The sequence below is a fragment of the Kocuria dechangensis genome (assembly GCF_014636775.1).
GTDB lineage: Bacteria > Actinomycetota > Actinomycetes > Actinomycetales > Micrococcaceae > Kocuria > Kocuria dechangensis.
This window is the reverse complement of sequence record NZ_BMEQ01000001.1, coordinates 287,594-343,368: the sequence shown is the minus strand read 5'-3', so window position 1 is coordinate 343,368 and position 55,775 is coordinate 287,594. Positions and strand designations below refer to the sequence as shown.

Below are 55,775 nucleotides of genomic sequence, written 5' to 3'. Positions count from 1 at the left end.
CCGCGGGACGGGGAGGCCGTCGTCGGGGAGTCGGAGCGGGACGGGGAAGCCATGAGGCATCGGACCTTTGTGAGGAGGGGCACAACCCCGTAGATCCTAGGGAGCGGCCTCCCGGCCGCACAGCTCACACCCGTTCAATGAGAAGCGGGGACGTCCCTCCTCACCAGAGCGGCTTGTCCCCCACCCGCCAGTGCGTGCCGCGGATCCGGTCGTGGAGGGCGACGGCGGAGAGGTCGGTCAGGGACGCGACCTGGTCCACGACCAGCCGCAGCCGCGCCGCCTCCGCGCCCGGGCCGTCCCCGATCTCCCGCCAGTCCGCGGCGAAGGCCGGGGACAGGTGGTGGCCGTCGGTGTCCATCAGGGCGCTCACCAGGATCGCGAGCACCTCCTGCTGGTTCTCGTAGATCGGCTGGGCGTCGCGCACGGTGATGACGTAGGTGATGGCGATGCCCTTGAGCACCGCGATCTCCACGGCCGTCTCCTCGGGCACCACGAGCTGCGCGGCGTAGCGGGTCAGCGGCTCGTCGCCGTAGACGTCCCGGGTCGCGGCCACCGCGGACATCGCGAAGCGGCCGATGAGCTGGCTGGTCATGTTCTTGAGCCGGGCGAGGCCCTGGTGGGAGCCGTCCATCTCCCGCACCCACGGGGGCGAGGCCTCGAGCCGGGTGAGGGCGGCGTCCAGCTCCGCGTCGCCGGCCTCGGGGAGGTACCACTCCCGGGCCAGCTCGAGCACCCTCTCCCGCTGGTCCGTGTCGGCGAGCCAGCCCAGCTGCACGAGCCCGGAAGCGATGGCGTCCTCCATGTCGTGGACCGAGTAGGAGATGTCGTCGGCAAGATCCATGACCTGGGCCTCGAGGCACTTGGTGCGCTCCGGGGCGCCCTCGCGCAGCCACTCGAAGACCGGCCTGTCGTCCTCGTACACCCCGAACTTCGGGGAGCGGGCGCCGTCCGCGCGCAGCGGCGCCTCGTGGGCCCGCCACGGGTACTTGCACGTGGCGTCGAGCACCGCACGGGTGAGGTTGAGCCCGGCCGGCCGGCCCTCGTCGGTGAGGACCTTCGGCTCGAGCCGGGTGAGCAGGCGCAGGGTCTGGGCGTTGCCCTCGAACCCGCCGATGTGCTGGGCCAGCCGGTTCAGCGCGGACTCCCCGTTGTGCCCGAACGGGGGGTGGCCCAGGTCGTGGGAGAGGCAGGCGGCGTCGACGACGTCGGGGTCGCAGCCGAGCATGCCCCCCAGCTCCCGGCCGATCTGGGCGACCTCGAGGGAGTGGGTGAGCCGGTTGCGCACGAAGTCGTCCGTGTTGGGGGCGACGACCTGCGTCTTGGACGCGAGCCGGCGCAGGCCCGCGGAGTGCAGGATCCGGGCGCGGTCGCGCTCGAAGTCGGTGCGGTGCAGGTTGTGGTGGTCCTCGGCGACCCAGCGCGCGACGTCCCGGGCGGCGTAGCCGGGAGTGGGGGCGGCGGTGCGGTCGAAGTCGACGGACGAGTGTGGCATGCCCGATCCTCTCATGGTCCTCGGCGCCGGGCGCTCAGCCGCCGGAGACGTCGAGCTCGGCCGCGGACAGGCCCAGCCGCTCGGCGTCGCCCAGCTCGCGGGAGTCGAGCCAGCCGTCCGGGAGGTGCGGGCGCCTCGGGGAGCCGGCCCGCCCTCGCGGGCCCTCGACGTCCGCCCCCGGGTAGCCCAGGGTCAGGTCCAGCTCGTCGAGCAGCTCCCGCAGGGTGGCGAGGTCCGGGACCTGGGCCATGCGCGCGCGCAGCTCGCCGCCCACGGGGTAGCCCTTGAAGTACCACGCGACGTGCTTGCGGATGTCCCGCAGGCCCTTCGCCTCGTCGCCGAACATCTCGACGAGCAGCTCGGCGTGGCGGTAGATGGTGCGGGCGACGTCCGCCGTGCCGGGGCGGAACCGGTCGGACCGGCCCTCGAAGGCGGCCTGCAGGTCCCCGAACAGCCAGGGCCGGCCCTGGCAGCCGCGGCCGACCACCACGCCGTCGACCCCGGTCTGCTCGACCATGCGCACGGCGTCCTCGGCGCTCCAGATGTCGCCGTTGCCGAGCACCGGGACGTCGGGCAGGGCCTCGCGCAGCTGCGCGATCGCGTCCCAGTCCGCGGTCCCGGAGTAGTGCTGCTCGAGGGTCCGCCCGTGCAGGGCGACGGCCGCGACGCCGTGGTCCCGGGCGATCCGGCCGGCCTCGAGGAAGGTGAGGTGCTCGCCGTCGATGCCCTTGCGCATCTTGATCGTCACGGGGACGTCGCCGCGGGAGGCCTCCTCCACGGCGGTGCGCACGATCGCGGTGAACAGGTCGGTCTTCCAGGGCAGCGCGGAGCCGCCGCCGCGGCGGGTGACCTTGGGGACGGGGCAGCCGAAGTTCAGGTCGATGTGGTCGGCGCGGTCCTCCTCGACGACCATGCGCACGGCCCTGCCGACGTTGACGGCGTCCACGCCGTAGATCTGGATGGAGCGGGGCGTCTCGTCCGGGTCGTGGTCGATGATCCGCATGGACTCGGGCCGGCGCTCCACGAGGGCGCGGGCGGTGACCATCTCGGTGACGTAGAGGCCGCCGCCGTACTCGCGGCACAGCCGGCGGAACGCCTTGTTGGTGACCCCGGCCATGGGGGCGAGCACGACCGGGACGTCGATCGTCAGCCTCCCCAGCTGCAGGGGCGGCAGGTCGAGCCGGGCGGGCGGGTTCTCGGTACGGGTCTCCATCACCGGAAAATTCTCTCACGGACGCCGGACGCGGCAGGGCCCCGGGGAGGCTCCCCGGGGCCCTGCCGCCTCGCGCGTGCTCAGATCCAGCGCGTGCTCAGATCCAGCGCGGGTTCTCGACGTCGGCGCCGACCTCGAGGCGGGGCCCGCCGCGGCCGGCGGTCCACTGGACCACCGCCGCCAGGTCCCCGCGCACCGGGGTCCCGGAGTCCTGGCCCGCGGCGGCCCCGAGCTCGCCGAGCTCGGGGGCGTCGGTGACCTGGATCCGCAGCCCGGGGTCCTTGTCCTTCGCGGCCCAGTTGCCGACGATGTCCGTCAGCAGCCGGGTCAGGACCTCGCGCGGGACGTCCGAGAAGCGGGCGCCGTTGTCGAGGTCGACCGCGTGCAGCCAGACCTCGCGGTTGCGCATCCAGATCGTCTCCGTGGCCGGCACGGTCCGACCCTGGGCGGTCTTCACCTCGTGGCGCCACGCCTCGTCGGGGGTGTCCCGCCACTCGACGTTGAGCGAGACGGCCGCGTGGTCGTTCAGGTGCCGCAGCGCTCGCGCCGGGAGGGTCGCGCCGTAGGCGATCTCCTGGTTGCGGGCTTCCGGGGAGGAGTACATCGGCGTCTCGACGCCCGTGTTGGCCCACTGCACGAGCCGGGTGAGGGCGCGCGCGTTGTAGCCGACGTGGGCGATGACGTGCCGGCGGGTCCAGCCGGGCAGCAGGGACGGTCCGTCGAGCTCGTCGTTCATGAGCTCGTTGACCTTCCGGGACCAGAACGCCGTGCCGCGGCGCACGAGCAGCAGCTGGGCCTTGAGGTCCTCGTCCGTGGTGAGGTCCTGACGGGCAACCATGGGGGCCTCCCTTACCGGTGCTGGGCGGGGTCGACGATCTTGTTGGTGAGCACACCCAGACCGTCGATCTCGACCTCGACCACGTCGCCGGACTTCAGGAACACCTGCGGGTTGCGGGCCCGGCCCACGCCGCCGGGGGTGCCGGTGAGGATGATGTCCCCCGGGTTCAGGGGCAGCATCGTGGAGAAGTAGGAGACGAGGTGCTCGGGGGTGAACAGCAGGTCCCCGATCGAGTGCTCCTGCATGGTCTCGCCGTTGACCCGCGTGTGCAGGGTGGCCTGCTTGGGGTCGAACTCGTCGGCGGTGACCATGACGGGGCCCACCGGGGTGGACCTGGCCCAGATCTTGCCCTGCAGCCACTCCTTGGTGCGGAACTGCCACTCGCGCATCGAGATGTCGTTGGCGGCGGCGTAGCCGGCGATGTACTGGCCGGCCTCCTCCTCGGGCACCTTGTACGCGCGCTTGCCGACGACGACGACGAGCTCGCCCTCCCAGTCCAGCTGCGGGTCCTCGGCCACGGCCTCGATGTCGTCGTTCGGGCCCGTCAGGGTCTCGGTGAACTTGGCGAAGATCGTGGGGTAGTTCGGGAGGTCGCGGCCCATCTCCTGGATGTGGCTCTTGTAGTTGAGGCCCACGCACAGGACCTTGCCGGGGTCGACGACGATCGTCTCGAGCTCCGCGCCGGAGGCCGGGTGCTGGGGACCGGAGGCGTCCTTGGCGATCTGCTGCCAGTTCTGCTCCGCCAGCAGGGCGCCGAGGTCGGCGTAGCCCTCGATCTCGGTGAAGACCTCACCGTCGAGGCGGGCGGCCGTGGTGGCCCCGTTGGAACGCAGGGTTGCGAGCTTCATCTACTTCTCTTCTCCTTCGACGAACGTGCGGTTGAAGTTCAGCTTCTCGACGATCGGCTGATCGCCGAACTTGAACAGGTCGAACCCGGTCTCGGCCTGGATCTGCCAGGCGGTCCAGGACGGGACGACCACGAGGTCGCCCTTCTCGACCTTACGGACCTCGCCGTCCAGGACGAACTGGCCGCGGCCCTCGAAGACCTGGTAGACGCTCGAGCCGACCTCGCGGGTGGTGCGGGTCTCGGCGCCGGGACGGAACCGGTGGAACTCGGCCCGGATCGTGGGCATGACGTCCCCGCCGGTGGTGGGGTTGACGTAGCGCACGGCGGCGTGGCCCTGCTCGACGGTGGCCGGGTAGCCCTCGTCCTCGATCCGCAGCTGCTCGGAGAGCGCACGGTCGGTGTGCTCCCAGCGGTAGGCCCCGATCGGGGAGGACACGGTGTTCTGCAGGCCCGACAGCGGGCGCAGGCCCGGGTGGCACCACAGCCGCTCGCCGCGGGAGAACTCGGGGGTGGACTCGTCCGTCACCCGGTCGATGCCGAACTCGAAGAACGCGGTGTCCGTGTAGTGCACGAACGGGATGTCGAGGCCGTCGATCCACGCCATGGGCTGGTCGAGCTCGTTGTGGTGGCCGTGGAAGTTCCAGCCCGGGGTGAGCAGGAAGTCGCCGCGGGACATGCGCACCGGGTCGCCGTTGACCACGGTCCACACGCCCTCGCCCTCGACCACGAAGCGGAAGGCGTTCTGGGAATGCCGGTGCTCGGGCGCCACCTCGTGGCCGCCGAGGTACTGGATGGCGCACCACAGGGTGGGGGTGGCGTACGGCCGCCCGCCCAGGCCCGGGTTGGCCAGCGCGATGGCGCGGCGCTCACCGCCGCGGCCCACGGGCACGAGGTCGCCCGCCCGCTCGGCGAGGGGCAGCAGGTTCTTCCACTCCCACACGAACGGCACGGCCGCGGACTGCGGGGCCTCCGGCATGAGGTTGCCGATCTCCGTCCACAGCGGGACCATGTGGCCCGCGTCGAAGTCCTTGTAGAGGGCGTCGAGCTGGACCTGCTCCTCCGGCGTGGGGGCGGGGGCGGTCATCTGGTTGTCGTGACTCATGGTGAGCTCCTCGGTACTCGCGGATCGCGGGGTGGGCCACACTGCACTGTGACGTGCGTTACGGCCACGCTAGTTGACGCACCCGGGAGACCTGCAAAAAATTCTGTTGGGTGGAAACTCTGGGTCGACGTCAGCGGCCGTCCCGCCGGGGCTCCCCGGACTCCAGCTCCGCCGCGATCTCCCCCTCGATCTCCCGGCACACCTCCCGCAGCGCCCGGACCACCGACGGGTCCTCGATCACGGCGCCCCGCTGCGCGGGCACGGACACCGACAGCGCCGCAAGCGCGCGGCCCTGCGGGTCACGCACGGCGCAGGCGACGGCGGAGACCCCGCGCTCCGCCTCCTCCCGGTTGAAGGCCAGGCCCACCGACCGGATCATGGCCAGGGACCGGACGAAGGACCTGAAGTCGGCCTCGTCGAGGTACTCCCCCACGGTGCGGGCCGAGCTCGTGCGGTAGAGCCGCACCAGGTCCTCCTCGGAGAGGTAGGAGAGCAGGATCTTGCCCGCGGAGGTGGCCGCGGCGGGGAGGACGGCGCCCCTGCGGTCCCCCACCTTCAGCAGTCCCGCGCCCTCCACGGAGCTGAGGAAGCGGACGGTGGTGCCGACCCGGACCATGAGGTTGGTGGTCTCGTGGGTGCGCTCGCTGAGCAGCTCCAGGTAGGGCTGGACGAGGGCGCGCAGCCGGCTGTGCGACCCCGTCTCGGGCACCGAGACGCCGAGGCCGGGCCCGGCCAGGTAGCGGCGGGAGTCGTCCTGGACCGCGAAGCCGCGGTAGACGAGCATCGACAGCAGCCGGTGGGCGGTGGAGGGGGCGACCCCCAGCTCCTGCGCCACGTCCTTGAGCCGCACGCCGCCGGAGTCGCGCAGCATCTGGAGCAGCCGCAGCACGTTGTCCACGGACTGCAGGGAGTAGGCCGGCTTCCGCTCCAGGTCCTGGTTCTGCACGGGCTCAGTCTAGGTGCTCGTGCGAACCCCGATAGCGATCCACAGCACATTTTCTGTTCCACGGAGCAGAAATATTTTCGGAACTGCGGGGGTGCGGGCACATGCTGGTGTGACGCGCCGCACTGGGGTGGCGCGCATCACCCTCGAAAGGGAGTCCCGATGTCCGCAACGGCCCTCACCGGCGTCACGCCGCCCGCCCCGGTGGGCCGGGGCGCCCGCTGGATCGCCGTCCTCGTCTGCTGGCTGCTGATCGTCTTCGACGGCTACGACCTCATCGTCTTCGGCACCGTCAAGCCCTCCCTCATGGAGGAGTGGGGCATGTCCCAGGCGACCGCCGGCACGGTGGGCTCCTCGGCGTTCCTCGGCATGATGATCGGGGCGGTCTTCGCAGGCCGGCTCTCCGACGGCCTGGGCCGGAAGAAGACGGTGGTCTGGTGCACGGTCGTCTTCTCGCTGGCGACCGTCGCGTGCGCCGTGGCCCCCAACGAGTGGGTCTTCGCGCTGCTGCGCCTCGTGGCGGGGCTCGGCCTGGGCGGTCTCGTCCCCTCGGCCAACGCCCTGGCCGCCGACTTCATCCCCCCGCGGTGGCGCTCGGCCATGGCCACGCTCATGATGTCCGGGGTGCCGATCGGCGGCTCGCTCGCCGCTCTGACCGGCATCCCCGTCATCCCGGCGGACTGGTTCGGCTGGGACGGCTGGCGGTGGATGTTCGTGTTCCCCGTCCTGGCCCTGGTCGTGCTGGTGCCCGTCGCCCTGAAGGTGATCCCCGCCGACCCCAGCCGGGAGCAGCGGGCCGCGGCCGCCGCCGCGGAGGTGCACCGGCCCGGCTTCGGGTCCCTGCTGCGCCCGCCCTACCTGACCATGAGCATCCTGTTCGCCGTCGCCACCCTCGCCACCCTCTTCGCCTGGTACGGCCTCGGCACCGAGCTCCCGAACCTCATGCGGCTGCAGGGGGCGCAGCTCGGCGGGGCCCTGACCTTCGCGCTCGTCCTCAACCTCGGCGCGGTGCTGGGCTCCGTGCTCACGGCCTGGGCCGGCGACAGGTTCGGCCCGGTGCTCACGGGCGCTGTCGCCGCGGGCGCCGCGGCCGGCGGGCTGCTGGTGATCATGGTCGTCGGCGACGACCCCGTCTGGCTGATCTACCTGATGCTCGTGCTCGCCGGCGTCGGCACGCACGGCACGCAGTCGCTGATCATCGGCGCGATCACCCTGTACTACCCGGACAGCCTCCGCGGCACCGCCCTCGGCTGGGCCCTGGGCGTGGGGCGCATCGGCGCCGTCCTCGCCCCGCAGACGGCGGGGCTCGTGCTGGGCGGCTTCGCCGACCCCGCCGACGGCGTGTACCCCGTGTTCATGCTCTTCGCCGGCGCGGCGGCCGTCTCCACGGTCCTGCAGTTCGCCCTCCTGCCCGTCATCAAGAAGGCCCGCCAGGTGCCCCGGCCCGCACAGCCGCAGCCGGCAGCCTGACATCGTCCATCACAGCTCGAAAGGAACCATCACCATGGCACAGCCCACCAAGGTCCTCGTCATCGGAGGCGGCATCGGCGGCTTCGGCAACGCCCTCGCCCTGCGCCGGCTCGGCGCGGAGGTCGAGCTCGTGGAGCAGGCCCCGGAGTTCGGGGAGGTCGGCGCCGGCCTGCAGATGTCCCCGAACGCCACCCGCCTGCTGCGCGAGTGGGGGGTGCTCGACAAGGCCATCGAGACCGGCGTGGCCCCCCGCTACATCGTCTTCCGGGACGCACTCACCGGCGAGGAGCTGCTGCGGGAGGACGTCACCGGCGAGTACTACGAGCGCTACGGCGCCCCCTACATCGTGGCCCACCGCTCGGACCTGCACCGTCTCCTCATGGAGGAGTGCCAGAAGCTGGGCGTGATCCTGCACAACGACGTCCGCGTGGCGAAGACCGAGAACGTCGAGGCGGACGGCCGGACCACCGCCCGGGCGACCGCGGCCGACGGCCGGGTCTTCGAGGCCGACGCGATCGTGGCCGCGGACGGGATCAAGTCCGTGATCCGCGCCCAGCTCTCCGACGACGAGCCCGTGGGCTCGGAGTACGTGGCCTACCGCGGCGCGCTGCCGATCTCGCAGATCAAGCACGCCGGTGACATGGAGGCCGTCGTCGTGTGGATGGGCCCGGAGTGCCACCTCGTGCAGTACCCGCTGCGCCAGGGCGATCTCTTCAACACCGTGGCCGTCTACCGCTCCAAGTCCTTCGCCGCCGGCCAGCTCGTCTACGAGGGCGACGCCGAGCTGCGCGAGGCCTACAAGGACTGCGTGCCGGAGGTGCAGGCGGCGCTCGACAACCTCAGCCACGTGCAGCGCTGGCCCATGTTCGACCGCGTGCCGATCGAGAACTGGGTGGACGGCAACGTCGCCCTGGCCGGCGACGCCGCGCACCCGATGCTGCAGTACCTCGCCCAGGGCGCCTGCCAGGCCCTCGAGGACGCTGCCGCGCTCGAGGCGATCTCCGCGAAGTCCGTGTTCGCGGACCGGGACAACCACGACGCCTCCCAGTGGAACGCCGTGTTCCGGGAGTACAACGCCGTCCGCCAGCCCCGCACGGCGCGGATCCAGACGACGGCGCGGGTGTGGGGCGAGTCCTGGCACCTCACCGGCCCGGTCGAGCGGACCGTGCGCAACATGCTGTGGAAGTCCGCGGACCGGCACGGCATCTGGGAGTACACCGACTGGCTCTACGGCGAGCAGCAGTACACCGCGCCGGTGGAGTCCTCCGAGGACGCCACGCTGAGCAGCACGACCCGCTGAGCACGGCTGTCCGGTCCCCTCCTGGGACGGGTCACGGGAAGGGCCCCGGCACCTCGTGTGCCGGGGCCCTTCCCGTGTCCTTTCCCTGCCCTGCCCGTGCCGGGGTCCGTCACGGCACGGCGGGCTCCGCGAGGACGACGGAGGTCTCCACCACGGAGGCCACCCCTGCCGCCAGGAGGTTCTCCACGACGGCGGTCAGCGGCTCCATGGACCCGTCCACCTGGAACTGCACGGGGCGCTCGTGGACCAGCAGCGCCAGCAGCTGCTCGAGCGAGGCTCCGGCCTCGGCGTCGCCGGGCGCCCAGCCCAGCAGCACGGTCGCCGGGGCGTCGGCCGAATCCGGCCGGGCCGCCGAGGGGTCCGCGTCGAGCTCGACCGGGCGGTAGCTGACGGCGAAGGCGGAGATCCGGCCCCGCTCCCCCGCCCCGACCCCGTTGCGCAGCACCAGCGCACCGTAGGCGTGCGCGGCGTCGGAGAGGAACAGCTGGTTGACCCGTCCCACGGACAGCTCCGCCGGCTCGTCCCACGCGTGCACGGAGCGGTAGAACTCCCACAGGACCCGGGTGAGCTCCACCGAGCCGGTGGCCAGGTCCTCGACCGTCTGCGCGGGCGTGCCGTCGGCGTGCTCCCGCAGCGGCTGCAGGGGCAGCGCCCCCGGCTCGACGCGCACCACGCGGGAGACCTGGACCGGGGCGAGCCCGGCGGCGAGCGCGAACCGCTCCCCCGCCGAGCCCGGTGCCGCCTTGGTCCGCAGGGCCCGCACGCCCCACGGCGCGGACGCCGCCTCGGCCCGGAGCCGCTCCAGCAGCGCGCGGCCCACGCCCTCGCCGCGGCGGTCGGGGGCCACCTCGACCCACGCCCACAGCCGCCGCGGGTGCAGCGGCGACTCGTAGACCGTGCCGGCGGCGATCGGCACGCCGGAGTCCTCGGCCACGAGCGTGCGGGACCACGGGGCGTCGTCGTCGGGCTTCAGGGCGGCACGGAAGGCGGCCGCCTGCGGGGTCTCGGGGTCCGGCCACACCTCGAGCAGGCGCAGGTCGTCGCCCTCCCGCCAGGGACGGATGACGGGGCTGCCGCTCATCAGCGGGCGAGCTTCCCGGCGAGGTAGGACTTCACCTGGTCGAGGGCCACGCGCTCCTGGGTCATGGCGTCCCGCTCCCGGATGGTGACGGCCTGGTCCTCGAGGGTGTCGAAGTCCACGGTGATGCAGAACGGGGTGCCGATCTCGTCCTGGCGGCGGTAGCGGCGGCCGATCGCCCCGGAGTCGTCGAAGTCGATGTTCCAGTTCTTGCGCAGCTCCGCGCCGAGGTCCCGCGCCTTGGGCGAGAGGTCCTCGTTGCGGGACAGCGGCAGCACCGCGGCCTTGACGGGGGCCAGGCGCGGGTCCAGCTTGAGGACGGTGCGCTTGTCCACGCCGCCCTTGGCGTTGGGCGCCTCGTCCTCGGTGTACGCGTCCACGAGGAAGGCCATCATCGACCGGGTCAGGCCGAACGAGGGCTCGATCACGTACGGGACGTAGCGCTCGTTGGTCTGCTGGTCGAAGTAGCTCAGGTCCGCGTTGGAGTGCTCGTTGTGCACGCCGAGGTCGTAGTCGGTGCGGTTGGCCACGCCCATCAGCTCGCCCCAGGGGTTGCCCTGGAAGCCGAACTTGTACTCGATGTCGATGGTGCCGGCGGAGTAGTGCGCGCGGTCCTCCTTCGGCACGTCGTAGCGGCGCATGTGGCCGGGGTCGATGCCGAGGTCCGTGAACCAGTCCCAGCACGCCTCGACCCACTCGTCGAACCAGCGCTGGGCCTCGGACGGGTGCGTGAAGTACTCGATCTCCATCTGCTCGAACTCGCGGGTGCGGAAGATGAAGTTGCCGGGGGTGATCTCGTTGCGGAAGGCCTTGCCGATCTGGCCGATGCCGAACGGGGGCTTCTTGCGGGAGGTCGTGACCACGTTGTTGAAGTTCACGAAGATGCCCTGCGCCGTCTCGGGCCGCAGGTAGTGCAGGCCCTCCTCGTTGTCGACGGGCCCGAGGAACGTCTTCATCAGGCCGGAGAACTGCTGGGGCTCGGTCCACTGGCCCTTGGTGCCGCAGTTGGGGCACGCGATCTCGGTCATGCCGTTCTCCGGGGCGCGGCCCTTCTTCTCCTCGAACGCCTCGATCAGGTGGTCCTGGCGGGCGCGCCGGTGGCAGGAGAGGCACTCGACGAGCGGGTCGGTGAAGGTCGCCACGTGGCCGGAGGCCTCCCACACGGCCTTCGGCAGGATGATCGAGGAGTCCAGGCCCACCATGTCCTCGCGGCCGCGCACGAAGGTCTGCCACCACTCGTGCTTGATGTTCTCCTTGAGCTCCGCGCCCAGGGGCCCGTAGTCCCAGGCGGAGCGGGAACCGCCGTAGATCTCACCCGCCTGGAACACGAAGCCGCGGCGCTTGGCCAGCGAGATGACGTTGTCCAACGTGGATTTGGGGGCCATGTGCGTTCACTCCAGGTTCTCGCCCGACCGCCGGCTGCGGACGCGCGTGGTGGGTTGCGTGGCTCGGCGGGGGTGGCCGCCGAGGGGTGCGGCCGTCGGCCGTCACGAACGAGGACGCCGCGAACGACGTCCTGGCCCCAGCGTAGCCAATTCCCGCCGGGTCCGCCGACCGGCACGGGTCAGCGGGGCTCCTCCCCCGTGAGCGCCCGGGCCGCCAGCCGCTCCTCCCCTGCGGCCTCCCAGACCTCCCGGGCGGCCCCGACGTTGAGCACCACGATGAGGACCCCCAGCACGAGGTCCGGCCAGCCCGATCCGGACAGGGCCGTGACGATGCCCATCACGATGATCGCCGCGTTGACGATGACGTCGTTGCGGGCCGCGAGGAACGCCGCGGTGGTCATGGACCCGGCGTGTTCCCGCACGCGCAGCAGCAGCAGGGTGCAGACCAGGTTGACGGCGACGGCACCGCCCGCCGTGACGACCAGGGAGACCGGGTCCGGCGCGGCCGGGTCCGAGAACTTCGCGAACGCCTGCCACGCGGCGGCGAGGGCCGGCACGAGGATGATCACCGCCATGACCCTGCCCGCGACCGCCCGGGCGTGCAGGCTCCAGCCCAGCGCCAGGAAGATGAGCAGGTTGACGGCCGTGTCCTCGAGGAAGTCCACGGAGTCCGCGAACAGGGAGACCGAGCCGATGGCCAGGGCGACCCCGATCTCCACGAAGAAGTACGCGAGGTTCAGCCCCGCCACCGCCAGCACGGTCCGGCGCAGGCCGCGGGTGCGGGCGGCGCCGGCGCCCTGGGCGGTGGTCACGGGCCCAGGATAGCGGGGCGCCCGACGACGGGGGCACCGGCCGGCGCCGGCACCTGGGACAATGGGCCCATGACGACCTCCCAGCAGCACGGTGCCGACGACGACCTCCCGATCCGGGACGGGATGATCCGCCTCGGCCAGGCCCTCAAGCTCGCGAACCTTGCCGAGGACGGCGCCCAGGCCAGGACGCTCGTGGAGGACGGCCGGGTGCAGGTCAACGGGGAGGTCGAGACCCGGCGCGGCCGCCAGCTGCACCCCGGGGACGTGGTCACCGCCAGGGGCTCCTCCGTGCGGATCACCGCGGCGGACTGAGCCCCGGCGCCGCCGGGGGCGTCAGGCCCCGAGCACCACGTGGCTCAGGTACTCGTGGACGTGGCCGATCTCCTGGGGGCTGATGCCGTGGCCCACCCCGGTGTACTGGACCTTCATGACGTCGGCGTGCTCGAGCGCCCACTCGGCGGTCGAGTCCACGAGGGCGGGCGGGATCACCGGGTCCTGGGGGTCCCGGCCCCAGAACATCGGCAGGGGCCGCGCCCGCAGCCGCTCGTCGGCGAACAGGGGGTGCTCCCCGGGCACGACGAAGCCGGACAGGCCCACCACCGCCGCGATCTCCCCCGGCATGTGCCGGGCGAGGGAGGTGGCCATGGCCATGCCCTGCGAGAAGCCGAGCAGCGTGACGCTGGAGTGCTCCGCGGCCCGCTCCCGCAGCCAGGCCGCCACGGGCGCCACGGCCTCGGCCACCCGGTCGACGGAGAAGCTGAGGTCCCCGGCGAGCGGGAACCACTGGTAGCCGAACTGGATCGGCTGCGGGGCGCGCAGGGACGCGACGCTGAACTGCTCGGGCAGCCCGGGCGCCAGGCCCATGAGGTCCCGCTCGTGGGAGCCGTACCCGTGCAGCAGCACGAGCAGCGGCGTGCCGGGGCGGGCGTCGGCGTCGTTGCTCCAGACGGCGAAGGGGGTGTCGGTGGCGGGGGTGGCGGGGGCGTCGGTCATGGCACCAGTCTGCCATCCGCCCGGCGGGCGGGGCTCAGGCCTCCCGCAGCACCGTCTCGACCAGCAGCTTCCCCAGCTGCGGCGACTCGATGAGGAAGCCGTCGTGCCCGGACGGGGACGTCAGGGTGTGCCGCCGGACCGAGCCCGGCAGCGCGGCGGCCAGGACGTCGGACTCGTGCGGGTGGTAGAGCCGGTCCGAGTCCACGGCGGCCACGAGCCACTCGCACGAGGCGACCGACAGGGCCTCCTCGAGCGTGCCGCGGCCGCGGGCGACGTCGTGGGACATGAGCGCCTCGTTGACCGCCAGGTACGCGTTCGCGTCGAAGCGCCCGGCGAGCTTCGACGCCTGGTGGTCCAGGTAGCTCTCCACCTGGTAGCGCCCGCGCTCGGCCGTGTGGGTGCCGATCACCCCCTCGTCGCCCTGCGGGGTGCGCCCGAACCGGTGGTGCAGCTCGGCCGCGGAGCGGTAGGTGATGTGCGCGATCCGCCGGGCCAGGCCCAGGCCCGCCACGGGGTGGGAGCCGTCGTAGTAGTCGCCGCCCCGGAAGTCGGGGTCCTGGCGGATCGCGAGGTTCTGGGCCTGGCCCCAGGCGATCTGCTCGGCGCTGCTCTGGGCGCAGGCCGCGACCACGGCGCAGGCCCGGACCCGGTCCGGGCAGGAGACCGCCCACTCCAGGGCCCGTGCCCCGCCCATGGACCCGCCGATCACGAGCCGCCACGACTCGATGCCCAGCAGGTCGGCGAGCGCCGCCTCCGCGCGCACGCCGTCGCGGATGGTCACCATGGGGAAGCGGGACCCCCAGGGCCGGCGCTCGGGGTCCACGCTCGACGGCGCGGGGCTCGCCGGCCCTGTGGAGCCGTAGCAGCCGCCCACGATGTTGGCGCAGACCACGAAGTACGTGTCGGTGTCGATGGCCGCGCCGGGGCCGACGAGGCCCTCCCACCAGCCGCCGCTCTCGGCGGCGCGCCGCTCGGCCTCGGTGGCGCCGGGGCGGGCCCGGCCCGCGGCCACGTGGGTGTCCCCGGTGAGCGCGTGCTCCACGAGCACCGCGTTGGACCCGTCGGCCGCGAGGGTGCCCCACGTCTCGTAGGCGATCTCCACCTCGGGCAGGCTGTGGCCCGACTCGAGCTCCAGCGTCCCGATCTGCGCGTGGCGCAGCACCCCGTCCTCGCGGACGGGGGCGCCGGTGACCGTCCCGCGCAGCAGCGTCACGGTCACTCCTGCGTCCCCGCGGCCGCGGCGAAGCCCTGCCCGAGGTCGGCGAGGATGTCGTCGATGTGCTCGAGGCCCACGGACAGGCGCACGAAGCCGGGCTCCACGCCCGCGGCGAGCTGCTCCTCGGGCAGGAGCTGGCTGTGGGTGGTCGAGGCCGGGTGGATCACGAGCGAGCGCACGTCGCCGATGTTGGCGACGTTGGAGTGCAGCGTCAGGGCGTCCACGAAGGCGGCGCCGGCCTCCCGGCCGCCGTCGAGCACGAAGCCCACGATCGACCCGGCGCCCCGGGGGGCGTACTTGAGGGCGCGCTCGTGCCACGGGGAGGACTCGAGGCCCGCCCAGGACACGGAGCGCACGTCCTCCCGCGCCTCGAGCCAGCGGGCCACCTTCCCGGCGTTGGCCACGTGGCGCTCCATCCGCAGGGACAGCGTCTCGATGCCCTGCTCGATGAGGAAGGCGTTGAACGGGGAGATGGAGGACCCGAGGTCGCGCAGCAGCTGGACGCGGGCCTTGAGGATGTAGGACAGGTTGACGCCGAAGGGACCGTCCGCGCCGAGGGCCTGGGCGTAGACCAGGCCGCCGTAGGACTCGTCGGGCTGGTTGAAGCCGGGGAAGCGCTCCGGGTAGCGGCCGAAGTCGAAGTTCCCGGAGTCGACGATCACGCCGCCGATGGCGGTGCCGTGCCCGCCGAGGAACTTGGTCGCCGAGTGCACCACGACGTCCGCGCCCCACCGGAAGGGCTGGACGAGGTACGGGGTCGCGACCGTGTTGTCGACGATCAGCGGGACCTCGCTGTCGTGGGCGATGCCGGCGACCGTCTCGATGTCCAGGACGTCGTTGCGCGGGTTGGGGATGGTCTCGGCGAAGAAGGCCTTGGTGTTGGGCCGCACCGCGCGCCGCCAGGCCTCGGGGTCGTCGGGGTCGTCCACGAACGTCGTCTCGATGCCGAGCTTGGGCAGCGTGAACTTGAAGAGGTTGAAGGTCCCGCCGTACAGGCTGGGGCTGGCCACGATGTGGTCGCCCGCCCCGGCCACGTTGAGCACCGCGAACGTCGTGGCCGACTGCCCGGCGCTGAGCATCAGGGCGCCCACGCCGCCCTCGAGCGCGGCGATCCGGTTCTCCACGACCTCCGTGGTCGGGTTGCCGATCCGGGTGTAGATGGGTCCGAGCTCGGCGAGCGCGAAGCGGTCCGCGGCGGCCTGGGCGTCGGGGAAGACGAAGGACGTCGTCTGGTGGATGGGCAGCGCGCGGGAGCCCGTGACGGGGTCGGGGCTCTGGCCGGCGTGGATCTGCTGGGTCTCGAAGGACCAGCCGGCCGGGTGCTGCGGGGTCGGACGCTCCGTCACGGGAAGGGGGGACTCGGACATGCCTCGGGCTCCTTGCGGGGAGTCAGGGGTCCGGTTTCCGGCTGCCGCGGTGCGAGCCGCTGGACGGCCGGGCGCCGAGGACCCGCGCTTGCTCGCTCGCCGGTCGCGAGGAGCCTGGTCTTCACCCAGGGCACCCCACCGCGGTGGAGGGTTGCCGGCCAGCTAGCTGGGGCTTGGACGCTGGCGCTCATGACCTGGGGATCATTGTCCGGATTCGGGGAACGCGTCGTCAAGCCGGGTCCCGGCGCGGGCTCCGGCGCAGGCTCCGGCGCGGCGGTCGCCGGTGGGTTCGAGACCGATTTGGAGACAAAACTCACACGGTGCCACGATGTGCCCATGAGAGTCGATCATGTGTCCTACGCCTGCCGCCCCGAGGGCCTCACCGCCACGACGGAGCGGATCGCCGACCAGCTGGGCATCGAACCGGTGAAGGGCGGGGTGCACCCCCGGTTCGGCACGCGCAACATGATCCTGCCGCTGACCAACCACCAGTACGTGGAGGTCGTCGAGGTGTTGGAGCACCCCGCCGCGGAGAAGGCTCCCTTCGGCCAGGCCGTGCGCGCCCGCTCGGAGGCCGGCGGCGGGTGGCTGGGCTGGGTCGTGGAGGTCGAGGACCTCGCCCCCTTCGAGAAGCGCCTGGGCCGCCAGGCCGTGCCCGGTGGCCGCGTGTTCCCCGACGGCCGGCGCCTCGAGTGGCACCAGATCGGCGTCAAGGGCCTGATCGCGGACCCGCAGCTGCCGTTCATGGTGCACTTCGACTCCGCCCCCGAGATGCACCCGTCCCAGGCGCGGATCACGGACGTGTCCCTGGCCGGGATGCACATCGCCGGCTCCCCCGACCGGGTGACGGAGTGGCTGGGCGCCCCGGTCGAGACCGCCCTGGAGGGCCTCGAGGTCACGTGGTCCTACCCGGACGGGACCCCCGGGCTGCTCGCCGTCACGTTCAGCACCCCGGACGGCCTCGTCACCATCTGATCACCGTCCGAGCCGGTGCCGCCGCGAGGGGCGGTGCCCGCCGGGGATCCAGCGCCGGGTCCCCGCCGGGCACCGCCCCTCGCGCCGTGCCCGGCCTCAGCCGAGCAGCCACGCGCTGCCGAGGAACCCCACGGCGTCGAGCAGGAAGTGCGCGACGACGAGGGGCATCACCCGGCCGGTGCGCCGGTAGAGCTCGGCGAACACGAGGCCCATCACCACGTTGCCGAGGAACGGGCCGAGGCCCTGGTACAGGTGGTAGCTGCCGCGGAACAGGGCCGTGGCCGCCAGCACCGCCGGCCAGCGCCAGCCCAGGCGGGTCAGCCGATCGGCCAGGAACGCCACGACGACCACCTCCTCGACCAGGGCGTGGCGGACCGCGGAGAGCAGCAGCACGGGGACGGTCCACCAGTGCCCGTCCAGCCCGGACGTGGTGACCGCCGCGGTCACCCCGAGGGCCCGCCCGAGCCCGTAGAGGCCCAGCGTGCCCAGGCCCATCACGAGGCACAGCACGGCCCCGAGCCCGAGGTCGGGCAGCGGCATCCGGGCGTCGAGCCCGATCCGCCGGGCGGCGGTGCCCAGGGCCCCCGCCGACCCGGCGAGCAGGTACAGGGCCAGCAGCACGGGCACGAGGTCCAGGCCGATCCCGGTGAGCTGGCGCAGCAGGTCGAAGACGGGCTGGGCGCTCAGCGGCGGGTTGAGGGTGGCCTCCGCGTCGGCGAGGGGCCCGCGGGCGAGGTCCTCGGTCAGCGACAGCACCGCGTACAGGGCCGACGCGCCCAGGGACACGCCGAGCACGAGGAGGACCTGGACCCACAGGTCGGCGCGGGTCGAGCCGAAGGAGGGTGGGCGCCGGTCCAGGGGGGCGGGGGTGCTCATGCGGCCATTCTGGCACTGCCGCCGCGGCCGGACTCCGTTCCCTAGGATGGTCCCCATGACTCCGCTTCCCCCGCAGATCCGCCGGCAGCCCGTCGAGCGCGCCTTCCACGGCCACGTCTTCCCCGATCCCTACGAGTGGATGCGGGACAAGGAGTCCCCGGAGGTGCTGGAGCACCTGGCCGCGGAGAACGACTACGCCGAGGCCTCCACCGCCCACCTGGCGGGGCTGCGGGAGACGATCTTCGGGGAGATCAAGGGCCGCACCCAGGAGACCGACCTGTCCGTGCCCAACCGGCGCGGGGACTGGTGGTACTTCTCCCGCACGGTCGAGGGCGGGGCGCACCAGGTCTTCTGCCGGGTCCCCGCCGCCACGACCGGGGACCTCCTCGCGGACTGGACGCCGCCCGTCGTCGAGCCCGGGACGCCCATGGCCGGGGAGGAGGTGCTCCTGGACGCCAACGCCGAGTCCGAGAAGCACGAGTTCTACTCCCTCGGCAGCTTCGACGTCGCCGAGGACGGGAGCCTGCTCGCGTGGGCCGAGGACGTGGCCGGCGACGAGCGCTTCGTCCTGCGCGTCAAGGACCTGGGCACCGGCGAGCTGCTGCCCGACGAGATCCCGGGCACCTTCTACGGGGCGTTCCTCTCCCCCGACGCCCGCGCCGTGTACTACACCGTGGTCGACGAGTCCTGGCGCCCGCACCAGCTGCGCCGCCACGTCCTGGGCACCCCGGTGGCCGACGACGCCGTCGTGCACGAGGAGACCGACCCGGGGCTGTGGCTGGGCGCCGGGCTCTCCGCGGACCGCCGCTGGATCGTCGTGGAGGCGACGTGCTCGGAGTTCTCCGAGGTGCGGATCCAGCCCGTCGACGAGCCCGCCGCCGAGCCGCGCGTGGTCCTCTCCCGCGCCGACCGGGTGCTCTACGAGGCCGAGCCCTTCCTGCTGGACGGGCGGGAGCTGATCCTGCTGACCCACGACCACGAGGCCCCGAACTCCCGCGTCTCCCTCATGGACCCGGTCGACCTCGGCCGCCCGGTCGCGGAGGTGTCCCTGCGCGACGTCGTGCCCGCCTCGGAGACCGAGCGCGTCAACGGCTGCGCCGTCACCGCGAGCCACCTCGTGGTCTCGGTGCGCGCGGACACCACTCTGCGGGTGCGGCTGGTCGCGCTCGCCGCGCTGACCTCCGACCCGGCCGCGGCACCGGTCGAGCCCGCCTTCGACGAGGAGCTCTACACCGCGACCGTCTCGGCCGCCGAGCACGACGCCCCCGTGGTCCGGCTCTCCTACACGTCCTTCACCACCCCGCCGCGGGTCTACGACGTCTTCGTCTCCGGCGCCACCGGCGACGACGACGCCCTGCCCGCCCAGCCGGTGCTGCGCCGCGAGGCCACCGTCCTGGGCGGCTACGACCCCGCCGACTACGCGGTCGAGCGGGACTGGGCGACCGCCGCGGACGGCACCCGGATCCCGATCTCCCTGGTGCGCCGGGCCGATCTCGACCCGTCCGTGCCGGCCCCGGTGCTGCAGTACGCCTACGGCTCCTACGAGCACAGCACCGACCCCGCGTTCTCGGTGTCGCGGCTGTCGCTGCTGGACCGCGGCGTGATCTGGGCGGTCGCCCACGTGCGCGGCGGCGGCGAGCTCGGCCGGGCCTGGTACGAGCACGGGAAGAAGCTGCGCAAGGCGAACACGTTCACCGACTACGTGGCGGTCACCGAGCACCTGGCGGCCCGGCCCGACGTCGACGAGCACCGGATCCTGGTGATGGGCGGCTCCGCCGGCGGGCTGCTCGTGGGGGCGGTGCTCAACCTGGCCCCCGAGAAGTACTGCGGCGCGCTCGCCGCGGTGCCGTTCGTGGACCCGCTGACCTCGATCCTCGACCCCTCGCTGCCGCTGACGGCGCTGGAGTGGGAGGAGTGGGGCAACCCGATCGAGGACCCGCACGTGTACCGGTACATGCGCGACTACTCCCCGTACGAGAACGTCCGCCCGCTCCCCTATCCCCCGGTGCTCGCGGTGACCAGCCTCAACGACACCCGGGTGCTCTACGTGGAGCCCGCCAAGTGGGTCGCCTCGCTGCGGGAGGCCACGACCTCCGGGCAGCCGGTGCTGCTGCGCTGCGAGATGGCCGGCGGGCACGGCGGCGCCTCCGGGCGGTACTCGCAGTGGAAGGACACCGCGTGGGAGTACGCCTGGGTCCTCGACCGGATGGGTCTCGCCGGCGCCTGACCCGCCGCCCCGGCCCCCAGCCGCGCCGAGGGGTCGCCTCCGGACGGAATTCCTCGTGGATTCCGTCCGGAGGCGACCCCGCGGCGGTTTCGGTCGCCGCTGCCGGGCAGCGCCGACGGGTGCGCCGGCCACGCCTCGTGCATCGTCCTCCCGCGCCCGCCCGGTCTGCTCCGGGTCGTCGGCGGTGATGAGGACGTTGCCCTCGCCGAGGGCCTCGGGCATCACATCGTGCTCGATGCTCGTGGCCAGAGGCTTCTCCTGGACGAAGCACAGCAGCAGGCTCGCCAGCAGGGCCAGGGGCGCGATCCAGAGGAAGATCGGGGTCAGGGCGTCGTTGTAGGACGTGACGACCGGGTTCCTGATGGCCTCCGGCAGGGCTGCTGCCAGGGCCGGGGTGAGGGAGTTGGTCCCGCCCCCGGCGCCGGCGGCCTCGGCGGGCAGGCGCTGGGCCAGCAGGTCGGCCAGCCGCCCGGCGAAGACGCTGCCCACCACGGCGGAGCCGAGGGTGGCGCCGATCTGGCGGAAGTAGTTGTTCGACGCCGTGGCGGTGCCCACCTCGCGCAGGGGGAAGGTGTTCTGCACGATCAGCACCAGGAGCTGCATCGACAGGCCCAGCCCCAGGCCCAGGACCCCCATCCAGGCGCACACGTGCCACAGGGCGGTGCCGGCGCTCAGCGTGGAGAGCAGGGCCAGGCCCGCCGCGACCACGACGGTGCCGGCCACCGGCATCCACTTGTAGCGGCCGGTGCGACTGACCAGTGCGCCGGAGACGGTGGAGGTGAGCAGCAGGGCGCCCATCATGGGGATCATCAGCAGCCCCGACTCGGTGGCGTCGACCCCGTGGACCATCTGCAGGTAGGTGGGCATGTAGCCGATGGCCCCGAACATGGCCACGCCGACGAACAGCCCGGCCACGGTGGTGAGGTTGAAGTTGGTCTCACGGAACAGGTGCATCGGGATGATGGGCTCGGCGGTGCGCCGCTCCACGGCCACGAAGGAGGACCCGGCCACCAGGGTGCCGGCGACCAGGCCCAGGATGACCGGGTCGGTCCACTCGTACCTGCTCCCGCCCCAGGTGGCGAACAGCACCAGGCAGGTGGTGGCCACCGCCAGCAGCAGCATCCCGCCGACGTCCAGGCGCGGGCGGCCGGTGTGCCGGGGCAGGTGCAGGAAGAGGACGGCACCGGCCAGGGCCAGCAGCCCGAGGGGATGTTGATCCAGAAGGCCCAGCGCCACCCGGGGCCCTCGGTGAAGAACCCGCCCAGCAGCGGGCCTGCCACCGAGGCGAGGGCGAAGACCCCGCCCATGATGCCCATGTACTTCCCCCGGTCCCGAGCCGGGACCACGTCGGCGATCGCGGCCTGGGAGAGGATCATCAGCCCGCCGCCGCCCAGGCCCTGGAAGACCCGGGCGACGATGAGGACCTCGATGGTGCCGGCCACGGCCCCGATGACGGACCCGGCCATGAACAGCAGGATCGCGGCGATCAGCAGGGGCTTGCGGCCCATCAGGTCCCCGAGCTTCCCGTAGATGGGCATCATGATCGTCGAGGCCAGGATGTAGGCGGTGATCACCCACACCATCTCGTCGCCGCCGTTCCTCCCCGCAACGCCGCGAGGGGCCGCTCCCTGCCGGAAATCCTCGTGGATTCCGGCTGGAAACGGCCCCTCGGTGCATGGCCGCGGGGGATGCGACCCCTCGGTCTCAGCCCTGCACGCCGAGCTTCTCCAGGATCAGCTCGCGCACGCGCCCGGCGTCGGCCTGGCCGCGGGTGGCCTTCATGACCGGGCCGATGAGGGCGCCGACGGCCTGGACCTTGCCGCCCTTGACCTTCTCCACGACGTCGGGCATCTGGGCCATGGCGTCGTCGATGGCGGAGGACAGGACGCTGTCGTCGGAGACCACGGCCATGCCGCGCTGCTCCACGACCTCGGCCGGGGTGCCCTCGCCCTCGATGACGTGCTGGAGCACCTTCTTCGCGAGCTTGTCGTTGATCTTGCCCTCGTCGATCAGCCCGTTGAGCTCGACCACGGTCTGCGGCGTGACGCCCAGCTCGGCGATCTCGGTCTCCCGCTGCTTGGCGATGCGGGCGATCTCGCCCATCCACCACTTGCGGGCCGCGGCAGGGCCGGCACCGGCCGCGACGGTCTGCTCGATCTCGTCCATGACCCCGGCGTTGACGACGTCGCGGAACTCCTGGTCCGAGTACCCCCAGTCGGCCTGGAGCCGCTTGCGCCGCTCGGCGGGGGGCTCGGGCAGCTCCGCGCGCAGCCGCTCGATCCACTCGTGGTCCGTCACGACGGGGACCAGGTCCGGCTCGGGGAAGTAGCGGTAGTCGTCCGCGTCGGACTTCGGGCGCCCGCTCGTGGTGGAGCGGGTGTCCTCGTGCCAGTGCCGGGTCTCCTGCACGATCGCGCCGCCCGCCTCCAGCACGGCCGCGTGGCGCTGGATCTCGAAGCGCACGGCGCGCTCGACGGCGCGCAGCGAGTTCACGTTCTTCGTCTCGGAGCGGGTGCCGAAGGTGGTGGTGCCCTTCGGCATCAGGGACACGTTGGCGTCGCAGCGGACGTTGCCGTGCTCCATCCGCGCGTCCGAGATGCCCAGGTTCTTCACGATCTCCCGGATGGCCGCCACGTAGACGCGGGCCAGCTCGGGGGCCCGGTCCCCCGCGCCCACGATGGGCTTGGTGACGATCTCGATCAGCGGCACCCCGGCGCGGTTGTAGTCGACCAGGGAGAAGTCGGCGCCGTGGATGCGCCCGGTGGAGCCGCCCATGTGGGTGAGCTTCCCGGCGTCCTCCTCCATGTGGGCGCGCTCGATCTCGACGGTGAAGACCGTCCCGTCCTCCAGCTCGATGTCGATGGAGCCGTTCTCGGCGATCGGCTCGTCGTACTGCGAGGTCTGGAAGTTCTTCGGGGTGTCCGGGTAGAAGTAGTTCTTCCGGGCGAAGTGGGACACGGGCCGGATCGTGCAGCCCAGCGCCAGGCCCAGCTTGATGGCGGACTCCACGGCGACCCTGTTCACCACGGGCAGCACACCGGGCAGCCCGAGGGAGACCGGCGTGATCGCGGTGTTCGGCTCGTCCCCGAAGATGTTGGGGGCGGCGTCGAACATCTTGGTCTTCGTGTTCAGCTCGACGTGGACCTCGAAGCCGAGGACGGGGTCGTACTTCTCCATCGCCTCGTCGAAGGACAGGATCTCTTCGGTGGTCTGGGTCATCAGCGGGCTCCTCCCCGGACGGGTGCGGACAGGGTGGACTCGGCGAGGCCGCCGGAGAGGTCGCGGACGAGCGCGGTGGTGTCCGGCAGGTCCTTCCACAGCGGCCCGCCCCAGCGGTCCTCGAGCAGGGCCTCGAGGCCCGCGCCGGCGCGGTAGAGCCGGGCGTCCTCGCGGGCGGGGGCCATGAACTGGATGCCCACGGGCAGCCCGTCCTCGGGGGCGAGGCCGCCGGGGACGGAGATCGCGGGGATCCCGGCCAGGTTGGTCGGGATGGTCGCGATGTCGTTGAGGTACATCTGCATGGGGTCGGCGGACTCGTCCACGGCGCCCAGCTCGAACGCGGTGGTCGGCGCCGTCGGGGAGACGAGGACGTCGACCTGCTCGAAGGCGGCCGCGAAGTCGCGCTGCACCAGGGTGCGGACCTTCTGGGCGGAGCCGTAGTAGGCGTCGTAGTAGCCCGCGGACAGCGCGTAGGTGCCCAGGATGATGCGGCGCTTGACCTCGGCGCCGAACCCGGCGGCCCGGGTCGCGCCCATCACGCGCTCGATCGTCATGGGCCCGCCCTCGGGCAGCACCCGGTGGCCGAAGCGCACGCCGTCGTACTTGGCGAGGTTCGAGGACACCTCCGAGGACATGATGAGGTAGTAGGCGCCCAGGGCGTAGCGGAAGTTCGGGGTGGAGAGCTCCACGATCTCGGCGCCGGCCGAGCGCAGCAGCTCCACGGCCTCGTCGAAGCGCTGCTGGACGCCGGCCTGGAAGCCCTCGCCCGTCAGCTCCTTGACCACGCCGACGCGCAGGCCCTTCAGCCCGCCCTCGGCGGCCCCGGCCCGGGCCTGGGCGACGAGGTCGCCCACCGGGTCGGGCAGGGAGGTCGAGTCGTGCGGGTCGTGCCCGCCGACGACCTCGTGCAGCAGCGCGGCGTCGAGCACCGTGCGGGACGCGGGCCCCACCTGGTCGAGGGAGGAGGCCATGGCGATCACGCCGTAGCGGGAGACCCCGCCGTAGGTCGGCTTGACGCCCACCGTGCCGGTCAGGGCGGCGGGCTGGCGGATGGACCCGCCGGTGTCGGTGCCCAGGGCCAGCGGCGCCTGGAAGGCGGCCACGGCCGCGGCGGAGCCGCCGCCGGACCCGCCTGGGATGCGGGAGAGGTCCCACGGGTTGCGGGTGTCGCCGAACGCGGAGTGCTCGGTGGTGGAGCCCATCGCGAACTCGTCGAGGTTGGTCTTGCCGAGGATCGGCATCCGGGCCGCGCGCAGCCTGCGGGTCACCGTGGCGTCGTAGGGGCTCATCCACCCCTCGAGCATCCGGGACGCGGCGGTGGTGGGCTGGCCCTTGGTGACGATGAGGTCCTTCACGGCGATCGGCACGCCGGCCAGCGCCGGGAGCTCCTCGCCGCGGGCGCGGGCGGCGTCCACCTCGGCGGCCACGGAGAGGGCCTCCTCGGCGTTGACGTGCAGGAAGGCGTTGACGCCGGCCTTGCCGCGGGTGCGGTCGTCCGGGTCGAGGGGCGCTCCGTCGGTCGCCTCGATCCGGTCGAGGTGCGCCTGCACGGCCTCGACCGAGGAGACCTCGCCGGCGGCGAGCTGCTGGGCGAGCTCGGCGGCGCTGAGGCCGACGACGCCCTGGGGGGTACCGGTGTTCGTCATGCGACTACTCCTCGTCCAGGATGGCGGGAACCTTGAACTTGCCCTCGGCGGCGTCGGGCGCGTTCATGAGCGCCTCCTCGGCCGTGAGGGTCTCGCCCACGACGTCCTCGCGGAAGACGTTCTGCAGCGGGATCGGGTGGCTCGTGGCCGGGACGTCCGGGCCGGCGGCCTCGCTGACGGACGCGACGGAGTCGACGATGAGGTCGAGCTCGCCGGCCATGGACCGCAGCTCGTCCTCGCTCATCTCGATGTGCGCGAGCTTCGCCAGGTGGGCGACCTGCTCGCGGGTGATCGCAGACATGCACACTCCTGCTCGTGGTAGGGGTTGTTTTCCGGTCCAGTCTAGCCGCGCGGCGTTCCCCTCCCTCCCGGCGGGGAGCGACTCCGCAGGGGCATACCCTGGAGGGGAGCACCGACCACCACACAGGAGCACCCCGAGATGGCCAAGAGCACACCCGCCCGCAGCAAGAAGGTCCGCGGCGACCGGAAGGACCGTCCGCGGGGCCGCGCGAAGTCTGGGACGACGACGCGCGCGGCGTCCGCGGCCGACGCCGCCAACGCCTGGCGGCAGCGGGTCAGCAAGGACGGCCAGGCCGCGATCGACACGCTGGTGGCCCACGTCAAGGCCGTCGCCGAGGACCAGCTGGGCCGGTTCGGCGCGTTCCCCGCGTTCCTGGTCACGGGGCGCAAGGACGGGGAGTTCGAGCTGGACGCCCTGCCCCCGGAGCAGGCCGAGGAGCTCTCCCCCGAGGCGGCCCTCGACGCGCTCCGGGCCAGGGCGGCGGAGCTGCGGGACGACATCCTGTGCGCCGGGGTGGCCTTCCCCGTGACCCTGCCGGACAGCTCGGGCCAGACGGCCGTGGCCGTGCAGGTGGAGCACCGCGAGGGCGAGGCCCTGACGGTGGTGCTGCCGTACCGGACCAAGGGCGCCGAGCGCTCCGTGTCCTTCGGGGACGCGGTGGTCCAGGCCGCCGACCAGTGGCTGTGGCCCGTGGCCGACTGATCCTCCCCGCCGGCCGTGCCGGTCCCGGCACGCGGTGCGGTCCGGGCCGGCACGCGGTGCGGGGCTGTGGACCGAGCCGGCGGACCGGACAGAGCAGAGCTGGAGCCGGCACGACGAAGGGCCTCTCCCGTCGGGGAGAGGCCCTTCGTCGTGCCGTGGCGCGGAGCCCGCGCGGCCGATCCTGGGTGGATCAGACGGTGAGGTTCAGCACCTGGCCCGGGAAGATCAGGTTCGGGTCGGCGATGCTGCCGGCGTTGGCGGCAGCCAGGGCCTCCCAGCCACCCTCGATGTCGAGCTTGGCGGCGATGATGGAGAGGGTGTCGCCGGCGACGACGGTGTAGGTCTCGCCGGAGGCGGCCGGGGCCACGGGGGCGGCCGGGGCGACGTACTCGACGACGGGCTCGGCGGCGGGGGCCGGGGCCTCCTGGACCACGGGGGCCGCAGCGGGGGCCGGGGCCGGAGCAGCGGCGGGAGCCGGGGCGGCCACCGGGGCCTCCTTGGCGGCGGGCGCGGGAGCCGGAGCCGGAGCGGGGGCCTCCTCGACAGGGGTGACGGCCGTGGACTGCGGGGCCACGGTGGTGGCGGAGCCCATGGGGTTGTCGGAGGGAGCAGCGGAGCCGCTCAGGCCGAGCTTGGCGGAGCAGGCGGGCCAGGCGCCCCAGCCCTGGCCGTCGAGAACGTTCTCGGCCACGGCGATCTGCTGCTCGCGGGAGGCGGACTCGGGGGAACCGGAGCCACCGAAGGCGGCCCAGGTCGAGGGGGTGAACTGCAGGCCACCGGAGAACCCGTTGCCCGTGCTGGTGTTCCAGTTGCCACCGGACTCGCACTCGGCGAGGGCGTCCCAGGTGGAGGCCGGAGCGGCGTTGGCCGGCAGGGCCAGCGCGCCGACAGCGGTGCCACCCAGAACCAGGGCGGCTGCACCACGACGGACGTTGCGACGAATAGCGGAGGTGTTGTTCATAATGCTCCCGCGGGCCACCTGCGCTCGTTTCCGTCCCCGGATGTCTTCGCGCCGTCGTCTACCCGTCAAAAGTGTTGATGGGTAAGTGCTTACAGGTGTCTGCCCTTCAGACGACGTGCGGTGTTACGGCAGCACCTAGCATGGAGTTGTTGGCAGGCCGGAAGATCGAGCTCCGGACACACCGGATCCCCGGAGGAATCCTCGGGGAAGCTGTTGATAACGGTAGCGTAACGATTTTCGTTTGGCCACCCTTTTGCACGCTCCGTGATGTATAACACACCGAATGTGAGGTATGACACGGAAGAGCGGTGCAGGATGCCGACTCGCCCCCGGTCGGCAGACGGGACCGAGGTCCCACGGAGCGGAGGGCAGGGGCCCTCGGGAAGACGCTCCGAAGATCACGCTAGGGCAACGGAAAGGTTACGGTCAAATCACGGACGGGAACGCTCCCCGCCGGCGACCCCTCCGCGGACCGGCCGATCAGCCGGCGATCCCCTTCTCACGTGCGGTGATCCATGCCGCGAGGCGCAGCTCGGCGGGCACCTCGCCGTCCAGGGGCGAGGGAAGATCGGGACGGTCCACGCGGGCGCCGGCCTCCTCGGCGATGAGCGCCCCGGCCGCCCAGTCGTGCTCGTGCAGGCCCTGCTCGCCGTACCCGTCGAGCGCCCCGTCGGCCACCATGCACAGGTCCAGCGCGGCAGAACCAAGACGTCGCATGTCCGTATATGACGCCATTGATCGCAAGAAAGTATCGAACTGTCGTTCACGGCGCACCGGGTCGAAGGAGAAACCGGTGCCGTAGAGCCTGCCGGGACGCTCGGGGAGGGGCCCCTGCAGCCGGCGGACGCCGCCGTGCTCCTCGACCCAGGCCCCGGCGCCCCGCACGGCGTAGTAGACCCGGCGCAGTGCCGGGGCGTTGACGACGCCGACGAGCCAGTTGCCGTGCACGTCCGCGGCCGCCACGGACGTGCAGTAGTAGACGATGTCGCGGATGAAGTTGGTGGTCCCGTCGAGGGGGTCCACCGACCAGCGGGTGCCGGAGGGGTGGTCGGGGCGGTGCGTGCCGGACTCCTCACCGGTGACGGTGTCGTCCGGGCGCCGCTCCAGGATCGCGCGTAGCACGGCCTGTTCCGCCGCCACGTCGAAGCGGGTGACCCAGTCCCCCTCGCCCGACTTGCGGTCCACGTGGAACTGCGCCGCGTCCCGGCCGCGCAGCACTTCGGCCCCGGCCTCGGCGGCCGCGAGCGCGACCTCCAGCAGCTCCTCCAGCTCGTGCCCGCTCGGGCCCAGGCCCTCCAGCACGTCGTCGTGGCGTCCCATGCTCACTCCCCGTCCTCGTCGTCGTCCGTGCCGCCGATCGCGCGGCCGTCGGTGAAGGCCTCCGGGCCCTCGGCGAGCAGCAGCTCGAAGCCCGCCTCGTCCAGCACGGGCACCCCGAGCTGCTCCGCCTTGTCCAGCTTGGTGCCCGCGTTCTCCCCGGCCACCAGGAAGTCGGTCTTCTTGGACACGGAGCCCGAGGCCTTGCCGCCGCGCACTAGGACGGCCTCCTTGGCGGAGTCCCGGCTGTAGCGCTCGAGGCTGCCCGTCACCACCACCGTGACGCCCTCGAGGGTGCGCGGGACGGACTCGTCCACCTCGTCCTCCATGCGCACGCCCGCGGCCGCCCACCGCGCGACGATCTCGCACCGCCACGGCTCGGTGAACCACTCGGTGACCGCCGCGGCGATGACCGGGCCCACGCCGTCGGCGTGGGCGAGGGTCTCCTCGTCCGCCGCGCGGATCGCCGGCAGGGAGCCGAAGGCCGTGGCCAGGGAGCGGGCCGCGGTGGGGCCCACGTGCCGGATGGACAGCGCCACGAGCACCCGCCACAGCGGCTGGGCCTTCGCCTTCTCGAGCTCCTCGAAGAGCTTGCGGGTCGTCGCGGTGGGCTCCGACGGCTTCTTGGCCGTGCCCTTGGTCCAGAAGTACGGGACCAGCTCCGTCTCCCCGGTGGGCACGCCCTTCGACTTCTTCTCCCGCCGGATCCGGACCTCGCGCAGGTCCTCGGGCGTGAGGTCGAACAGCTGCGCCTCGCTGGTCAGCGGCGGGGTCTCCGGCTCGTCGGGGCGGGTGAGCGCCAGAGCGGCCTCGTAGCCGAGCGCCTCGATGTCGAACGCGCCGCGCCCGGCGGCGTGGAAGACCCGCTCGCGCAGCTGGGAGGGACAGCTGCGGGCGTTGGGGCAGCGGATGTCGACGTCGCCCTCCTTGGCCGGGCGCAGCTCGGTGCCGCAGGAGGGGCAGTGGCTGGGCATCACGAACTCGCGCTCGGTGCCGTCCCGCAGGGCGACGACGGGCCCGACGATCTCGGGGATGACGTCGCCGGCCTTGCGCAGCACCACGGTGTCGCCGATGAGCACGCCCTTGGCCTTCACGACGTCCTGGTTGTGCAGGGTGGCCATCTCCACGGTGGACCCCGCGACCCGCACGGGCTCCATGAGCCCGAAGGGCGTGACGCGGCCGGTGCGGCCCACGTTCACCAGGATGTCGAGCAGCTTCGTGTTGACCTCCTCGGGCGGGTACTTGTACGCGACGGACCAGCGGGGCACCCGGGAGGTGTGACCGAGCCGGAACTGCGTGCGGCGGTCGTCGACCTTGACCACGATGCCGTCGATCTCGTGGATGAGGTCGTGGCGGCGGCGGCCGAACTCCTCGATGAACGCCAGCACCTCGCCGGTCGAGCCCAGCACCCTGCAGTAGGGGCTGACCGGCAGGCCCCAGGCCTTCAGGAGCTCGTAGACCGCGGACTGGCTCTCCGCCTCCAGCCCGGTGGCGGCGCCCACGCCGTGCACGAACATGGACAGCCGGCGCCGGGCCGTGACCTCGGGGTCCTTCTGCCGCAGGGAGCCGGCCGCGGCGTTGCGGGGGTTGGCGAACGGCGCGCGGCCCTCGGCGACGATGGCCTCGTTGAGGGCGCGGAAGTCCCGGGAGGAGATGAACACCTCGCCGCGGACCTCGACCTCCGCCGGGACCCCGTCGCCGGTGAGCGTGGTGGGGATGGAGGAGATGGTGCGCACGTTGTGGGTGACGTCCTCGCCCGTGGTGCCGTCGCCGCGGGTGGCGGCCCGGACGAGCTCGCCGTCGCGGTAGAGCAGGTTCACGGCGAGTCCGTCGATCTTCAGCTCGGTCAGCCACGCGGGCGCCGGGGCGCCGGGCAGCGCCTCGATCGAGGCGGTGGTCTTCTCCAGCCAGGCGGTGAGCTCGTCGGTGGAGAAGACGTCCTCGAGGGAGTACATCCGCGCCAGGTGCTTCACCGGGGCGAAGGCCGCGGAGACCTCGCCGCCGACCTCCTGGGTGGGCGAGTCGTTGGCCACGATCTCCGGGTGCAGCGCCTCGAGCTCCTCGAGCCGGTGGTAGAGCTCGTCGTACTCCGCGTCCGAGATGGTGGGAGCGTCCTCGACGTAGTAGGCGGTGCGCGCCTGCCGGACACGGTCCACGAGGTCCGCGTACCGGTCCCTGAGGTCCTCGGCCGGCTCGGCCGGGTTCAGGTCCTGGCCGGTGGCGTCGACGGGTCGTTCGTCAGTGCTCTGCTGTGGGCTCACCCGACCATTGTGGCCCACGTGCCGGACACGACGGCCGACGGCGCGGCCGTGCCGGGGAGCCGTGCTGGGCAGCCTCTGGGCCGGCGCCGGGTCAGCGGGGGTCGTCCAGGTCCAGCGGCAGCCCGAACCGGGTGCGGACCCCCGGGGAGCACAGGACGCTGTCCGGCGGGCGCTCCGCCAGGTCCCCCAGGCCGGCGGCCCGCACCAGGTCGTCCTCGAGCCCCAGCAGCTCGCCCCGGTGCAGGGGCCAGGGACCGTGCGTGTTGGGCACCCACAGGGGCCGCCCCCACCAGGGGGTGTGGAGCCCGAAGCGCGCCGTGAGGAACAGCTCGCGCGGCCCCGGCTCCTCGATCGCCTCCCCCACGGCCACCCGCAGCCTGCTGGTCACCCTGGCCTCAGGGCGCAGCGCACGGCGTCGGCTGCGGTACTCGAGCACGTCCCGGCCCGCGGCGTCCCGCTCCCGGGCGCAGCGCATCCGGGCCCACCGGTAGGGCACGTTCAGCACGGTCCGGGCGGCCACGACGACCGCGGCCCGCTCCGCCTCCAGCGTGAGGAACACCACGCCCCGGCGCCCCCGCTCGTCCACGGAGTAGGTGCGCACGTTGAGCTCGAGGAAGCTGCCCAGCCACGGGACCCGGACCGCCGGGCCGAGGCCGGCGCCGTCCATCCGGAACGGCACCAGCCCCACCCACGCGTGGTCCTCGTGGAGGTCGGGCCGCACCCCGCGCGGCAGCAGCGGCGCCACCAGCCCGGGGTCGGCCTTCCAGTGCACGAAGCAGGCGTCACGCCACCACTGCGCCGAGACGCGAGGGGTGGGCAGCGGCGGGCCCTGGGCGTTCAGCGGGCGCGGCGGGTCGGTGCGCATGGCGTCGATCCTAGTGCTGCCCCGTCCCGGTGCGGCGGCCGCAGAGGAGGCGCGTTCTGCATGTCCCGCAGCCGAGGAGCCGCGTTCGAACGGACACCGTGGCGTGTTCCGTTCGAACGCGACCCCCGGCGGGCCTCATCCGCCCAGCCGCGCGACGCCGCCCGTGAAGTGCGGGCGCCCCGTGCGCGGATCCCACCCTGCGTAGTCGGAGCGGGTCCAGTCCGCGCCGCGCCCGTCGTCGGCCACGGAGAAGGCCACGACGCCCGGCAGGAGCACGGGTGCCGCGAACTCGGCCGTCCAGCGGAACGGGGTGCCCGCGGGCACCCGGACCTGGGCGAGGGCCCGCGAGGCCGAGTACATCCCGTGGGCGACGGCGCCCCTCATCCCGAGCGCCCTCGCGGACGGCCCGGAGAGGTGGATGGGGTTCCAGTCCCCGCTCACGGCGGCGTAGTCGCGGCCCGTGCCGGCGGGCAGCGACCAGCGGCCGGTCGGCGCCGGCGGCACGAACCGCGGGCGCGGCGGCTCCCCGGGCGCGCCGGGCACGCGCACGCCCTTGGCCAGGTAGGTGGAGCGGCCCGTCCAGACGGGCCGGCCGTCCTCCCGGTCCAGCCGCACGACGACGTCCAGCTGGGCCCCCGCCCGGTGCGGCCGCAGCCGCTCGGCGCGGGCGGTGACGGTGAGGTCCTCCCCGACCGCGACCGGCGCGAGGTGCTCGACCTCGTTGGCCAGGTGCACCATCCGCAGGAGCGGCAGGGGGAAGTCGGGGCGGGTGAGCACGCTCATCGCCACGGGGAAGGCCAGGGCGTGCAGGTGCCCGGAGAACGCCTCCGTCCCTCCCGGCCCCTCCCGCAGGGGCGCGCCGACCACGCGGCAGAAGGCCTCGTGCCGGGACGGGTCCACGGTGACGCCCTCGACCACGTGCTCCACCGGGGGCAGCTCGGGCCTTCCCCCTCCGTCGCCGCGCAGCCGCCCGGGGAGCCTGGCGGCTGCCGCCCGGGCCAGGCCTCCTCCGGCCGCGAGGACCGCGGCCCGGGCGAAGAGCCCGCGCAGCGACGGGACCTCGCCCAGGACCACCTGGTCGCGCCGGGCCCCGTGCCCCGGCCCGTCCATCTGCTCGTCCGTCTGCTCGTCCGTCTGCTCGTCCATCTGCCCGTCCATCTGCTCGTCCACCGTCAGGCCCCCACGAGGTTCTGGCCGCACACGCGCAGCGTCTGGCCGTTGACGCCGCCGGCGGCGTCCGAGGCGAGGAAGATGACGGCCTGCGCCACGTCCTCCGGCAGGCCGCCCTGCTGCAGGGAGTTCAGCCGGCGCGCGACCTGGCGCCGGGCCGCCGGGATCCCCGCGGTCATCTCCGTCTCGATGAAGCCGGGGGCCACCGCGTTGATCGTCCCGCCCCGCGCGGCCAGCAGCGGCGCCGTGGCGGCGACCAGCCCGATCACGCCGGCCTTGGAGGCGGCGTAGTTGGTCTGGCCGCGGTTGCCGGCCACCCCGCTCGTGGAGGCCAGGCACACGATGCGGGGCGCGTCCCCGAGCCCCTCGCCGGCGAGCAGCTGCTCGTTCATCCGCAGCTGGGACTCGAGGTTGACCGCCAGCACGGAGGACCAGCGCTCCTCGTCCATGTTGGCCAGCAGCTTGTCCCGGGTGATCCCGGCGTTGTGCACCACGACGTCGAGCCGGCCGAAGCGCTCCCGCGCCAGTTCGAAAACCCGCCGCCCGGCGTGCTCGTCGGTGACGTCGAGCTGCAGGGCCACGGCGCGCAGCTCGTTGGCGAGCGCGGCGAGGGGCTCGCCGGCGGCGGGCACGTCGACGACGACGACGCGGGCGCCGGCCTCGGTGAGCGTGCGGGCGATCTGCGCGCCGATGCCGCGGGCCGCGCCGGTGACCGCTGCGACCTTGCCCCGCAGCGGCGCCTCCCAGTCGTCCGGGAGGGCCCCGGCGTCGTCGTCGACCGTGACGAACTGGCCCGACACGAACGCGCTGCGCCCGGAGAGCAGGAACCGCAGGGCGCCCAGCGCGCTGGGGGCCTCCGGGGCGACCCCCTCGCCCAGGAGGACGCCGTTGGCGGTCGCGCCGCCGCGCAGCTCCTGGGCCACCGAGCGCAGCAGGCCGACGACGGCCTGCCGGGCCGCCGCGACGGCCGGGGGCACCGGGACCGCCGCGGCGGGGGTGGCCGAGGCCGCGCCCGTGCCGATGCCGGGGGCGGGCCGCGAGACGGTCACCACCCGTCCGCCGGAGGCCAGGGAGCGCAGAACCCCGCCGAGCCCGAGGGCGGGCTGCGTGAGGTCCGCGGGCCGCTCGATCCCGGTGAGGGCGAGCACCACCGCGCCGAAGCGGGCGACGTCCTCGGGGTGACGGCGGACGTCGAGGTCCCAGCCGAGCAGGGCCGTCGCGATCCGGTCCGCCTCCGCCCCCCGGCCCAGCACGAGCACGGGGCCCGGGACGAGGGGCGCGCCCCGCCGGTGGCGGCGCAACCGGGCGGGGGCGGGCAGGCCGAGCCGGCCGGCGAGCCGTGCGCCGGGGGCGGAGCTGACGAGGTCGAGATAGGTGTCTGCCATGAGGGTCCTTGCTGGTCGTCGGGGACGGGGGGGGTCAGCGGGCCTCGAGCACGGCGGCGACGCCGAGGCCGCCGGCGGCGCACACGGAGATGAGCCCGCGGGCGGGGCGCCCGGTCTCGTCGGCGCGCTCGCGCAGGAGCTTGGCGAGGGTGGCCACGATCCGCCCGCCGGTGGCGGCGAAGGGGTGGCCGGCCGCCAGCGACGAGCCCGCGACGTTGAGCCTGCTCCGGTCCAGCGTGCCGAACGCGCCGTCCAGGCCCAGCCGTTCCCGGCCGAACTGCTCGTCCTCCCACGCGGCGAGGGTCGCGAGCACCGTGGCGGCGAACGCCTCGTGGATCTCCACGAAGTCGAAGTCCGCCAGCGCCAGCCCCTGGCGGGACAGCAGGCGGGGCACCGCGTAGGCCCCGGCCATGAGCAGGCCCTCGTCGCCGTGGACGAAGTCGACGGCCGCGGCCTCGACGTCGACGACCTCGGCCAGCACCGGCAGGCGGTGCTCGGCGGCCCAGTCCTCGGACGCGAGCAGCACCGCGGAGGCGCCGTCGGTGAGCGCGGTGGAGTTGCCGGCCGTCATGGTCGGCTCGGCCCCGAGGGACTTCCCGAAGACGGGCTTGAGGCCGGCGAGCTTCTCCCGGGTGCTGTCCGGGCGCAGGTTGTTGTCCCGGGAGACCCCGCGGAACGGGGTGACGAGGTCGTCGTAGAAGCCGCGCTCGTAGGCGGCGGCGAGGTTGCGGTGGCTCGCGGCGGCCAGCTCGTCCTGGGCCTCGCGGCCGATGCCCCACCGGGCGGTGGTGATGGCCTGGTGCTCGCCCATGGACAGCCCGGTGCGGGGCTCCCCGGTGCCGGGGGACACGGGCTTGAGGTCGGCGGGACGCAGCCGGGCGAGGGCCCGGAGCTTCTGCTGCGTGGTCTTCGCCCGGTTGAGCTCGAGCAGGGAGCGGCGCAGCCCCTCGCTGACCACGATGGGGGCGTCCGAGGCGGAGTCCACACCGCCGGCGATGGCGGAGTCGATCTGGCCGAGCCGGATCTTGTTGACCAGGGTGGAGACGGCCTCCATGCCCGTGGCGCAGGCCTGCTGGACGTCGAAGGCGGGCGTGCGGGGGTCCAGCACGGAGCCCAGCACGGACTCGCGGGTGAGGTTGAAGTTCTTGGGGTGCTTGAGCACGGCCCCGGCCGCGACCTCCCCGATCCGCTCCCCCGCCAGCCCGAAGCGCGCGGCCAGGCCGTCCAGGACGGCCGTGAGCATGTCCTGGTTGCCGGCCGTGGCGTAGGCGCCGTGGGCGCGGGCGAAGGGGATGCGGTTGCCGCCCACGACGACGGCGCGGCGGGCCACGCCCGTCCGGTCGGCGGGGCCGGGGGTGGTGCGCTCGGCCGTGGCCCCGGCGCGCTGCTCGGAGGACTGCTGGGGGGTGGGCTCGGGGTTCTGCTGGGGGGACTCGGTCATGGTGTGCTCCTCGGGCTCCTGCGGTTCATGTGATGCCGATCACGTCAACGGCGATGTTACCTGATACCCTGGGTATCGTGAAACAGGTCAGCACTCCCGAGTCCCCGTCGGACGAGCCGGCGCCCGCACCGGACGGCCGCTCCTCCCGCTGGGCCCGCCACCGCGCCCAGCGACGGATCGAGCTCATCCGCACCGCCCGCGCCGCCGTCGACGAGCTCGGCCCCCAGGCCTCGATGGAGGAGATCGCGTCCGCGTGCCGGACGTCCAAGTCCGTCTACTACCGGTACTTCGGGGACAAGGCGGGACTGCAGCGGGCCGTCGGCGAGTACACCGTGACCCGGATGCGGGACCGCCTGGAGGAGGCCGTCCGCGCGGCCGGGACCTTCGAGGGCACCCTCGAGGCGATGGTCGCGGAGTACCTGCTGAGCATCGAGCGCTCGGCGGCGGTGTACCGCTTCGTGGTGAGCGTCTCCCCCGACCCCGGCCGCGGGCGCGGCGAGCGGCACCGCCCCGAGCGCCCGAAGGGCGAGAGGTCCGAGAAGGCGGAGAAGGCCGACGGGCCCCAGGAGGGTCCGGCCGCGGAGGGCCGTGAGCGCTACCTCATCCAGGAGTTCGTCGACTCCGTGTCCGCGCTGCTGGCCGAGGCGCACGTGCGCCACTCCCCCGCCGAGCGGCGCCTGACCGAGCCGATGCTCAGCTACTGGGCGTCCTCGACCATCGGCATGGTCCGCGGGGCCGGCGAGGCGTGGATGAACACGCCCGACGGCACCCCCCGGCCGTCCCGCGAGCGCATGACCGCGCTGATCCTGGGCTGGGCCGTCAACGGCATGCGCCCGCCGGGTGCCTCCGGAGCGGAGGCGCCCGGAACCCCGGGCGCCGCGGACCCCGGACCGCCTCCCACCTGAACCACACGACGGACCCGGGCCGACACCGGCCACGGTCCCGCACCGGCCACCGCCGGCCATCCACGACAGGAGCTGTCATGACCACCACCGTCGACCGGCCCACACCCGGCGCCCCCGGCCCCTCCGCCACCGCGTCCGGCACCCCGGCGGACGCGGCCCCCGCCGTCGACGTCGCCGCCCTCGGCGAGCTGCTGCTCGGGCGCTGGGCCGGCACCCGCCGCGAGACCCGCCGGATGCTGCTGGACGAGCGGCTGCACAAGCACGAGAACCTCACCCACCAGGACCACCGCGAGCGCGTCCTGGGGCAGCTGCACCTGCTGGTCGAGCACGGCGCCATGAGCCGCGGGCTGCCGGAGGCCTACGGCGGGCACAACGACCCCGGGGGCAACGTCTCCGGGTTCGAGGAGCTGTTGCTCGGCGACCCGTCCCTGCAGATCAAGGCCGGCGTGCAGTGGGGCCTGTTCGGCTCGGCCGTGCTCAACCTCGGCACCGAGGAGCACCACCGCCGGTGGCTCGCGGACATCCGGGACCTCAGGATCCCCGGGGTGTTCGCCATGACCGAGATCGGCCACGGCTCCGACGTCGCCTCGATCGGCACGACGGCGACGTACGACCCCGCCACCGAGGAGTTCGAGATCCACACCCCGTTCCGGGCCGCGTGGAAGGACTACCTCGGCAACGCCGCCGTGCACGGGCGCGCCGCCGTGGTCTTCGCGCAGCTGGTCACCCTCGGCGTCAACCACGGCGTGCACGCGTTCTGGGTGGACATCCGGGACGAGGACGGAGCCTTCCTGCCCGGCGTGGGCGGGGAGGACGACGGGCACAAGGGCGGGCTCAACGGCATCGACAACGGCCGCCTGCACTTCACCCGTGTCCGGGTGCCCCGCACGCACCTGCTGAACAAGTACGGGGACGTGGCCCAGGACGGCTCCTACAGCTCGCCCATCGCGAGCCCGGGCCGGCGCTTCTTCACCATGATCGGCACCCTCGTCCAGGGGCGGGTCTCCCTCGACGGCGCCGCCGTGGTCGCCAACAAGGCCGCGCTGGCCATCGCGATCCGCTACGGCAGCGAGCGCCGCCAGTTCAACGCGTCCTCGGACGTCCAGGAGGAGGTGCTGCTGGACTACCAGGAGCACCAGCGCCGGCTGCTGCCCCTGCTCGCGGAGACGTACGCGATGAACTTCGCCCACCAGGAGCTGCTGCACAAGTACGACGACGTCTTCTCCGGCCGCGAGGACACCGACGAGAACCGGCAGGACCTCGAGACCCTGGCCGCGGCGCTCAAGGCGCTGTCCACGTGGAGCGCCCTCGACACCCTGCAGACGTGCCGCGAGGCGTGCGGCGGCGCCGGGTTCCTCACCCGGAACCGGCTGACCTCGCTGCGCCACGACCTCGACGTCTACGCCACCTTCGAGGGCGACAACACCGTGCTGCTGCAGCTCGTGGCCAAGCGGCTGCTCACCGACTGGTCGAACGAGTTCAAGCAGGTGGACATGGGCGTGATGGCCCGCTACGTGGCGGGCCGGGCGACCGAGGCCACGTTCCACCGCTCGGGCCTGCGCAAGCTCGGCCAGGCGTTCCGGGACACCGGGGACGTGCGCCGCTCCGTCAACGCCCTGCGCGAGGAGTCCGCGCAGCGGGCGCTGCTGACCGACCGGGTCCAGACAATGGTCGCGGAGGTCGCCGAGGCCCTGCGGCCCACCGCGAAGCTGCCCCGTGCGGACGCCGCGGCCCTGTTCAACGAGCACCAGCACAAGCTCATCGCGACGGCCCGCGCCCACGCCGAACTGCTGCAGTGGGAGGCGTTCACCCGCGGCCTGGAGCAGGTCGAGGACCCGGGCACCCGGACGGTCCTGACCTGGCTGCGGGACGTGTTCGGGCTGCGGCTCATCGAGAAGAATCTCGCCTGGTACCTCTCCTACGGGCGGCTGTCGATGCGCCGCGGCCGCAGCCTCGACGAGTACATCGAGCGGCTGCTCGCCCGGCTGCGCCCGCACGCCCTCGATCTCGTGGAGGCGTTCGGCCTGGAGCAGGGACACCTGCGGGCGGAGATCGCCACGGGGATCGAGGCCGAGCGCCAGGAGGAGGCCGCCGCCTACTACCGCCGGCTGAGGGCCTCGGGCGACGCCCCGCTCAAGGAGAGGGCCCCGGCCCGCGAGCAGGCGACCCCCGCCGCCGGAGCCCCCGGCGAGAAGGCGCCGGAGGACAAGAAGGAGGAGAAGAAGAAGGAGCGGAAGGCGGAGAAGCACGCCGAGCGCCGGTCCGAGCGGAGCTCGGAGCAGAAGGCCGAGCGCACGCACGAGCGCCGGCTGGAGCTGCGGTCGCTGAAGAAGGCCGAGACGACGGAACGAGCGAAGACGGGAAAGGCGGAGAAGACCCAGAAGGACGGCCGGGGCGTCCCGGAGCCGCCCGAGGATTCCGCTCAGGAGTCCGCCGACAAGTCCGCCGAGGAGTCGGCCGCCGGGACCGGCGTCCCGCAGGAGGCCTGACCCGCGCCGTCCGCGGCCACCGCCGGCACCGCCAACAGCGCGGCCACGACGGCGCCGCCCCCGGAACACTCCGGGGGCGGCGCCGTGGTGCGCGGGGCGGGCCGCCGCTCAGCGGGTGGAAGAGGTGTCCCCCGTCCGCACGGCGCCGGCGAGGAGCCCGTCGATCTGCTCGAGAGCCTGGCGCATGCCCTCCTCCATGCCCATCTCGAGCATCTGCTGGAGCTGCTCCGCGCTCTCGAAGGTCGAGACGACGCTCATGCGGGTCCGGTCGTCGACGGTCCCCAGCGTCACGACGGCGTGCGACGTCCCCAGGGACATGTCCGGCTCGCCGTCCTCCCCGGCGAAGCCGTCGTCGAACTCCAGGTGGCGCGGCGCGTCGATGGCGGTGATCGTCCACCAGCCGCGCGGCTTCTCCCCGTCCGGGCCGGTCATGTAGTAGCGGCAGCGCCCGCCCTCGGTGAACTCGTACTGCTCGAAGGTGGCGGGCCACTGGGGCGGGCCCCACCAGCGCTCCAGCTGGCGCGGGTCCTCCCAGACCTGCCAGACGCGCTCGATGCTCGCGTCGAACTCGGCGACGAACGTGAGGGTCAGCGCTTCGGTGTCCTGGTGTGAATCGATGACAGGCATGTCACCGCTCCTCTCTCGGCTGTGGGTTCCCGGTGGATGGGTCGTGGGTGGACGGATTCTCGGCGGAGGGGATCTCGGTGGACGAGCGGTCAGGGGATGGACGGTCGGCGGACGCGTGGTCGGCGGGCATGCTCCCGGTGAGCACGTCCTCGATGCTCAGGACGCGCCGGCGCCAGAGCTGCTCGTACCGGTCCAGCAGCCGGCCGGCCCTGCGGAGAGCGTCCATGTTGGCCCCCACCATCTGCTCCCTGCCGCGCCGCTGCTTGGTCACGAGCGAGGCGCGCTCGAGCACCGCCACGTGCTTCTGCACGGCGGCGAAGCTCATCGCGTAGTGCCCGGCGAGCTCCGACACCGACTGCTCGCGCTGGAGCACCCGGGTGACGATGTCCCGGCGGGTCGTGTCCGCCAGCGCCTGGAAGAGACGGTCCGTCTCCGCGTCCGTCAGCACATTTTCTACAACCATTTGGTTGTAGATTACTCCGCACCGGGGACCGGGACAAGAGCCGGGCCGCATCGCGGCGCAGACGTCAGAGCAGGGCCTGCCCCAGAGCGATCCCGCCCAGGACCGCCGCCACAGTGAGCACCCCCGTGCCCAGGGCGTTGAGCGCCGCCCGCCGGAGCCGGCCGTCCTGGACCAGGCGCACCGTCTCGACCATGGCGGTGGAGAAGGTGGTGTACCCCCCGCAGAACCCCGCGCCCGCGGCGGTCAGCAGCGGCTCCCCGACGACCCCCGCCGCGGAGGCGCCGACGAGCAGGCCGAGCAGCAGGGACCCGGTGACGTTGACGACGACCGTGGCGACGGGGAAGACGGCGGACCACCGGGAGCGGATCAGCCCGTCGACCACGAAGCGGGTGGCGGCACCGGCTCCGCCGAGGACGGCGACGAGCGCGATGATCACAGGCGGTCCCGCCGGGGCTCGGCCGGGTCCGGCACGCCGGCCCGGTCGGGGTCCAGGGGCAGGCGTCCCTCGCGCCACCGGTGGTGGCGGGCGGCGAGGACGACGCCGGCCAGGCAGGCGAGGAGCCCGCCCAGCATCGAGAGGGCGAAGTAGCCGGCGGCCAGCGCCGTCGACCCGGAGGTCAGCAGGCGCCCGACCTCGAGGGCGAAGGCTGAGAAGGTGGTGAACCCGCCGAGGAGCCCGGTGCCGAGGCCGAGCCGGACCCTCCGCAGCGCCGGCGTCTCGTCGCCGGCCCGGACCAGGGCCTCCAGGAGGAGGCCGAGCAGGAACGCCCCGACCAGGTTCTCGAGCAGCGTCGCGACCGGCCACCCCTCACGGGCGGGCACGGAGGCGCTGAGCCCGTAGCGGGCGAGCGTCCCGGCGGCCCCGCCCACGGCGACCAGCAGGACCAGCCCCGGGCGCAGGTGGGGCTTGCGGCTCATGGACGCCCTCCCGTCGGGTCGGTGTCCGACGACGATACGCCGCCGGTCCCTCCCCGTGCACATCACCGGGCGCATCACCGTGCACATCACCGCGCACGTCACCGCGCACCGGGGAGGCCCCCGGCGTGCCGGCCGGCGAGGAGCGGACGCCTCGGGCACCGTGCGACCGGCGGGCGGGGCCTCAGCCGACGACGCGACGCAGCTCCTCGCGGCAGCGGCGGTACAGCTCCACGGGGTCACCGGCGTCGCCGTGGACCGCGAGCTCGCCCCAGCGCTCCCACGAGGCGCGCCACACGGCCACGGCCACCTCGGCGATCAGCAGGACCGTCAGGGGATCGGTGCCGGCGAGCTGCTCGGCGAGCCGGTCCCGGAGGCGCGCGGCGAGCACCTGGTCCTGCGAGGCGGCCAGGGCCTGGAGGTCGGGCTCCTGGGCCAGCAGCCGCATGACGCGGCGGTGCTCCTGCAGGGCGGGGTCGTTCTCCCCGCCCATCACGGTCTCGGCCATGGCCTCCACGGCGCGCAGGACGGCGTCCGGCTCCGCCCCGGAGACCTCCAGCCCGTCGATCGCCCGGAGCATGCGGCGCTGGCCGGGCAGGGCCGCCTGCTCCTTCGCGGAGAAGTAGCGGAAGAACGTCCGCGGGGAGACGCCGGCGCGCTCGGCGATCTGCTGGACGGTGGTCTCGCGGATCCCCTGCTCCTCGAACAGCTCGAGGGCGGCCCGGTGGATCTCGTCGTGGGTGTCCATCCGGCGCCGGGCGCGCAGGTCGTGGGGGATGTCGTCGTTCATGCGTCCCATTGTGAGCACGCGGCCTCCCGTGAGGATGTGCACATCAGATAATGACACCTTATGCCGCAATGGCACAATGTGCCATCATGAGCTGAAACCCTTCCGAAGACCCAGAAAAAGGTGTCCCATGACGACTGACGTCCACCCCCGGGAGGAGCTCCCGACCGGCCAGATGCGCGCCGTGGCCCAGACCGCCGCCGAGTCCGCGCTGGAGCTCGAGCCGGAGCGTCCCACCACCAGGCACGTGACCATGGTCATCTCGGTGCTGGTGGTCTCCGCGCTGATCATGATCCTCAACGAGACCGTCCTCAGCGTCGCCGTGCCCAACCTGATGGGCGACTTCCAGGTCGGGGCGGCCACCGCCCAGTGGCTGACCACCGGGTTCATGCTCACCATGGCCGTGGTCATCCCCACCACCGGGTGGATGCTGCAGCGCTTCACCACCAAGAGCCTGTTCACCGCCGCGATGCTGCTCTTCCTGGTGGGCACGGCGCTGGCCGCCTTCGCTCCGAGCTTCGCCGTGATCCTGCTGGGCCGCGTCGTCCAGGCCGGCGGCACCGCGATCATCCTGCCGCTGCTGATGACCACCACCCTGACCTACGTCCCGGTCCAGCACCGCGGGACGATCATGGGCCTGAACTCCGTGGTGATCTCCGTGGCTCCGGCCGTCGGCCCCACTCTGTCCGGCATCGTGGTCGACTCCCTGGGCTGGCGCTGGGTGTTCGGGCTGATGCTGCCGATCGCCGCGGTCGTCCTGGTCCTGGGGCTGGTGCTCATCAGGACCACCGGCGAGACCCGCAAGGTCCCGCTGGACGCGTTCTCGATCGTGCTCTCGGCCTTCGCCTTCGGCGGGATCGTGTACGGCCTGGCCTCGATCAGCGCCCTGTTCCAGGGCTCGTGGGCCCCGGTCGCGGCCCTGGCGGTCGGAATGGTCGCCCTGGTGCTGTTCATCACCCGCCAGCTGCGCCTGCAGCGCGCCTCCGACTCCGCACTGCTGGACCTGCGCCCCTTCGCCGTGCACAACTTCCGGATCTCCGTGATCATCGTGATGATCGCCATGGCGACCATGCTCGGCACCGTCATGGTCCTGCCGATCTACCTGCAGAACGGCCTGGGCGTCAGCGTCCTGACCGTGGGGCTCATGCTGCTGCCGGGCGGGCTGATCCAGGGCGTCATCTCGCCGATCGTCGGCCGGATCTACGACAAGGTCGGCCCGCGGCCGATCGTCGTCCCCGGCGCGGTCCTGCTGGCCGGCGGCCAGTGGTGGCTCTCCACCGTCGACGCCGAGATCTCCACCGGGCTCGTGGTCGCCATGCACGTGGTGTTCTGCATCGGCATGGCCATGCTCATGACGCCGCTGATGACCGTGGCCCTGGGCGCGCTGCCCCGCGAGCTCTACGGCCACGGCTCGGCGATCATGAACACCCTCCAGCAGCTGGCCGGCGCGGCCGGCGTCGCGGTGCTCATCGCCGCGATGACCATCGGCGCCGGCGCGTCCGCCTCCGACGGCACGCCCGAGGCCCTCGCCCTGGTGCTGGGCTCCCAGGACGCCTTCGTCGTCGGCGGCATCCTGGGCCTGGTCGCGGTCATCGCCTCACCGTTCGTGCACCGCCTGCGCGAGGACGCCCACCGCTAGGCCGATCTGCCGGAGACGCACCTGGATCCACGGGACGGGCCGGCCGGAGCGTCCGCTCCGGCCGGCCCGTCCCGTTCGTCGCCCCCGGCGGGGAGCAGACAGGCCGACACGGCGCGGGCGGCGGCCGTCACCGCTCGCGGTGCTCCTCGGCTGCCAGGTCGAGGGGGCGGCCCGAGCGCTGGAGCAGCCAGCCGCCGAGGACCAGAAGGGCACCGAGGGCCAGGAAGGCGATGTCGGCCAGGGTCTGGTAGGGCCCGCTGATCACGTGGTGGATCCCGAGGAGGTGGTGGTCGACGACGCCCTCGACCACGTTGAAGACTCCCCACCCGGCCAGGATCCAGCCCCACAGCACCCGGGAGGTCCACACCCGGCCCCCGGAGCGGGTCACCCGGGAGTAGAGCACCGCGAGCCCGGCCAGCACCGCGAGCCAGGTGAAGGTGTGGAAGAACCCGTCCCACAGCGTGTTCATCTCCAGCCCCTGGACGGTGGTGGCCGGGTGGTCCCCGATGTCGATGTTGGCCGTGGCCGCGCTGGTGAGCATGTGGTGCCACTGCAGGACCTGGTGCAGCAGGATCCCGTCGACGAAGCCGCCCAGCCCCACCCCCAGCAGCAGTCCGGGGAGAGCGATGCCCTTCGGCTTCTCGCCGGGCGCCGTGGACGCGGTCCCGTGCCTGCTCGTCATCGGCTGCTCTCCCGTCGGGCATCGTCGTGAGCGGTGGTGCCCCTCACGCTACGCCCGGCCCGGCCCCGCAACCAGAGGCGTGCGGGCTCCGTGACCGGGGCCCGCACGCGGTCCTCAGGCCCCGGACGCGGTCTCCCCCGCGTGCCGGCTCGCCGGCTCCTCGGCGGGACGGTGCGCCGTCCGGGCCGCCCGCGTGGGCGGGGTCGGCGGGATCTGGGAGGTGGGGGCGTCCTCCGAGGGGGCAGAACGCCACTCGTTGCCGAGCACCGCGGTGAGGACCCTGTCCTGCACCAGCAGCAGGACGAGCGTCATGAGGCAGCCGTAGCCGAAGATGCCGATCAGCCACAGCGGGTTCAGGCGCGGCGCCCCCTCGCCCAGCACGGGGTCGAGCATCAGCCACAGCAGGGACTCGACGAAGCCCAGCAGCACCGCCGGGACCACGCCGAAGGGGGTGCGGCCGAGCAGGATGGGGTGGACGGACAGGATCAGGAAGATCACGACGGTCACACCGGCCCCCAGGAGGGCCGCGAGCGGGACGCCCGGCAGGGCTCCGGCCACCAGCATGAACAGACCGGCCCAGCCGACGCCGGCCGCGAAGCTGAGGAACATCCCCAGCAGGGCCCTCGGCGGCGCCTGGAGGGCGAAGAACAGCAGGACCGGGAGGATGAGCAGGCCGGTGTACGGCGCGAACGGGGTCAGGGCCTGGAAGGGGAGCATCAGAACGGTGATCAGGACGGCGCCGAGCGCGGCCTGGATCAGCATTCCCTTGGTCTGGACGGACATGGTCGTCTCTTTCCTCGAAGATGTCGGGGCAACGGGTCCCGGTGTGAGCTGGACAACAATGTAGGGACTCAATAGACATAGCGTCAAGTGAATTGTGTGACCGTGCTTACATGACGCAGGGCGACACGGACGCTCCGGGGGATCTGCGCGGAGCCGCCTTCCCCGGAGGACGGACGGGACCAGGGCCGGGGCGAGGGTCGGTCGGGGTCGGCGGTGCGGACGGCTCCGGCACCTCGTCGGACGCCTCCCCCACCACACCATGGGCAGGTCCGGGCGTGCGAGGCCACGGGCAGGTCCGAGCGTGCGGGGCCACGGCCGGGCCCGCCGCGCGACGGAGGGGCGGAGGCTGCGGGAGGTGGGGTGCGGGGTCTCCGGTGCGGCGTCTACCGCGGCGCCGGCTCGGCCAGCAGCTGCCACCACGAATCGGTCATGAGCTCCAGCGACGCGTCGCGGTCCACGGTCCAGCCGAGGCGCATCCACCGGCGGGAGAAGAACTCGAGCTCGCCGAAGGCCAGCGAGCAGCGGATGCGGCGGGTCGACGGCTCGAACCGGCCGGCCGCGTCGAGGCCCTTCTGCATGTTGTCGATGGCGTCGTCGAACCACTGGTCCACAGTGGACTGGATGTCGGCCTCCGCGGCCGCGGCCTGGTGGGCCACGGTGACGTACGGGCTGATCTCGGCCCACTGGTCGAACTTCCGGTCCAGCCACGTGCGGATGTGCTCGCGGTCGCCCGACTGCACCACCCACGTCAGCGACGGGTCGTCGGCCCGGGTCAGCATCTCGTTGGTGTCGGCGACGAGGGACCGGACCAGGTCCGCCTTCGAGGGGAAGTGCAGGTAGAAGGTCGCCCGGGTCGTGCCGGCGGCCGCGGCGATGTCGTCGACGGTGGTGGCGGCGTAGCCCTTCGTTCCGAAGACCTCCAGCCCCTTGTCGAGCAGGAGCTGCCGGGTCATCTGCTTCTGTGCTTGTCGGAGGCTCGCCACAGCTCCAGGGTAGTGCAACGCCCCGGCCCGCCCGCCCACCGGGAGCGGCCGCCCGTGCGGGGCGTCGTCGCAGGGCCGCTCAGAGGCCGGGGGCGACGTCCCCCGGGCGCACGGCGTCGGCGACGATGACCGTGACGTTGTCCCGCCCGCCCGTGCGCAGGGCGGCCTGCAGCAGGACGTCCGCTGCCTCCTTGGGGTGCGGCACCGTGGCGAGCACCCGGGCCATGTGGGCGGGGCTCAGCTCGTTGGTGAGCCCGTCGGAGCACAGCAGCAGCCGTTCGCCGTGCCGGGCGGGCAGCACCCGCACGTCCGGCTCCCACACCTGCCCCGTGCCCAGGGCCCGGGTGATGACGTTGCGGCGGGGGTGGACGAGGGCCTGCGCGGTGGTGAGCTGCCCGATCGACACGAGGTACTGCACCTCGGAGTGGTCCACGGTCAGCTGCTCGATCACCGGGGCGGATCCCTGGACGTCCGGCGGGAGCAGCCGGTAGGTGCGCGAGTCCCCGGTGTTGAAGACGACCCACAGCATCCGGCCCTCGATCTCCACGAGCCACACGCCGGTCACCGTGGTGCCCGCCCGGCCCTCGCACGCGCTCTGGATGTGCCGGTCGGCCTGCCACAGCACGGAGCGGACCCTGCGGACCGCCTCGACCGCGTCGTTGGGGATCTCGGGGTCGAGCCGCAGCTCCCGCTCCACGGTGGCCCGGAAGCGGGCCACGTCCAGCGGCGGCTCCGGCTCGTCCACCACGAACTCGTGGAAGTCCTCCAGGTCGAACAGCGGCGAGGCCCCGAGCGTGCGCACGCACAGGGCGCTGGCGATCTCCCCGGCCTCGTGCCCGCCCATCCCGTCGGCGACCGCGCACATGGAGGCGGTGACCACCAGGGCGTCCTCGTTGGACTCCCTGCGCAGGCCGCGGTCGGTCGCGGCCCCGGCGCGGATCACGAGGGGGGCGCTCATTCGAAGTCGACCTCCAGCCCGGGGCCCACGCCCTGCGAGAGCGCGACGGGCTGGACGTCCCCGAAGCCGCGCACGTTGCGCGTGGCCTGCGGGATGAGGATGAAGCGCTCGTCCCCGGCGAGCACGGCGGCCGTGGAGGCGTCCACGAGCACCCCGCCCGGCTCGGTGAGCGCCACGAGGCGGGACGCGAGGTTGACCGTGGGCCCGTAGAGGTCGCCGAGCCGTGGCAGCACGCGGCCCCAGACGAAGGCGACGCGGGCCTGCGGCAGCTCCGCGTCGTCGCGGATGGCGCGCGCGAGGGCGAGGGAGATCTGGGCGCCGCCCTGGGGGGTCTCCGCCAGGAACATGACCTCGTCGCCGATGGTCTTGATCAGCCGGCCGCCGCCCACGGCGATCACCTCGGCGCACCGGTTCTCGAAGCGCTGCACCAGGTTCGCGAGGGTGCGCTCGTTCATCTGCCGGGACAGGGAGGTGTAGGAGACGAGGTCGGCGAAGCCCACGCCGCGCGCGAGCGGGAGGATGGTGTCGCCGTCGTCGGCCACGGGGCCCGTCCCTGTCGAGCCGTCGGGGCGTTCCACGCGCATCGCGAGCCGTTGCACGGCGGCGTTCATCTGGCGCCGCCAGGAGTAGACGAGCAGCTTCTCGACGGCCTCGATGAGGTCCGGCAGCAGGTGCAGCAGCTCCCGCCGGGCGGTGGCGTCGGTCATGCCCCCGTGCACGACCATGTCCTCGACGAGGGCCTCGACCTGCCACACGACCATGCGGTCGGTCATCTGCCCGATGGAGCGCACCAGGGACAGCGCGGCCTCCTCGGTGACCTTTTCCTCGACCACCATCGTGGAGAGCACGCGCAGCGCCTCGGAGTCCTGGTCCGTGAACCAGACGTCCTCGTCGGTGAGGTTGGGGAACCCGAGGGCCCGCCACACCTTCCGCGCGGACAGCAGGGACAGCCCGCCCTGGCGGGCGGCCTCGCGGCGGCGCAGCCGGCGCTCGGAGCCCAGCAGGGTCCGCTCGAGGGCGCGCACGGCGGCCTGGGACTCGTCCGAGCGGTACAGGTTGGCCTGGACGGGGTTGTGCAGGTTCAGGTTGAGCTGTTCCGTCTGGGGGCCGATCACCGGCTCCCCCTGCTCCTCACTGGCCACGCGTCACTCCTGTTCCTGGTGGACGGCCCGTCAGACCCACGGTCGGCGCGGGGGGCGGTACGGATCCGGGCGCGGTGCGACGACCGCGTCCCGTCCCACTCTAGTGGGACCCGGCCCGGGCGCGCCCGGCGGCGCGGCCCAGGCGCCCGCGACGCGCTCACGCTCTGCGTCGGCGGCGTCCCGGACGAGCCGGGCGAACTGCCGCGCCTCGGGGGCGTGCTCCAGCCGCAGCCCCCCGAGCCGGCCGAAGTCGGCCACGACCCGCCCGTCGCGGCGGCCGAGGGCCGGGCCGCGCCCCGGCTCCGCGGACACCCGCAGCAGCCCGGCCAGCGGCAGGGACACGGGCGGACCGCCGGGGCGCAGGAGCAGCAGGTGGCGGGTGGTGAGCACGTAGCGGGTCCGCCACCAGCGCAGGACCGGCCGGGCGCAGCGGCGCAGCACCACCCAGGCCGCGGCGACCAGCAGGGCGGCGTCCGCCCAGACGCGGACCGTGGTCCAGGGCTCCGCCACCGGGCGCCAGCGCAGCTCGAGCGCCCGCTGGGCCAGGGAGAGCAGGAAGACGGTCAGCAGCAGGACGAGGAACGGGCGCAGCAACCGCAGCCCGTGGGCGCGGGTCGAGACGAGCACCCGCTCCCCGGCCTGCAGGGCGAACCGGGCGGGCACCGTCAGCCCTCCCCCGCGACGGTGGCCGGGCGCAGGTGCACGACGTCGCCGGCCGTCACCTCGTGCGCCGCGCCGCCGGCGTCGCGCACGAGCAGCCCGCCGTGCTCCCCCAGCCCGGCCGCGGTCCCGACCAGCGCCGGCCGCCCGCCGGGCAGCTCGGCGCGCACCGGGCGGCCGAGGGTCTCCATCCGCTCCTCGACCAGCTCCCGCAGGGTTCCGCCGGGAGCCGTGGCGCCCGCGGGCTCCGCGCAGAACCGCCGGTAGAGCGGCACGAACCGGCCCAGCACGGCCGCCAGCACGTCCCCGCGGGCCACGTCCCGGCCGGCCGCCAGGCGCACGGAGGTGGCCGTGGGCACGGGCAGCTGCTGCTGCGCGACGTTGAGCCCCACGCCCAGCACCACCGCGGGCGGGCGCTCGCCCGCGAGCACGAGCCCGGCGAGCACCCCGGCGATCTTCCGCCCGTCCACGAGGACGTCGTTGGGCCACTTCACCCGCGCCCGGACCCCGGCCACGTCGTCGAGGGCGTCGACGACGGCCGCGGCCATGAGCAGCGTCAGCCAGGGGAAGTGCTGGGTGGGCAGCGGCCGGGGGCGGCCCTCGTCGGGGCGCAGCAGCACGCTGAAGGTCAGCGCCGTGCCCGGGTCCGTGGTCCAGGTGCGGTCCAGCCGGCCGCGGCCCGCGCTCTGGTGCCCGGCGAGCACGAGCGAGAGGTCCGTCCAGGGCCGGTCGGGGCGGGGCCCGCCCGCCGCGGCGCGCGCCTGGCGGGCCGCGGCCTCGGCGAGGTGGTCGTTGGTGGAGCCGACCTCGTCGAGGACGTCGACCCGGCCGAGGCCGAGGCCCTCGAGGGCGGCGAGCGTGGCGGGGGCGCGCAGGTCGGCGCCGGGTCCTCGGGGGTCGGGCACGGTTCTCCTCGGGTGGTCGCTGCTGTGCCGCCGGGCGGGCGCCGCGTAGGCTCGGATCACATCCACAGTAGTAGCCGGGCCGCCCGGGAACCGCCTGGGCGTCCGGCCCGGGCGGACCGGCCCCGGCCCGGACCCAGGAGCGCCCGTGAGCACCGCAGAGACCACCCCCGAGAACGCCGCGGGCAGCACCGCGGAGAACCGCACGACCTTCGCCGTCACCTACGTCTACGGCGGCCCCGCCGACGTCCTGGCCGCGCGCCGCCCGGAGCACCGCGCGTACCTGGGCGGGCTCGTGGAGCAGGGCCGGATCCTCGCGTCCGGGCCCTTCGACGACGACGGCGCCGCCGGCGCCCTGCTGGTGTTCTCCGCCGCGGACACCGCCGAGGTGGAGCGGCTCACGGACGAGGACCCGCTGGTGCGCCACGGCGTGGTCACCGAGCGGACGGTCCGGCCCTGGAAGGTCGTCCTCGGCCGCGTGGGCTGAGGCCTCGCCCGTCCCGCGGCCCCGGATTTTGTAGGACTCCTACAACGGGGCCGTGTGGGCGCCGGATTAGAGTGGGAGGGTCCCCAGACCGCCCCGGACGGGGCCACCGCACCCGTCCGGCACGGCCGCGTACCAGACCACGAGGTGCCATGACCCACGACCTGACGACCACCGCCGGCAAGATCGCCGACTTCCACGACCGCCGGGCGCGCGCCGAGGCCCCCGCGGGGCAGGCGGCGATCGACAAGCAGCACTCCCGGGGGAAGAACACGGCCAGGGAGCGCGTGGAGATGCTCCTGGACGAGGGGTCCTTCGTGGAGTTCGACGCCCTGACGGTGCACCGCTCGACCGCGTTCGGCATGGCCTCCAAGAAGCTGCCCGGCGACGGCGTGGTCAGCGGGTACGGCACCGTCGACGGCCGGCTCGTGGCGGTGTACTCCCAGGACTTCGCCGTCTTCGGCGGCTCCCTGTCCCAGGTCAACGGCGAGAAGATCGTCAAGGTGCAGAAGTTCGCGCTGCGCAACGGCTGCCCGGTGGTCGGCATCAACGACGGCGGCGGGGCGCGGATCCAGGAGGGCGTGGCGTCCCTGGCGATGTTTGCGGACATCTTCAACATGAACGTGCGCTCCTCCGGCGTGGTCCCCCAGATCTCCCTGATCATGGGCCCCTGCGCCGGCGGCGCCGCGTACTCCCCCGCCCTGACCGACTACATCGTCATGGTGGACAAGACCTCCCACATGTTCATCACCGGGCCCGACGTCATCCGCACGGTCACGGGCGAGGAGGTGGACATGGAGACCCTCGGCGGGGCGCGCCAGCACAACACCACCACCGGCACCGCGACCTACCTGGCCGAGGACGAGCAGGACGCCTTCGAGTTCGTGCACGAGCTTCTCGAGTTCCTGCCCGCGAACAACCTGCAGGAGGCGCCCCTGCTGGACCACGACCAGGAGGACGAGGTCACCGACGCCGACCTCGCCCTGGACGACCTGGTCCCCGACTCCGCCAACCAGCCCTACGACATGCGCTCGGTGATCGAGTCCGTCGTCGATGACGGGCACTTCCTCGAGATGCAGGCGCTCTACGCGCCCAACGTCATGATCGGCTACGCCCGCGTGGAGGGCCACACCGTGGGGGTCGTGGCCAACCAGCCGATGCAGTTCGCCGGCACCCTGGACATCGCGGCCTCCGAGAAGGCCGCCCGGTTCGTGCGCCACTGCGACGCGTTCAACGTCCCGATCCTCACGTTCGTGGACGTGCCCGGGTTCCTGCCGGGCAAGGACCAGGAGTTCAACGGCATCATCCGCCGCGGCGCCAAGCTCCTCTACGCCTACGCCGAGGCCACCGTCCCCCTCGTCACCCTCATCACCCGCAAGGCCTACGGCGGGGCCTACATCGTGATGGGCTCCAAGAAGCTCGGCGCCGACGTCAACCTCGCCTGGCCCACCGCGCAGATCGGCGTGATGGGCGCCCAGGGCGCCGTGGAGATCCTCTACCGCCGGGACCTCAAGGCCGCCGCGGACGACGGCGAGGACGTGGACGCGCTGCGCGCCGAGCTCGTGCAGAAGTACGAGGAGGAGCTGCTCAACCCCTACCAGGCCGCGGAGCTGGGCTACGTGGACGCGGTCATCGCCCCCTCGGAGACCCGGGTGCAGGTGCTCAAGGCCCTGCGGGCGCTGCGCGACAAGCGCGCCTCGATGCCCGCCAAGAAGCACGGGAACATCCCCCTGTGAGCGCCCCGGAGCCCGCGGAGGGCGTGCCGGCCCTGCGCTTCGTGGCCGGCAGCCCCACCCCGGAGGAGATCGCGGCCGTCACCGCGGTCCTGCTCGCCCGTCACGGCCAGGACGAGGAGGGTGCCCGGGGCGGCGAGGGGCGCCGCTCCCAGTTCCGCCGGATGCGCCTGGGCCTGCGGCTGCGCCCGGGCGGCGGCGCCTGGCGGCGCACCCGGCCGGAGGACTGACCCCGCGCGCCCTGCACCGCGCGCCCCGCACCGGGCGCCCTGCGCCCGGTCTCAGCGCTCGGCGGGCAGGCGCCGGGAGACCACCAGGGCCGCGGCGATCCCGGCGAGCGCCAGCGCGCCCGTGACGGTCCACGTCGCGTCCCACGTCCCCGTCGCCTGCGCCACGGCGGCCACGGCCGGCGGCCCCGCGAACTGGCCCAGCGCGTTGAGCTGCTGGCCCAGGCCCAGGCTCGTCGCCACCGTGGTGGGGGTCGGGGCCACCCGCATGAGGCTCGCGATCGCCGTCGTCGGCACCACGCCCCCCACCGCGGAGAAGACGAGGACCGCGCCGTAGCGCGCGCCGAAGCGCAGGCCGGGGTCCAGGTACGGCGCGAGCCCGAAGGCGACCACCGCGGCCAGGCCGAGGACCGCGAACCCTACGACCCACAGCACGACCGGCCGCACCCCGCGCTGCAGGGCCCGGCCCGCCGCCACGTTGCCCACCACGTTGACGCCGGCCGCGAGGGCGCTGAGCCCGGCCGCGGCCGTCGCCGCGATCCCGGCCTCGGCGTACATCGAGGGCAGGAACTGCACCACGCCGTTCCACTGGGCGGTGTAGAGGCCGAAGACCAGGGCCACCAGCCACGGCCCCGGCGAGCGCAGGGTCAGCCCGAGCCGCTCCCGCACCCCGTGCACCACCGCGTGGGCCGGGTCCGGCGGGAGCACGGCGAGCACGACCGCGCCCAGCCCCAGCGAGCACGCCGCGGCGGCCCCCCACCACGCGCGCCAGCCCAGCGCCTCGCTCAGCAGCCCGCCCAGCAGCAGGGACAGGGCCGCGGCCACGGGGATGTGGCAGCCCCACAGGCCCACGAGCAGGGACACCCGCCCGGGCGCCACGGTCCGCCGGATCAGGGCCGGAGCGCAGATGGACACGAGCATGAAGCCCACGCCCTCGAGGACCCGGGAGCCCAGCAGCGTCCCGTACCCCGTGGAGAGCAGGCCGAGCACCGACCCCGTGGTGAGCAGGCCCAGGCCCAGCAGCAGCCCGCGGCGCAGCCCGATGCGGTCCCCGAACAGGCCCACCACGGTGCCCAGCAGCATCCCGGCGACCTGCACGGTGGAGAGCAGGAACCCCGCCTGCACCAGGCTCAGGCCCAGCTCGGCGGACAGCCCCGGCAGCGCGGGGGCCAGCTTCCACACGTGCAGGGCGGCGACGACGCCGGCGGCCACGACGAGCAGGGCGGGCCCCGTCCCCGCGGTGCCGGAGGGCGCGGCGGGGAGGGCCGGCGCAGGGGCCGGGGGCGGCACAGGAGTGGTCATGCTCCGCAGTCTAGGGACGGGCCGGGACTACTGTGACCTTCATGACCGCCCATCTCTCCGCCACCACCCCCTCGCCGGGCCCGGAGCCGGCACCCCTCGGCACGTCCCACCGCGCGCCCACGGCGGTGGACGCCGTGGCCGAGCGCTGGTTCCGCCGCACCATGGAGCTCGACCCCGCCCAGGCCACCGTCCACGGCTTCCCCGGGCACGAGACCGAGTACCGGGACTTCGGGCCCGAGGGGCAGGACGCGTACGCCGACGCCGCGGCCGGCGCGCTCGCCGAGCTGGCCCGCACGGAGCCGGCGGACGACGTGGACCGGGTCACGGCGCACGCCATGCGGGAGCGGCTGGGCCTGGAGCTGAGGCTCCACGACGAGGGGCTCAGCGGCTGGGCCGTGAACAACATCTCCTCCCCCGTCCAGGAGATCCGCGGCGTCTTCGACGACCTGCCGCAGGAGACCCCCGAGCAGTGGGCGCACATCGCCGGGCGGCTGCGCAACGTCCCCGCCGCCGTGGACTCCTACCTGCGGGCGCTGCTGGACGCCCGGGCCCGCGGCCGCACCGCCTCGGTCGTCCAGCTGCACAACGCGGCCCGCCTGTGCACCGGCTACGCCTCCCGCACGGGATCCTTCGCCCAACTGGTGCGGGACCCCCGGGTGCCGGCCGGTCTCCACCAGGAGATCGCGGACGGGGCCGACGGCGCCCGCCGCGCCTACCTGCGCCTGGCCGCGGCGCTGCGCGAGGAGATCGCCCCCGGCGCCCGGGAGACCGACGCCGTGGGCGAGGACGAGTACCGCCTGCGGCTGCAGGAGTCCCTGGGGGCGGTGCTGGACCCCCGGGAGGTCTACGCCTGGGGCGTCGAGCACCTGCGCGAGATCGTGGCGGAGCAGGAGCAGCTCGCCCGCCGGATCGCCCCCGGCGCGACCGTCAAGGGGGCCATGGCCGCCCTCGACGCCGATCCGGCCCGCCGGCTGCACGGCACCGACGCTCTGCGGGCGTGGATGCAGGACCTCTCCGACGCCGCCGTGGAGGCGCTCGCGGACACCCACTTCGAGATGACCGGGCCCATGCGCCGGCTCGAGTGCCGCATCGCCCCCACCCGGGACGGCGGGATCTACTACTCGATGCCCAGCGCCGACTTCTCCCGGCCGGGGCGCATGTGGTGGTCGGTGCCCGAGGGGACGGAGAGCTTCGCCACCTGGGAGGAGACCACGACCGTGTACCACGAGGGCGTGCCGGGCCACCACCTCCAGTTCTCCACGGCCCTGGCCAACTCCGGGGAGCTCAACCTGTGGCGTCGCGCCGGCCTCTGGGTGCCGGGCCACGGCGAGGGCTGGGCCCTGTACGCCGAGCGGCTCATGGACGAGCTGGGCTTCCTCGAGGACTCCGGGGACCGGATGGGCATGCTGGACGCTCAGCGGCTGCGCGCAGCACGGGTGGTCTTCGACGTCGGCTTCCACTGCGGCCTCCCGGTCCCGGCGGAGCTGGGCGACGCGCTCGGCGGTGCCCGCCCCGGCGCGGTGTGGAGCCCCGAGGACGGGTGGCTGTTCCTGCGCGAGAACATCGCGATGAACGACGCCACCCTGCGCTTCGAGTGGATGCGCTACATGGGCTGGCCGGGTCAGGCGCCGTCCTACAAGGTGGGCCAGCGGCTCTGGGAGCAGATCCGGGACGAGGCCCGCGCCGCGGCCGGACCGGCGTTCCGGCTCAAGGACTTCCACACGCAGGCGCTGCGGCTGGGCTCCCTGGGCCTGGACACCCTGGAGTACGCCCTGTCCCTGTGACCTCCGTCTCCGTGGCGTCACATTTCGTCACCGCGAGTCCGCGGGATATGGTGCGGGGCCCTAAGGTGGACGGATGATTTCCACAGAAAGCATCCGGCGGCTGCCCCGGTGGACGACCTCCTTCGGCCCGCAGATCGTCCTCGCCCTCGTGCTCGGCGTCGTCCTGGGCACCGCGGCCGACGCCCTCGGCGGCGACCCCGAGACGGACCCCAACTGGCTGATGACCGCGCTGGACACCATCGGCTCCAGCTACGTCAGCCTGCTCAAGGCCGCCGTCGTCCCCCTGATCGTGACCGCCGTGATCTCCTCCATCGCGAACCTGCGGGAGGTCTCCGACGCGGCGCGCCTCGCGTGGAAGACCCTGCTCTGGTTCGGCATCACGGCCCTGATCGCGGTCCTCGTGGGGCTCGCGCTGGGCCTGGTGGTCCAGCCCGGCGCCGGGACCGGCGCCGCCGCCCCCGCGGAGTCCTACAGCGGGACCCAGGGCTCCTGGCTCGCGTTCCTGACCGGCCTCGTCCCGGCGAACTTCCTGGGCCTGCAGGTCTCCTCCACCGTCGTGGACGCGGAGACCGTGCGGACCGCCGTGAACTTCAACGTCCTGCAGGTGCTGGTGGTCTCGGCCGCCGTGGGCATCGCCGCGCTCAAGGTCGGCCCCGCCGCCGAGCCGTTCCTCGCCGTCGTCCGCTCGGCGCTGGCGATCGTGCAGAAGGTCGTGTGGTGGATCATCCGCCTCGCCCCGCTGGGCACGCTGGGCCTCATCGGCCGGGCCGTGTTCGAGTACGGCTGGACGTCGATGGGCGGGCTGCTGGCCTTCGTGGCCACGGTCTACGCCGGCCTGCTGGTCGTGGCCTTCGTGGTCTACCCGGTGCTCGTGCGGGCGCACGGGCTGAGCGTCCGGCAGTACTTCT

General features: G+C 73.4%; 51 protein-coding genes, 2 pseudogenes and 1 riboswitch (2 of these 54 running past the window's edge). Of the genes and pseudogenes, 14 read left to right on the top strand and 39 right to left on the bottom strand.

Annotation, left to right across the window (positions count from 1 at the left end; translation table 11 throughout):
• From IEW07_RS01475 to IEW07_RS01445, 7 genes are all read right to left on the bottom strand, one after another.
• A protein-coding gene (locus IEW07_RS01475) for an MFS transporter (RefSeq protein ID WP_188534042.1) crosses the window boundary here: on the bottom strand, positions 1–53 show its 5' end (the start). It extends 1,279 nt beyond the left edge of the window; the window shows 53 of its 1,332 coding nt (coding positions 1–53); it begins with the start codon at positions 51–53; the stop codon falls past the left edge of the window.
• A 107-nt stretch (positions 54–160) separates the two neighbouring features.
• Positions 161–1,492: a deoxyguanosinetriphosphate triphosphohydrolase gene (locus IEW07_RS01470; protein ID WP_188534041.1), complete on the bottom strand. Its 1,332-nt coding sequence runs from the start codon at positions 1,490–1,492 to the stop codon at positions 161–163.
• Positions 1,493–1,526: 34 nt separating this feature from the next.
• Entirely contained in the window at positions 1,527–2,705 is a 1,179-nt protein-coding gene (gene dusB, locus IEW07_RS01465; protein WP_188534194.1) for a tRNA dihydrouridine synthase DusB, read from the bottom strand.
• 97 nt (positions 2,706–2,802) lie between these two features.
• Positions 2,803–3,543, bottom strand: coding sequence for a maleylpyruvate isomerase family mycothiol-dependent enzyme (locus IEW07_RS01460; RefSeq protein WP_188534040.1), 741 nt, complete (start codon positions 3,541–3,543; stop codon positions 2,803–2,805).
• A gap of 11 nt (positions 3,544–3,554) precedes the next feature.
• Positions 3,555–4,391 carry a fumarylacetoacetate hydrolase family protein gene (locus IEW07_RS01455; protein ID WP_188534039.1) on the bottom strand — a complete coding sequence of 279 codons (837 nt, stop codon included), beginning with the start codon at positions 4,389–4,391 and terminating at the stop codon, positions 3,555–3,557.
• Positions 4,392–5,492 (bottom strand): cupin domain-containing protein, encoded by a 1,101-nt coding sequence (locus IEW07_RS01450; protein WP_188534038.1) that lies wholly within the window; start codon positions 5,490–5,492, stop codon positions 4,392–4,394.
• A 130-nt stretch (positions 5,493–5,622) separates the two neighbouring features.
• Positions 5,623–6,438, bottom strand: a complete 816-nt coding sequence (locus IEW07_RS01445) for an IclR family transcriptional regulator (RefSeq protein WP_229741483.1) — start codon at positions 6,436–6,438, stop codon at positions 5,623–5,625.
• A gap of 159 nt (positions 6,439–6,597) precedes the next feature.
• Here IEW07_RS01445 and IEW07_RS01440 point away from each other — a divergent pair, with 159 nt between their 5' ends.
• Positions 6,598–7,905: an MFS transporter gene (locus tag IEW07_RS01440; protein WP_229741482.1), complete on the top strand. Its 1,308-nt coding sequence runs from the start codon at positions 6,598–6,600 to the stop codon at positions 7,903–7,905.
• A gap of 34 nt (positions 7,906–7,939) precedes the next feature.
• A complete protein-coding gene (locus IEW07_RS01435) occupies positions 7,940–9,205 on the top strand; it encodes an FAD-dependent monooxygenase (RefSeq protein WP_188534037.1) in 1,266 nt (421 codons plus the stop codon).
• A 109-nt stretch (positions 9,206–9,314) separates the two neighbouring features.
• Here the strand turns inward: IEW07_RS01435 and IEW07_RS01430 are convergent, their stop codons facing one another.
• From IEW07_RS01430 to IEW07_RS01420, 3 genes are all read right to left on the bottom strand, one after another.
• Positions 9,315–10,286: a GNAT family N-acetyltransferase gene (locus IEW07_RS01430; protein ID WP_188534036.1), complete on the bottom strand. Its 972-nt coding sequence runs from the start codon at positions 10,284–10,286 to the stop codon at positions 9,315–9,317.
• Positions 10,286–11,668, bottom strand: coding sequence for a glycine--tRNA ligase (locus IEW07_RS01425; RefSeq protein WP_188534035.1), 1,383 nt, complete (start codon positions 11,666–11,668; stop codon positions 10,286–10,288). The genes IEW07_RS01430 and IEW07_RS01425 overlap by 1 nt, the downstream gene beginning before the upstream one ends.
• 179 nt (positions 11,669–11,847) lie before the next feature.
• Entirely contained in the window at positions 11,848–12,480 is a 633-nt protein-coding gene (locus tag IEW07_RS01420) for a cation efflux transmembrane domain-containing protein (protein WP_188534034.1), read from the bottom strand.
• Positions 12,481–12,549: 69 nt separating this feature from the next.
• Here IEW07_RS01420 and IEW07_RS01415 point away from each other — a divergent pair, with 69 nt between their 5' ends.
• Positions 12,550–12,792: an RNA-binding S4 domain-containing protein gene (locus tag IEW07_RS01415; protein WP_188534033.1), complete on the top strand. Its 243-nt coding sequence runs from the start codon at positions 12,550–12,552 to the stop codon at positions 12,790–12,792.
• A gap of 21 nt (positions 12,793–12,813) precedes the next feature.
• Here the strand turns inward: IEW07_RS01415 and IEW07_RS01410 are convergent, their stop codons facing one another.
• Genes IEW07_RS01410 through IEW07_RS01400 form a run of 3 tightly spaced genes read right to left on the bottom strand, consistent with a single transcriptional unit; the run spans position 12,814 to position 16,056 of the window.
• Positions 12,814–13,473, bottom strand: coding sequence for an alpha/beta hydrolase (locus IEW07_RS01410; RefSeq protein WP_188534032.1), 660 nt, complete (start codon positions 13,471–13,473; stop codon positions 12,814–12,816).
• Positions 13,474–13,507: 34 nt separating this feature from the next.
• Positions 13,508–14,692 (bottom strand): homoserine O-acetyltransferase MetX, encoded by a 1,185-nt coding sequence (gene metX, locus IEW07_RS01405; protein ID WP_188534031.1) that lies wholly within the window; start codon positions 14,690–14,692, stop codon positions 13,508–13,510.
• Entirely contained in the window at positions 14,689–16,056 is a 1,368-nt protein-coding gene (locus tag IEW07_RS01400; protein ID WP_188534030.1) for a bifunctional o-acetylhomoserine/o-acetylserine sulfhydrylase, read from the bottom strand. Before IEW07_RS01400 ends, metX begins: the two co-directional genes overlap by 4 nt.
• Positions 16,057–16,135: 79 nt before the next feature.
• Positions 16,136–16,251, bottom strand: a riboswitch (SAM riboswitch).
• 141 nt (positions 16,252–16,392) lie between these two features.
• Between IEW07_RS01400 and IEW07_RS01395 the strand changes: the two genes are divergently transcribed.
• Positions 16,393–17,031: a VOC family protein gene (locus tag IEW07_RS01395; protein WP_188534029.1), complete on the top strand. Its 639-nt coding sequence runs from the start codon at positions 16,393–16,395 to the stop codon at positions 17,029–17,031.
• Positions 17,032–17,127: 96 nt separating this feature from the next.
• Here the strand turns inward: IEW07_RS01395 and IEW07_RS01390 are convergent, their stop codons facing one another.
• A complete protein-coding gene (locus IEW07_RS01390; RefSeq protein WP_188534028.1) occupies positions 17,128–17,907 on the bottom strand; it encodes a CPBP family intramembrane glutamic endopeptidase in 780 nt (259 codons plus the stop codon).
• A gap of 55 nt (positions 17,908–17,962) precedes the next feature.
• Here IEW07_RS01390 and IEW07_RS01385 point away from each other — a divergent pair, with 55 nt between their 5' ends.
• Positions 17,963–20,134: a S9 family peptidase gene (locus tag IEW07_RS01385; RefSeq protein ID WP_188534027.1), complete on the top strand. Its 2,172-nt coding sequence runs from the start codon at positions 17,963–17,965 to the stop codon at positions 20,132–20,134.
• 558 nt (positions 20,135–20,692) lie between these two features.
• Here the strand turns inward: IEW07_RS01385 and IEW07_RS21715 are convergent.
• The 5 genes and pseudogenes from IEW07_RS21715 to gatC all read right to left on the bottom strand — a co-directional run.
• A pseudogene (locus IEW07_RS21715) lies at positions 20,693–21,370 on the bottom strand (MFS transporter); the annotation flags it as partial.
• A 29-nt stretch (positions 21,371–21,399) separates the two neighbouring features.
• Positions 21,400–21,672: pseudogene (locus IEW07_RS21710) on the bottom strand (MFS transporter); the annotation flags it as partial.
• A 166-nt stretch (positions 21,673–21,838) separates the two neighbouring features.
• Positions 21,839–23,353, bottom strand: coding sequence for an Asp-tRNA(Asn)/Glu-tRNA(Gln) amidotransferase subunit GatB (gatB, locus tag IEW07_RS01375; RefSeq protein ID WP_188534026.1), 1,515 nt, complete (start codon positions 23,351–23,353; stop codon positions 21,839–21,841).
• Positions 23,353–24,999, bottom strand: coding sequence for an Asp-tRNA(Asn)/Glu-tRNA(Gln) amidotransferase subunit GatA (gene gatA / locus IEW07_RS01370; protein ID WP_188534025.1), 1,647 nt, complete (start codon positions 24,997–24,999; stop codon positions 23,353–23,355). Before gatA ends, gatB begins: the two co-directional genes overlap by 1 nt.
• 4 nt (positions 25,000–25,003) lie before the next feature.
• On the bottom strand, positions 25,004–25,300 hold the full coding sequence (gene gatC, locus IEW07_RS01365) for an Asp-tRNA(Asn)/Glu-tRNA(Gln) amidotransferase subunit GatC (protein WP_188534024.1): 297 nt from the start codon (positions 25,298–25,300) through the stop codon (positions 25,004–25,006).
• A gap of 138 nt (positions 25,301–25,438) precedes the next feature.
• On the opposite strand from gatC, the gene IEW07_RS01360 reads away from it, so the two are divergent.
• Positions 25,439–26,002 carry a hypothetical protein gene (locus tag IEW07_RS01360; protein WP_188534023.1) on the top strand — a complete coding sequence of 188 codons (564 nt, stop codon included), beginning with the start codon at positions 25,439–25,441 and terminating at the stop codon, positions 26,000–26,002.
• A 190-nt stretch (positions 26,003–26,192) separates the two neighbouring features.
• On the opposite strand, the gene IEW07_RS01355 is transcribed toward IEW07_RS01360, so the two are convergent.
• The 7 genes from IEW07_RS01355 to IEW07_RS01325 all read right to left on the bottom strand — a co-directional run bounded on the left by IEW07_RS01355 (position 26,193) and on the right by IEW07_RS01325 (position 35,402).
• The gene (locus IEW07_RS01355) at positions 26,193–26,963 is read right to left on the bottom strand and encodes a LysM peptidoglycan-binding domain-containing protein (protein ID WP_188534022.1); all 771 of its coding nucleotides are present in this window, start codon (positions 26,961–26,963) and stop codon (positions 26,193–26,195) included.
• A gap of 480 nt (positions 26,964–27,443) precedes the next feature.
• Entirely contained in the window at positions 27,444–28,283 is an 840-nt protein-coding gene (locus IEW07_RS01350) for an inositol monophosphatase family protein (protein WP_188534191.1), read from the bottom strand.
• A 2-nt stretch (positions 28,284–28,285) separates the two neighbouring features.
• Positions 28,286–30,541, bottom strand: coding sequence for an NAD-dependent DNA ligase LigA (gene ligA / locus IEW07_RS01345; protein ID WP_188534021.1), 2,256 nt, complete (start codon positions 30,539–30,541; stop codon positions 28,286–28,288).
• A 91-nt stretch (positions 30,542–30,632) separates the two neighbouring features.
• Complete coding sequence (locus IEW07_RS01340; RefSeq protein ID WP_188534020.1) at positions 30,633–31,406, bottom strand: YqjF family protein; 774 nt, start codon at positions 31,404–31,406, stop codon at positions 30,633–30,635.
• A gap of 135 nt (positions 31,407–31,541) precedes the next feature.
• Entirely contained in the window at positions 31,542–32,552 is a 1,011-nt protein-coding gene (locus IEW07_RS01335; RefSeq protein ID WP_308738202.1) for a MaoC/PaaZ C-terminal domain-containing protein, read from the bottom strand.
• Positions 32,553–32,578: 26 nt separating this feature from the next.
• Complete coding sequence (locus tag IEW07_RS01330; protein WP_188534019.1) at positions 32,579–33,961, bottom strand: 3-oxoacyl-ACP reductase; 1,383 nt, start codon at positions 33,959–33,961, stop codon at positions 32,579–32,581.
• Between the two features lie 34 nt (positions 33,962–33,995).
• The gene (locus IEW07_RS01325; protein ID WP_229741481.1) at positions 33,996–35,402 is read right to left on the bottom strand and encodes an acetyl-CoA C-acetyltransferase; all 1,407 of its coding nucleotides are present in this window, start codon (positions 35,400–35,402) and stop codon (positions 33,996–33,998) included.
• Positions 35,403–35,479: 77 nt separating this feature from the next.
• On the opposite strand from IEW07_RS01325, the gene IEW07_RS01320 reads away from it, so the two are divergent.
• Both IEW07_RS01320 and IEW07_RS01315 read left to right on the top strand, forming a co-directional pair.
• On the top strand, positions 35,480–36,307 hold the full coding sequence (locus IEW07_RS01320; RefSeq protein ID WP_229741480.1) for a TetR/AcrR family transcriptional regulator: 828 nt from the start codon (positions 35,480–35,482) through the stop codon (positions 36,305–36,307).
• A 77-nt stretch (positions 36,308–36,384) separates the two neighbouring features.
• Positions 36,385–38,796 carry an acyl-CoA dehydrogenase family protein gene (locus IEW07_RS01315; protein ID WP_188534017.1) on the top strand — a complete coding sequence of 804 codons (2,412 nt, stop codon included), beginning with the start codon at positions 36,385–36,387 and terminating at the stop codon, positions 38,794–38,796.
• Positions 38,797–38,904: 108 nt separating this feature from the next.
• On the opposite strand, the gene IEW07_RS01310 is transcribed toward IEW07_RS01315, so the two are convergent.
• From IEW07_RS01310 to IEW07_RS01290, 5 genes are all read right to left on the bottom strand, one after another.
• Positions 38,905–39,423: an SRPBCC family protein gene (locus IEW07_RS01310; protein WP_188534016.1), complete on the bottom strand. Its 519-nt coding sequence runs from the start codon at positions 39,421–39,423 to the stop codon at positions 38,905–38,907.
• Between the two features lies 1 nt (position 39,424).
• Positions 39,425–39,886 (bottom strand): ArsR/SmtB family transcription factor, encoded by a 462-nt coding sequence (locus tag IEW07_RS01305; RefSeq protein WP_188534015.1) that lies wholly within the window; start codon positions 39,884–39,886, stop codon positions 39,425–39,427.
• A gap of 64 nt (positions 39,887–39,950) precedes the next feature.
• Positions 39,951–40,322: a fluoride efflux transporter FluC gene (locus IEW07_RS01300; RefSeq protein ID WP_188534014.1), complete on the bottom strand. Its 372-nt coding sequence runs from the start codon at positions 40,320–40,322 to the stop codon at positions 39,951–39,953.
• Positions 40,319–40,804, bottom strand: coding sequence for a fluoride efflux transporter FluC (locus IEW07_RS01295; protein ID WP_188534013.1), 486 nt, complete (start codon positions 40,802–40,804; stop codon positions 40,319–40,321). Before IEW07_RS01295 ends, IEW07_RS01300 begins: the two co-directional genes overlap by 4 nt.
• Positions 40,805–40,985: 181 nt before the next feature.
• Positions 40,986–41,591: a TetR family transcriptional regulator gene (locus IEW07_RS01290; protein WP_188534012.1), complete on the bottom strand. Its 606-nt coding sequence runs from the start codon at positions 41,589–41,591 to the stop codon at positions 40,986–40,988.
• Positions 41,592–41,718: 127 nt separating this feature from the next.
• On the opposite strand from IEW07_RS01290, the gene IEW07_RS01285 reads away from it, so the two are divergent.
• Positions 41,719–43,227 (top strand): MDR family MFS transporter, encoded by a 1,509-nt coding sequence (locus IEW07_RS01285; RefSeq protein ID WP_229741479.1) that lies wholly within the window; start codon positions 41,719–41,721, stop codon positions 43,225–43,227.
• Between the two features lie 127 nt (positions 43,228–43,354).
• Here IEW07_RS01285 and IEW07_RS01280 read toward each other — a convergent pair whose 3' ends face one another.
• The 7 genes from IEW07_RS01280 to IEW07_RS01250 form a co-directional block, all read right to left on the bottom strand.
• Entirely contained in the window at positions 43,355–43,909 is a 555-nt protein-coding gene (locus tag IEW07_RS01280; protein WP_188534011.1) for a DUF2243 domain-containing protein, read from the bottom strand.
• Positions 43,910–44,023: 114 nt separating this feature from the next.
• The gene (locus IEW07_RS01275) at positions 44,024–44,692 is read right to left on the bottom strand and encodes a hypothetical protein (RefSeq protein WP_188534010.1); all 669 of its coding nucleotides are present in this window, start codon (positions 44,690–44,692) and stop codon (positions 44,024–44,026) included.
• Between the two features lie 383 nt (positions 44,693–45,075).
• Entirely contained in the window at positions 45,076–45,645 is a 570-nt protein-coding gene (locus tag IEW07_RS01270; RefSeq protein ID WP_188534009.1) for a TetR/AcrR family transcriptional regulator, read from the bottom strand.
• Positions 45,646–45,754: 109 nt separating this feature from the next.
• Positions 45,755–46,633 (bottom strand): PP2C family protein-serine/threonine phosphatase, encoded by an 879-nt coding sequence (locus IEW07_RS01265; protein ID WP_188534008.1) that lies wholly within the window; start codon positions 46,631–46,633, stop codon positions 45,755–45,757.
• Positions 46,630–47,775 carry an adenylate/guanylate cyclase domain-containing protein gene (locus IEW07_RS01260; protein ID WP_188534007.1) on the bottom strand — a complete coding sequence of 382 codons (1,146 nt, stop codon included), beginning with the start codon at positions 47,773–47,775 and terminating at the stop codon, positions 46,630–46,632. The genes IEW07_RS01265 and IEW07_RS01260 overlap by 4 nt, the downstream gene beginning before the upstream one ends.
• Before the next feature lie 30 nt (positions 47,776–47,805).
• Positions 47,806–48,438 (bottom strand): hypothetical protein, encoded by a 633-nt coding sequence (locus tag IEW07_RS01255; protein ID WP_188534006.1) that lies wholly within the window; start codon positions 48,436–48,438, stop codon positions 47,806–47,808.
• A 2-nt stretch (positions 48,439–48,440) separates the two neighbouring features.
• Positions 48,441–49,340: a biotin--[acetyl-CoA-carboxylase] ligase gene (locus IEW07_RS01250; RefSeq protein WP_188534005.1), complete on the bottom strand. Its 900-nt coding sequence runs from the start codon at positions 49,338–49,340 to the stop codon at positions 48,441–48,443.
• Positions 49,341–49,485: 145 nt separating this feature from the next.
• On the opposite strand from IEW07_RS01250, the gene IEW07_RS01245 reads away from it, so the two are divergent.
• From IEW07_RS01245 to IEW07_RS01235, 3 genes are all read left to right on the top strand, one after another.
• Complete coding sequence (locus IEW07_RS01245) at positions 49,486–49,824, top strand: YciI family protein (protein ID WP_188534004.1); 339 nt, start codon at positions 49,486–49,488, stop codon at positions 49,822–49,824.
• A 149-nt stretch (positions 49,825–49,973) separates the two neighbouring features.
• Complete coding sequence (locus tag IEW07_RS01240) at positions 49,974–51,557, top strand: acyl-CoA carboxylase subunit beta (protein WP_188534003.1); 1,584 nt, start codon at positions 49,974–49,976, stop codon at positions 51,555–51,557.
• On the top strand, positions 51,554–51,784 hold the full coding sequence (locus IEW07_RS01235; RefSeq protein WP_188534002.1) for an acyl-CoA carboxylase subunit epsilon: 231 nt from the start codon (positions 51,554–51,556) through the stop codon (positions 51,782–51,784). The genes IEW07_RS01240 and IEW07_RS01235 overlap by 4 nt, the downstream gene beginning before the upstream one ends.
• A 51-nt stretch (positions 51,785–51,835) precedes the next feature.
• On the opposite strand, the gene IEW07_RS01230 is transcribed toward IEW07_RS01235, so the two are convergent.
• The gene (locus IEW07_RS01230; RefSeq protein ID WP_188534001.1) at positions 51,836–53,083 is read right to left on the bottom strand and encodes an MFS transporter; all 1,248 of its coding nucleotides are present in this window, start codon (positions 53,081–53,083) and stop codon (positions 51,836–51,838) included.
• A 41-nt stretch (positions 53,084–53,124) separates the two neighbouring features.
• On the opposite strand from IEW07_RS01230, the gene IEW07_RS01225 reads away from it, so the two are divergent.
• Both IEW07_RS01225 and IEW07_RS01220 read left to right on the top strand, forming a co-directional pair.
• The gene (locus IEW07_RS01225) at positions 53,125–54,867 is read left to right on the top strand and encodes a DUF885 domain-containing protein (protein WP_188534000.1); all 1,743 of its coding nucleotides are present in this window, start codon (positions 53,125–53,127) and stop codon (positions 54,865–54,867) included.
• A 73-nt stretch (positions 54,868–54,940) separates the two neighbouring features.
• Positions 54,941–55,775: the 5' portion of a dicarboxylate/amino acid:cation symporter gene (locus IEW07_RS01220; protein ID WP_229741478.1), read on the top strand. The gene runs 590 nt beyond the window's last position; the window shows 835 of its 1,425 coding nt (coding positions 1–835); the start codon lies at positions 54,941–54,943; the stop codon falls past the right edge of the window.

Coding starts and splice junctions, on each gene's coding strand:
- IEW07_RS01305 (WP_188534015.1), bottom strand. CDS start 39,886: ATGGTTGTAGAAAATGTGCTGACGGACGCGGAGACGGACCGTCTCTTC.
- IEW07_RS01350 (WP_188534191.1), bottom strand. CDS start 28,283: ATGGGACGCCACGACGACGTGCTGGAGGGCCTGGGCCCGAGCGGGCAC.
- IEW07_RS01400 (WP_188534030.1), bottom strand. CDS start 16,056: ATGTCCGAGTCCCCCCTTCCCGTGACGGAGCGTCCGACCCCGCAGCAC.
- IEW07_RS01290 (WP_188534012.1), bottom strand. CDS start 41,591: ATGAACGACGACATCCCCCACGACCTGCGCGCCCGGCGCCGGATGGAC.
- IEW07_RS01230 (WP_188534001.1), bottom strand. CDS start 53,083: ATGACCACTCCTGTGCCGCCCCCGGCCCCTGCGCCGGCCCTCCCCGCC.
- IEW07_RS01325 (WP_229741481.1), bottom strand. CDS start 35,402: ATGACCGAGTCCCCCCAGCAGAACCCCGAGCCCACCCCCCAGCAGTCC.
- IEW07_RS01275 (WP_188534010.1), bottom strand. CDS start 44,692: ATGTCCGTCCAGACCAAGGGAATGCTGATCCAGGCCGCGCTCGGCGCC.
- IEW07_RS01360 (WP_188534023.1), top strand. CDS start 25,439: ATGGCCAAGAGCACACCCGCCCGCAGCAAGAAGGTCCGCGGCGACCGG.
- IEW07_RS01280 (WP_188534011.1), bottom strand. CDS start 43,909: ATGACGAGCAGGCACGGGACCGCGTCCACGGCGCCCGGCGAGAAGCCG.
- IEW07_RS01240 (WP_188534003.1), top strand. CDS start 49,974: ATGACCCACGACCTGACGACCACCGCCGGCAAGATCGCCGACTTCCAC.
- gatA (WP_188534025.1), bottom strand. CDS start 24,999: ATGACGAACACCGGTACCCCCCAGGGCGTCGTCGGCCTCAGCGCCGCC.
- IEW07_RS01295 (WP_188534013.1), bottom strand. CDS start 40,804: ATGAGCCGCAAGCCCCACCTGCGCCCGGGGCTGGTCCTGCTGGTCGCC.
- IEW07_RS01430 (WP_188534036.1), bottom strand. CDS start 10,286: ATGAGCGGCAGCCCCGTCATCCGTCCCTGGCGGGAGGGCGACGACCTG.
- IEW07_RS01435 (WP_188534037.1), top strand. CDS start 7,940: ATGGCACAGCCCACCAAGGTCCTCGTCATCGGAGGCGGCATCGGCGGC.
- IEW07_RS01440 (WP_229741482.1), top strand. CDS start 6,598: ATGTCCGCAACGGCCCTCACCGGCGTCACGCCGCCCGCCCCGGTGGGC.
- IEW07_RS01270 (WP_188534009.1), bottom strand. CDS start 45,645: ATGACCCGGCAGCTCCTGCTCGACAAGGGGCTGGAGGTCTTCGGAACG.
- IEW07_RS01385 (WP_188534027.1), top strand. CDS start 17,963: ATGACTCCGCTTCCCCCGCAGATCCGCCGGCAGCCCGTCGAGCGCGCC.
- IEW07_RS01310 (WP_188534016.1), bottom strand. CDS start 39,423: ATGCCTGTCATCGATTCACACCAGGACACCGAAGCGCTGACCCTCACG.
- IEW07_RS01450 (WP_188534038.1), bottom strand. CDS start 5,492: ATGAGTCACGACAACCAGATGACCGCCCCCGCCCCCACGCCGGAGGAG.
- IEW07_RS01265 (WP_188534008.1), bottom strand. CDS start 46,633: ATGAGCGCCCCCCTCGTGATCCGCGCCGGGGCCGCGACCGACCGCGGC.
- IEW07_RS01285 (WP_229741479.1), top strand. CDS start 41,719: ATGACGACTGACGTCCACCCCCGGGAGGAGCTCCCGACCGGCCAGATG.
- gatC (WP_188534024.1), bottom strand. CDS start 25,300: ATGTCTGCGATCACCCGCGAGCAGGTCGCCCACCTGGCGAAGCTCGCG.
- IEW07_RS01355 (WP_188534022.1), bottom strand. CDS start 26,963: ATGAACAACACCTCCGCTATTCGTCGCAACGTCCGTCGTGGTGCAGCC.
- IEW07_RS01470 (WP_188534041.1), bottom strand. CDS start 1,492: ATGCCACACTCGTCCGTCGACTTCGACCGCACCGCCGCCCCCACTCCC.
- IEW07_RS01340 (WP_188534020.1), bottom strand. CDS start 31,406: ATGCGCACCGACCCGCCGCGCCCGCTGAACGCCCAGGGCCCGCCGCTG.
- gatB (WP_188534026.1), bottom strand. CDS start 23,353: ATGACCCAGACCACCGAAGAGATCCTGTCCTTCGACGAGGCGATGGAG.
- IEW07_RS01415 (WP_188534033.1), top strand. CDS start 12,550: ATGACGACCTCCCAGCAGCACGGTGCCGACGACGACCTCCCGATCCGG.
- IEW07_RS01335 (WP_308738202.1), bottom strand. CDS start 32,552: ATGGACGAGCAGACGGACGAGCAGACGGACGAGCAGATGGACGGGCCG.
- IEW07_RS01460 (WP_188534040.1), bottom strand. CDS start 3,543: ATGGTTGCCCGTCAGGACCTCACCACGGACGAGGACCTCAAGGCCCAG.
- IEW07_RS01315 (WP_188534017.1), top strand. CDS start 36,385: ATGACCACCACCGTCGACCGGCCCACACCCGGCGCCCCCGGCCCCTCC.
- IEW07_RS01425 (WP_188534035.1), bottom strand. CDS start 11,668: ATGGCCCCCAAATCCACGTTGGACAACGTCATCTCGCTGGCCAAGCGC.
- IEW07_RS01330 (WP_188534019.1), bottom strand. CDS start 33,961: ATGGCAGACACCTATCTCGACCTCGTCAGCTCCGCCCCCGGCGCACGG.
- IEW07_RS01390 (WP_188534028.1), bottom strand. CDS start 17,907: ATGAGCACCCCCGCCCCCCTGGACCGGCGCCCACCCTCCTTCGGCTCG.
- IEW07_RS01410 (WP_188534032.1), bottom strand. CDS start 13,473: ATGACCGACGCCCCCGCCACCCCCGCCACCGACACCCCCTTCGCCGTC.
- IEW07_RS01455 (WP_188534039.1), bottom strand. CDS start 4,391: ATGAAGCTCGCAACCCTGCGTTCCAACGGGGCCACCACGGCCGCCCGC.
- dusB (WP_188534194.1), bottom strand. CDS start 2,705: ATGGAGACCCGTACCGAGAACCCGCCCGCCCGGCTCGACCTGCCGCCC.
- IEW07_RS01395 (WP_188534029.1), top strand. CDS start 16,393: ATGAGAGTCGATCATGTGTCCTACGCCTGCCGCCCCGAGGGCCTCACC.
- IEW07_RS01225 (WP_188534000.1), top strand. CDS start 53,125: ATGACCGCCCATCTCTCCGCCACCACCCCCTCGCCGGGCCCGGAGCCG.